General features: G+C 51.0%; 56 protein-coding genes (1 of these 56 running past the window's edge). 40 read left to right on the forward strand and 16 right to left on the reverse strand.

Translation table 11 applies throughout. The annotated features are described in order from the left end of the window. Window positions 1-54: 54 nt before the first annotated feature. The 4 genes from HYT79_02475 (at window position 55) to HYT79_02490 (ending at window position 7588) form a co-directional block, all read left to right on the forward strand. A complete protein-coding gene (locus HYT79_02475; protein ID MBI2069439.1) occupies window positions 55-501 on the forward strand; it encodes a hypothetical protein in 447 nt (148 codons plus the stop codon). 202 nt (window positions 502-703) lie between these two features. Further along, entirely contained in the window at window positions 704-2092 is a 1389-nt protein-coding gene (gene terL / locus HYT79_02480) for a phage terminase large subunit (protein ID MBI2069440.1), read from the forward strand. A 129-nt stretch (window positions 2093-2221) separates the two neighbouring features. Beyond that, window positions 2222-4165 (forward strand): phage portal protein, encoded by a 1944-nt coding sequence (locus tag HYT79_02485; GenBank protein ID MBI2069441.1) that lies wholly within the window; start codon window positions 2222-2224, stop codon window positions 4163-4165. 165 nt (window positions 4166-4330) lie between these two features. Continuing rightward, window positions 4331-7588, forward strand: coding sequence for a DNA adenine methylase (locus HYT79_02490; protein ID MBI2069442.1), 3258 nt, complete (start codon window positions 4331-4333; stop codon window positions 7586-7588). A 39-nt stretch (window positions 7589-7627) separates the two neighbouring features. Here HYT79_02490 and HYT79_02495 read toward each other — a convergent pair whose 3' ends face one another. After that, window positions 7628-9424, reverse strand: a complete 1797-nt coding sequence (locus tag HYT79_02495) for a DUF262 domain-containing protein (GenBank protein ID MBI2069443.1) — start codon at window positions 9422-9424, stop codon at window positions 7628-7630. Window positions 9425-9536: 112 nt separating this feature from the next. Between HYT79_02495 and HYT79_02500 the strand changes: the two genes are divergently transcribed. The 34 genes from HYT79_02500 (at window position 9537) to HYT79_02665 (ending at window position 45607) form a co-directional block, all read left to right on the forward strand. Beyond that, entirely contained in the window at window positions 9537-9722 is a 186-nt protein-coding gene (locus HYT79_02500) for a DUF2292 domain-containing protein (protein MBI2069444.1), read from the forward strand. Between the two features lie 76 nt (window positions 9723-9798). After that, on the forward strand, window positions 9799-10806 hold the full coding sequence (locus tag HYT79_02505; protein MBI2069445.1) for an HK97 family phage prohead protease: 1008 nt from the start codon (window positions 9799-9801) through the stop codon (window positions 10804-10806). A 20-nt stretch (window positions 10807-10826) separates the two neighbouring features. Next, window positions 10827-11729, forward strand: coding sequence for a phage major capsid protein (locus HYT79_02510; GenBank protein ID MBI2069446.1), 903 nt, complete (start codon window positions 10827-10829; stop codon window positions 11727-11729). Window positions 11730-11740: 11 nt separating this feature from the next. Beyond that, entirely contained in the window at window positions 11741-12019 is a 279-nt protein-coding gene (locus tag HYT79_02515; protein ID MBI2069447.1) for a hypothetical protein, read from the forward strand. A 9-nt stretch (window positions 12020-12028) separates the two neighbouring features. Next, window positions 12029-12451, forward strand: a complete 423-nt coding sequence (locus HYT79_02520) for a hypothetical protein (GenBank protein MBI2069448.1) — start codon at window positions 12029-12031, stop codon at window positions 12449-12451. Window positions 12452-12468: 17 nt separating this feature from the next. Continuing rightward, window positions 12469-15021, forward strand: a complete 2553-nt coding sequence (locus HYT79_02525) for a hypothetical protein (GenBank protein ID MBI2069449.1) — start codon at window positions 12469-12471, stop codon at window positions 15019-15021. Between the two features lie 21 nt (window positions 15022-15042). Continuing rightward, window positions 15043-16365, forward strand: coding sequence for a hypothetical protein (locus HYT79_02530; GenBank protein MBI2069450.1), 1323 nt, complete (start codon window positions 15043-15045; stop codon window positions 16363-16365). Window positions 16366-16376: 11 nt separating this feature from the next. Next, complete coding sequence (locus HYT79_02535; GenBank protein ID MBI2069451.1) at window positions 16377-16742, forward strand: hypothetical protein; 366 nt, start codon at window positions 16377-16379, stop codon at window positions 16740-16742. Beyond that, window positions 16742-17341, forward strand: coding sequence for a hypothetical protein (locus tag HYT79_02540; GenBank protein ID MBI2069452.1), 600 nt, complete (start codon window positions 16742-16744; stop codon window positions 17339-17341). Before HYT79_02535 ends, HYT79_02540 begins: the two co-directional genes overlap by 1 nt. Continuing rightward, window positions 17338-17673, forward strand: a complete 336-nt coding sequence (locus HYT79_02545) for a hypothetical protein (protein ID MBI2069453.1) — start codon at window positions 17338-17340, stop codon at window positions 17671-17673. Before HYT79_02540 ends, HYT79_02545 begins: the two co-directional genes overlap by 4 nt. After that, entirely contained in the window at window positions 17670-18149 is a 480-nt protein-coding gene (locus HYT79_02550) for an HK97 gp10 family phage protein (protein MBI2069454.1), read from the forward strand. Before HYT79_02545 ends, HYT79_02550 begins: the two co-directional genes overlap by 4 nt. Beyond that, a complete protein-coding gene (locus HYT79_02555) occupies window positions 18149-18640 on the forward strand; it encodes a hypothetical protein (GenBank protein ID MBI2069455.1) in 492 nt (163 codons plus the stop codon). Before HYT79_02550 ends, HYT79_02555 begins: the two co-directional genes overlap by 1 nt. Window positions 18641-18799: 159 nt before the next feature. Then, on the forward strand, window positions 18800-19498 hold the full coding sequence (locus HYT79_02560; protein ID MBI2069456.1) for a hypothetical protein: 699 nt from the start codon (window positions 18800-18802) through the stop codon (window positions 19496-19498). Next, the gene (locus HYT79_02565; GenBank protein MBI2069457.1) at window positions 19498-19866 is read left to right on the forward strand and encodes a hypothetical protein; all 369 of its coding nucleotides are present in this window, start codon (window positions 19498-19500) and stop codon (window positions 19864-19866) included. Before HYT79_02560 ends, HYT79_02565 begins: the two co-directional genes overlap by 1 nt. Window positions 19867-19869: 3 nt before the next feature. Further along, entirely contained in the window at window positions 19870-21813 is a 1944-nt protein-coding gene (locus HYT79_02570; GenBank protein ID MBI2069458.1) for a hypothetical protein, read from the forward strand. Then, window positions 21810-24596, forward strand: a complete 2787-nt coding sequence (locus tag HYT79_02575) for a hypothetical protein (protein MBI2069459.1) — start codon at window positions 21810-21812, stop codon at window positions 24594-24596. Before HYT79_02570 ends, HYT79_02575 begins: the two co-directional genes overlap by 4 nt. A gap of 4 nt (window positions 24597-24600) precedes the next feature. Then, the gene (locus tag HYT79_02580; protein ID MBI2069460.1) at window positions 24601-28245 is read left to right on the forward strand and encodes a hypothetical protein; all 3645 of its coding nucleotides are present in this window, start codon (window positions 24601-24603) and stop codon (window positions 28243-28245) included. Window positions 28246-28257: 12 nt separating this feature from the next. After that, the gene (locus HYT79_02585) at window positions 28258-28665 is read left to right on the forward strand and encodes a hypothetical protein (protein MBI2069461.1); all 408 of its coding nucleotides are present in this window, start codon (window positions 28258-28260) and stop codon (window positions 28663-28665) included. A gap of 5 nt (window positions 28666-28670) precedes the next feature. Further along, window positions 28671-28931, forward strand: coding sequence for a hypothetical protein (locus HYT79_02590; protein MBI2069462.1), 261 nt, complete (start codon window positions 28671-28673; stop codon window positions 28929-28931). 2 nt (window positions 28932-28933) lie between these two features. Continuing rightward, complete coding sequence (locus HYT79_02595; protein MBI2069463.1) at window positions 28934-29713, forward strand: hypothetical protein; 780 nt, start codon at window positions 28934-28936, stop codon at window positions 29711-29713. 56 nt (window positions 29714-29769) lie between these two features. Next, the gene (locus HYT79_02600) at window positions 29770-30369 is read left to right on the forward strand and encodes a hypothetical protein (protein ID MBI2069464.1); all 600 of its coding nucleotides are present in this window, start codon (window positions 29770-29772) and stop codon (window positions 30367-30369) included. 73 nt (window positions 30370-30442) lie between these two features. Next, window positions 30443-30682, forward strand: coding sequence for a helix-turn-helix transcriptional regulator (locus tag HYT79_02605; protein ID MBI2069465.1), 240 nt, complete (start codon window positions 30443-30445; stop codon window positions 30680-30682). A 64-nt stretch (window positions 30683-30746) separates the two neighbouring features. Then, the gene (locus HYT79_02610) at window positions 30747-33629 is read left to right on the forward strand and encodes a DEAD/DEAH box helicase (GenBank protein MBI2069466.1); all 2883 of its coding nucleotides are present in this window, start codon (window positions 30747-30749) and stop codon (window positions 33627-33629) included. After that, window positions 33626-35578 (forward strand): site-specific DNA-methyltransferase, encoded by a 1953-nt coding sequence (locus tag HYT79_02615; protein MBI2069467.1) that lies wholly within the window; start codon window positions 33626-33628, stop codon window positions 35576-35578. Before HYT79_02610 ends, HYT79_02615 begins: the two co-directional genes overlap by 4 nt. A gap of 13 nt (window positions 35579-35591) precedes the next feature. Further along, on the forward strand, window positions 35592-38570 hold the full coding sequence (locus tag HYT79_02620; GenBank protein MBI2069468.1) for a DEAD/DEAH box helicase family protein: 2979 nt from the start codon (window positions 35592-35594) through the stop codon (window positions 38568-38570). 23 nt (window positions 38571-38593) lie between these two features. Continuing rightward, on the forward strand, window positions 38594-40381 hold the full coding sequence (locus tag HYT79_02625) for an AAA family ATPase (protein MBI2069469.1): 1788 nt from the start codon (window positions 38594-38596) through the stop codon (window positions 40379-40381). Next, window positions 40378-42111 (forward strand): ATP-dependent helicase, encoded by a 1734-nt coding sequence (locus tag HYT79_02630; protein MBI2069470.1) that lies wholly within the window; start codon window positions 40378-40380, stop codon window positions 42109-42111. Before HYT79_02625 ends, HYT79_02630 begins: the two co-directional genes overlap by 4 nt. Window position 42112: 1 nt before the next feature. After that, a complete protein-coding gene (locus HYT79_02635) occupies window positions 42113-42787 on the forward strand; it encodes an SOS response-associated peptidase (protein MBI2069471.1) in 675 nt (224 codons plus the stop codon). Between the two features lie 147 nt (window positions 42788-42934). After that, the gene (locus HYT79_02640; GenBank protein ID MBI2069472.1) at window positions 42935-43480 is read left to right on the forward strand and encodes a PD-(D/E)XK nuclease family protein; all 546 of its coding nucleotides are present in this window, start codon (window positions 42935-42937) and stop codon (window positions 43478-43480) included. Between the two features lie 19 nt (window positions 43481-43499). Further along, window positions 43500-43766 (forward strand): DUF423 domain-containing protein, encoded by a 267-nt coding sequence (locus tag HYT79_02645; GenBank protein MBI2069473.1) that lies wholly within the window; start codon window positions 43500-43502, stop codon window positions 43764-43766. A gap of 5 nt (window positions 43767-43771) precedes the next feature. After that, window positions 43772-44068: a hypothetical protein gene (locus HYT79_02650; GenBank protein MBI2069474.1), complete on the forward strand. Its 297-nt coding sequence runs from the start codon at window positions 43772-43774 to the stop codon at window positions 44066-44068. Beyond that, the gene (locus tag HYT79_02655) at window positions 44068-44652 is read left to right on the forward strand and encodes a DNA-3-methyladenine glycosylase I (protein MBI2069475.1); all 585 of its coding nucleotides are present in this window, start codon (window positions 44068-44070) and stop codon (window positions 44650-44652) included. Before HYT79_02650 ends, HYT79_02655 begins: the two co-directional genes overlap by 1 nt. 29 nt (window positions 44653-44681) lie before the next feature. Then, on the forward strand, window positions 44682-44963 hold the full coding sequence (locus HYT79_02660) for a GIY-YIG nuclease family protein (protein ID MBI2069476.1): 282 nt from the start codon (window positions 44682-44684) through the stop codon (window positions 44961-44963). Further along, window positions 44960-45607, forward strand: coding sequence for a hypothetical protein (locus HYT79_02665; protein ID MBI2069477.1), 648 nt, complete (start codon window positions 44960-44962; stop codon window positions 45605-45607). The genes HYT79_02660 and HYT79_02665 overlap by 4 nt, the downstream gene beginning before the upstream one ends. 78 nt (window positions 45608-45685) lie before the next feature. Here HYT79_02665 and HYT79_02670 read toward each other — a convergent pair whose 3' ends face one another. The 15 genes from HYT79_02670 to HYT79_02740 all read right to left on the reverse strand — a co-directional run bounded on the left by HYT79_02670 (window position 45686) and on the right by HYT79_02740 (window position 55900). Next, window positions 45686-47713, reverse strand: a complete 2028-nt coding sequence (locus HYT79_02670) for a cation:proton antiporter (protein MBI2069478.1) — start codon at window positions 47711-47713, stop codon at window positions 45686-45688. A gap of 84 nt (window positions 47714-47797) precedes the next feature. Beyond that, on the reverse strand, window positions 47798-48718 hold the full coding sequence (locus HYT79_02675) for a tyrosine recombinase (GenBank protein ID MBI2069479.1): 921 nt from the start codon (window positions 48716-48718) through the stop codon (window positions 47798-47800). 485 nt (window positions 48719-49203) lie between these two features. After that, window positions 49204-49398: a hypothetical protein gene (locus tag HYT79_02680; protein ID MBI2069480.1), complete on the reverse strand. Its 195-nt coding sequence runs from the start codon at window positions 49396-49398 to the stop codon at window positions 49204-49206. Continuing rightward, window positions 49385-49918 (reverse strand): hypothetical protein, encoded by a 534-nt coding sequence (locus HYT79_02685; GenBank protein ID MBI2069481.1) that lies wholly within the window; start codon window positions 49916-49918, stop codon window positions 49385-49387. The genes HYT79_02680 and HYT79_02685 overlap by 14 nt, the downstream gene beginning before the upstream one ends. Continuing rightward, a complete protein-coding gene (locus tag HYT79_02690; GenBank protein MBI2069482.1) occupies window positions 49915-50115 on the reverse strand; it encodes a hypothetical protein in 201 nt (66 codons plus the stop codon). Before HYT79_02690 ends, HYT79_02685 begins: the two co-directional genes overlap by 4 nt. A gap of 135 nt (window positions 50116-50250) precedes the next feature. Next, on the reverse strand, window positions 50251-50505 hold the full coding sequence (locus HYT79_02695; GenBank protein MBI2069483.1) for a hypothetical protein: 255 nt from the start codon (window positions 50503-50505) through the stop codon (window positions 50251-50253). Further along, window positions 50502-50726 (reverse strand): hypothetical protein, encoded by a 225-nt coding sequence (locus HYT79_02700; GenBank protein ID MBI2069484.1) that lies wholly within the window; start codon window positions 50724-50726, stop codon window positions 50502-50504. The genes HYT79_02695 and HYT79_02700 overlap by 4 nt, the downstream gene beginning before the upstream one ends. Next, window positions 50723-50977 carry a hypothetical protein gene (locus HYT79_02705; GenBank protein MBI2069485.1) on the reverse strand — a complete coding sequence of 85 codons (255 nt, stop codon included), beginning with the start codon at window positions 50975-50977 and terminating at the stop codon, window positions 50723-50725. The genes HYT79_02700 and HYT79_02705 overlap by 4 nt, the downstream gene beginning before the upstream one ends. Before the next feature lies 1 nt (window position 50978). Further along, on the reverse strand, window positions 50979-51164 hold the full coding sequence (locus HYT79_02710; GenBank protein MBI2069486.1) for a hypothetical protein: 186 nt from the start codon (window positions 51162-51164) through the stop codon (window positions 50979-50981). A gap of 139 nt (window positions 51165-51303) precedes the next feature. Continuing rightward, window positions 51304-51543 carry a hypothetical protein gene (locus HYT79_02715; protein ID MBI2069487.1) on the reverse strand — a complete coding sequence of 80 codons (240 nt, stop codon included), beginning with the start codon at window positions 51541-51543 and terminating at the stop codon, window positions 51304-51306. Between the two features lie 972 nt (window positions 51544-52515). Then, on the reverse strand, window positions 52516-52932 hold the full coding sequence (locus HYT79_02720; protein ID MBI2069488.1) for a recombinase family protein: 417 nt from the start codon (window positions 52930-52932) through the stop codon (window positions 52516-52518). A 414-nt stretch (window positions 52933-53346) separates the two neighbouring features. Continuing rightward, a complete protein-coding gene (locus HYT79_02725; protein ID MBI2069489.1) occupies window positions 53347-53577 on the reverse strand; it encodes a hypothetical protein in 231 nt (76 codons plus the stop codon). A gap of 46 nt (window positions 53578-53623) precedes the next feature. After that, a complete protein-coding gene (locus HYT79_02730; GenBank protein MBI2069490.1) occupies window positions 53624-55405 on the reverse strand; it encodes a hypothetical protein in 1782 nt (593 codons plus the stop codon). Then, a complete protein-coding gene (locus HYT79_02735) occupies window positions 55402-55665 on the reverse strand; it encodes a YHS domain-containing protein (protein ID MBI2069491.1) in 264 nt (87 codons plus the stop codon). Before HYT79_02735 ends, HYT79_02730 begins: the two co-directional genes overlap by 4 nt. Window position 55666: 1 nt before the next feature. Next, window positions 55667-55900, reverse strand: coding sequence for a YHS domain-containing protein (locus HYT79_02740; protein MBI2069492.1), 234 nt, complete (start codon window positions 55898-55900; stop codon window positions 55667-55669). Between the two features lie 583 nt (window positions 55901-56483). On the opposite strand from HYT79_02740, the gene HYT79_02745 reads away from it, so the two are divergent. Together HYT79_02745 and HYT79_02750 are read left to right on the forward strand one after the other, a co-directional pair. Beyond that, window positions 56484-56672 (forward strand): twin-arginine translocase TatA/TatE family subunit, encoded by a 189-nt coding sequence (locus HYT79_02745; GenBank protein MBI2069493.1) that lies wholly within the window; start codon window positions 56484-56486, stop codon window positions 56670-56672. Between the two features lie 52 nt (window positions 56673-56724). After that, a protein-coding gene (locus tag HYT79_02750) for a hypothetical protein (GenBank protein MBI2069494.1) crosses the window boundary here: on the forward strand, window positions 56725-57671 show its 5' portion. The gene runs 727 nt beyond the window's last position; the window shows 947 of its 1674 coding nt (coding positions 1-947); its start codon is at window positions 56725-56727; its stop codon lies off the right edge, out of view.

Raw genomic sequence — 57671 nt, forward strand, 5'->3', positions numbered from 1 at the left:
CCTTTCCGGGTCGCCAAAGACATGGGCGTTCCCAGGACCACGATTTTATATTGGATGGAAAAAAGCAAATTGGATTCCGTGGATGCTCTACCCGTCCAGCACAAGCCCCAGGAGCTGGTTGCAACGCCTAACTTCGATCCCGCTGAAATCATCAAGAAGAATATCTACGTCACCTACTGGAGGGCCTGCCTGAAGCATTTGACGATAGTAAATAGAAAACCTAAGTCAGAGGATGCGGAAAGGTCCTCGAGAATCCTTAAGAATTTGGAGTTTCGAGTGAGCGCGGTCTGGGCTCCCAAAACAGGTTCAAGCGCCATCTCCATCCCCTGCGCCGAGGAGGACAAGATCACTTTCCGCGAGTTTATCATCGAGCGAAAGCAGTCTGATGCGAGCGAGAGCAAAGAGGCAAAAAGCAGCCTGGCCGAGCCTAGCCCCGACACTCCAGAGCAGGGCGAAGCCGCCGGGAAGCCCGCCGATCAAAAGGCGGCGGAAGGGGCATAAATTATGGCGTTTAATGGCATTTTTCCTAGTCATAGTGTGTCATTACGTCATCATTATTTCCCCTCGGAGAATCACGCCCAAAACCATCAAAAATTTAGCGTAAAAATCCCAGGCCAAACCTGGCACACTCCCCCTTTGATTTTGTTTCGACACTTTTGGTCTTTATGGCCCAAATTTTTCATTCGACACTATTTAGGGCAACATGGATAAAAACCAAGCCGAAGAAGAAAACTTGACCATTAGCGACTCCGACCGCAGGCTCTGGGACCTCTTTGTTTTTGCCAAGCGCATCCTGAGCTATGACAAGATCACCAAGCTCCACATGGGTTGGTTCAAGGCGCTCTTGGACAGCCAGTTCCTGCTGCTCTTGGCCCCGCGCGGACACCTCAAGTCAACGGTAGCCACGACCTGTTATCCGTTATGGAGGCTGACCCAGGATCAGAACCTAAGGGTTTTGATAGTCAATGAAACCCTGGATCAGGCCAGAAAGTTTTTAGGGCAGATTAAAGACCACATTCTTTTCAATGAAATCTTCCGTGAGCGCTATGGGGCCTGGGACATGGCCGCCACTAAATGGACTGAGAACTCGGTGGTCATCCCCAGAACCAAAATCCTTAAGGAACCCAGTCTCGCCTGCGGAGGGGTGCTGGGCAACCTTGTTTCTCTCCATAACGATCTCATCATCCTGGACGATCCAGTATCGAACAACAACTCCCTGACGCCTCACATGAGGGATAAACTCCTGGGCTGGTTCACCAACGTCATCCTGCCCGCTCTTGAGCCGGACGGGCAATTGATCTTAGTTGGAACCCGCTGGCAAGCCCAGGACCTTTACGGCCATATCCTGGAGAGCCCTGGATTTTCTCACTGGGCCAAGATCGTCCAGTCCGCCGAATGGCGGGATGAAGAGGGGAGCCGCTGTCTTTTGTTTCCCGAGCGCTTTACCCCGGAGAAGCTCGATCAGCTCAAAGGCGCAATGGGGACCGCGAGTTACTACTGCCAAATGCTAAACGACGTATCCGGCCAGGAGGGATCGGATTTTAAGATCGAGTGGCTCCGCGCAGGCCGCTATGTGGAGAGGCCCAAAGACGCCAACATCTACATCGGCGTTGATTTAGCGGCTGGCAGCGACGAATCCCATTCCAAGTTCGCCTACGCCGTAATCGCCATCCCCAAAGGCGAGAAGGACGCCTACGTTCTGGACGCGCAAAAGATGTCCATTAAGTTTCCCGAGCAGGTAAAAACGATCAAGATGCTCCACCGCGTCCACAAGCCGACCATCATGGGAATCGAGGCCAACGCCTATCAGCAGTCCATGCTTCAGGTTTTACGGGTGGATGAGGAAACCGCCAGGCTCAATATCAAGGGCATCACTACCCAGGGAGACAAGCAAAGGCGCATACGGGGGCTGGCCGTTCTTTTTGAAAACGGGGCCATCCGGCTTCCCAATGATCTGACCGATCTTGAAACGGAGCTTTTGCATTTTCCCAAAGGCAATGATGATTTGCTTGACGCGCTTTGGCTCGCCTTGGAGGCTTTCCATGAGCAGAAGACAGAACCCAAGATATATTTTGTGGATGACTTGGCATGAGAGAAGAAACCGTTGGGTATAGCGAAAACACCGTTTATATTGCGTGCCTCGTTTGCGGCGCGCTTAACCCAGATAGCGAAACTAAATGTGAAAGCTGCGGGCACTGCTTGAGGTGCGAAGGATAATCTGATGGGACTGCGAGAAAAAATCATCAAGGCTCTTTTGGGAAGCGTGATCCAGGAGGAAATTAAAAAATCCTCCAAGCAGATCGTTTCCCATGTTCCCGGCATATCTCTTAGCGAAGGCGTCCTACCGGACATTGACTTTGAAATTTTCAATCAAATGTACGAGCAGACCTCCTGGGTGCGGGCCGTGGTAAGCGTCATCTGCAAGGCGGTGACTGCCAGGGGCTACGCGATTCTCCCAGCTAAGCCCAATGCTGATTCTAAAAATGCCGAGATTCTTCAGGAGTTTTTCGCCAACTGCAATCCCAACGACACGCTGGTGGAGATATTAGACGACCTGGCCCGCGACGTTTACGTCTTTGGCAACGCGTTCCTGGAGGTGGTCTATGGCCCCAATGGAAAGCCAAGAGAGATGTGGAGTCTGGATGCCACCAACATGCGGGTCAAGGCGGATGATCACGGCGCGATTATGGGATATCTCCAGATCCCCAGGTTTGCTACGTCAAGAAGCCAGTCGGGGAAGGTCGAGTTCGCGCCCAAAGAGGTGATTCACTTCAAGCTGGGAACCAAGGGGGCTACCCTTTACGGCCTTTCCCCGCTGGCTTCCCTCATCTTGCCCATCACAGTGGATAAATACGCCCAGGTCTATAACCGCGCTTTCTTTGTCAATGGAGCCAAGATCAGGGGAGCCATCATCATGAAAGACGCCACGCCTGAGCAGGTGGAAAGAAATCAGGAGTACATGAAAGCCCGAGCTCAAAACCCGGACCTGTCCCATTCCGATCTGGTGCTTGAAGGCGATATCGAGTTCAAACAAATCAGCACCAACCAAAAGGACATGGAGTTCTTGGAGCTGCGGGAATTTACCCGCAATGAAATCCTGGCCGTCTACGGCGTGCCTCCAGGCAAAGTCTCGATTATTGAGACCGGCAACATCGGAGCTGGCACCGGCGAGCATCAAACCCAAACTTTTTACGAGGAAACCATCCTGCCCTTCCAGATGCGGGTGGCTGAGAAAATCACCAAGCACGTCATCAGACAGGGATTTGGAATAACCGACTGGGCCTTCCAATTCAACAAGCGCTCAATTGATGAGAAGGATCAGGCTGAGATTTTCAACATCTACCTTCAAAACGGCGTGTTCAGCCCGGAAGAGGTGCGCCGTCTCGTGGCTCCCAGGATGCCGGAGATGCAGAAATCCCTAAACGATGATGGGGCTCATGAGATCGAGAAAGCAAAACTCAAGCCCAGCGAAACCATTGTCAACGCGACCAAGGATGTCGTGGCTATCGAGAATAGGTTCGCGGCTGCCCTTGAGAGGTTTTTCCGGGATACAAAAGCGGCCTTAGCGGCGCGGATTGGTCAGTTGCGGCCGCGATCTATATTGCCGAAGCTCAGTAGCATAAGCCTGCCGATCAAAGACGTGGATATCCCCTATCGGGACATGATCCTGCGGTCAGCGGATTTTCCAGAAGAAGCCAAGCAGCTGGATGAACTCGAAGTTTTGCTTGAGCTTATCGACAAGGGAAGGATTGCCAGGCTTCTGGAGAAGTTTTCTCTGGAGGCCGCGCAAAAAGGCCTTAAGCTTTCCGCGCGCAGAGCAAGTCTGGAGGACGTGGAAGAGCTGACCCAGGCTCTTGAGGAGAGCTTGAAAAACAACGCCGCTGCCCTGGCTGGCCATGTTTCCGAAGCTTTGAAGGCCGGCTTGAGACAGTCATTGATCGAAGGGATTGCGGCCAGCGACACTATTCCTCAGCTCATGCGCCGCATCGAAAGCCAGATGGACTCTGTGGCCACGGTCAGCGCTGGATGCCCAGGGCAATGTTTTAAGGGCCGGACACACACGTTCGATGGAGCGATCAACGGTTGCGGAGATTATCGCCCGCACAGAGGCCAACCGAGCCTTCAACGAAGGCAATCTCGACGCTTTGAGGCAAGCCGAGGTTGAACGTGTGAGGTGGCTTCTCGCCTCGGATGCCTGCCCTCAGTGCGTAGCCGCGGCCGAGATCATCGCTGGAAATAAGCTGGGCAAGGTGCTTTCAATTGACGACGCGTCGGGACAAATTCCAGTGCATCCAAATTGCCGCTGCACCTGGATAACGGAGGTGGAACAGTGAACGCGATAGAAACGTTAAAGATAAATTTAGCGGAACACGGGAATCTCTTCCAGGTTGACAGCCTGGATAAACTCTCCGACCAGGAGCTTTTATCAATGGATTTTATCCTGTACCGGGTATGGGAGTTCAAAAGAAAAGGGCACGGGGTCTTCTTGGATGGCGAAGACTGGGATTTTGAGGATATGGTCGCGTCTCACGCCCATGTCCGGCAAGAAATGAACAAGCGCGCCCTGCGGCATCTAATTCAGGATGAACTGGACGACCAGACCCAGCCTTTAATCCGTGAGGCCACGGAAAAACAGGAAGGGCGAACTGGAACAATCGTCCAGACCATCATCCTTGATAAGAAGGTCTTCTCCACCGAGGCTGAGGCAAAGCACTGGGCCGAGGATCACGGTTTCCGGACCGACAAGGTCGATGAGACAGAAAACTCCTTTCGTTTCAGGCAGAGTGATCCTGACGATTTCGACCCGGACGGCTTCGGCCAGGGGGAACGGTTCAGGACTATCCATCTCACCGATGGCGTCCAGGCCGTTATCGGTTTCCTGAATGAGAAATCGGCAGATGCGGTCGGGGAAGGCGTTGAGGATTTGGATGTGGCCTTCTTTAACCCTTTCCATGATGACCAGGGCCGTTTTTCTTCCGGCTCCGGCGGTGGTTCAGGCGGCAGCGCACATGGGGGCGCGAAGGGCGGCGAGGTTTCAGAATTAAGAATTGAGAGCGGCAAAATCAGCGGCAAGCCTAGGATCAATCCACGAGAGATCGCAAGCATAGTCAAAAAGCAAACGTCAGTAATTCCCAAAACATATCTCCAAGGCATAAAAAAAGTGGAAGCCTCGGATACTGAAATAGAAGTATTCAGGGAATTGGGGATGAAACGGGAAGCGGAGAGAATGAAAAATCGAGTTCTTGGAACCTACAATAAGAAAACCCGCGAGATATGGATGAACCCATTCGCCTCAGCCAAAGGGCATCTAGTTGCGAAAACCGTCACGCACGAGGTCGGTCACCATGTTTGGAACAGATTTTTGTCGCCAAGCCAACAGAATGCCTGGATAGGCGTTTCGCGCGCCAAAGAACGCAGGGTGACGAGATATGCGCGAACCAGCCCGCAAGAGCATTTTTCCGAATCGTTCGCTTTTTACTATAGCGGCAGATCCACCCGGCAGTTTTTGGCTGCCACAAATCCGTCGGCTTCAAAATTCTTTGAGAAACACGGAAAGCCGTTTATTAAATTCCTTGTGGATACTGAAATTTCTAAGAGTGAATTTACCTTGCCCGAGGAACTGGAAATTTTGGTCGTAGACGAAACGCTGCCAGGAAGACCTGATGCCATTGAGACCATCGCTCAAAATGCCGCTGATTTTATTGACGAGTTTATAGCTGATCTGGCTTGGCGCGGCGAGGCGATGATTGAGACTTCCGAGGAATTTGAGAGGCTAAAATCCGAATTATCGAAGCAATTAAAAAAAGCGCTGGGGGCGATCTCTGAGGAAAGTGCTAACTCTTCTGATCGATCATCAATTATTTTTGAAGATAAAACTGCTGATGATGTGGACAAAGGCGTTCGTCAAGCCTTCGGCTCCTACGGCGGAAAACGGTTCCTGGCTCACAGGATCGCCTCCTACATCCCGCACCACCGCACCTATGTTGAGCCTTTCGCGGGCGGTGCGGCCGTGCTCTACGCAAAGGACCCATCGCCCCAGGAGGTCTTAAACGACCGCGATCCAGAGATCGCCTTCATGCACCGCTTTATTCGGAATCACAGCGCGGAGGATCGGGCGGCGCTGGCCAGGCGCGATTGGGTGATCCGTAAGGAGACCCATGAACGCTTGAAGGAGATGAAGCCCGATAGCGACCGGGACCGCTTTTACAAGTCCTTCTATCTCACCCGATCCTCATACGGCAAACAGCGCGGCGGCTCATTTAACCCCGCCAACGCCGGGGTTCGCATCGACTTTCCGGCCAACATCGAACGGGCGCAGGCGCGGCTCAAGAACGTCGCGGTCAGCAACAAGGATTACCGCGAGATTTTGAAGGAGCATGACAGCCCAGAGACCTTTTTTTACATGGACCCGCCTTACCCCGGAAAGTTCAACCTTTTTGATTTTGGTTTCAAGGAGGAGGAATTCCTAAAGGCGGTCAAAGGGCTCAAGGCTCATTGGATTATTTCCTACCCGGTGGAAAACGCTGAAGTTTTCAAGGGTTTCAACGTCTATAGAGTCAAGCGCAGAAACCAGATGAAGGGTCCGGGCGGCAACCAGGAGTGGGTGACCGAACTCCTTGTCTCAAACTTCCCGCTTAAGCCTCTGCATCTTTACATTGAGAAAGAACTGGACCCAACGCCCGAGGGTCTGGAAGCCGAAGCGCCGGAACTGCTGCCGCAGATTGAGCAGGAACCAGAGTTGGAGAAGGTCCAGGCCGCGTTCAAAAGCCCTGGCGGCAAGTACAGGCTCTATAAGAAAATCATCGCCTTGATCCCGGAGCATAAAACCTTCGTTGAGGGCTTTTGTGGCGGGGCTCAGGTTTTTTTCCATAAAAAGAGATCGGAAACCGAGGTCATCAATGACGTGAACTCCGACCTCATATTCTCTTACCGCTTCATCAAGAACATGGCTCCGGAAGACTGGGAGTGGCTCAAAAAACAAAACTGGGTTATCTCAAGAGGCAGGGCGAGAAAAGTCTTTGAGATAAAGCCCAGAAACCCAAGGGAACGGTTCTACCGCTTCGCCTACCTCAACAAATCCACCTACTGGGGAAGGACGGACGTTTGGGAAGGCGTGCGGACCGGACCAAAAGGCGATGGCTATCACATTAAGCTCGTAGGTCGCCTTCCAGAAATTAAAGAAAGGCTCCAAGGAGTAAGGCTTCACTCCTTGGATTGGAAAGAAGCGATCAAGCAGTATGATTCAAAAGACACTTTCTTCTATCTTGACCCGCCTTATCCGCTTCACTGGCCCAAGGAAGGCGGCGGCCACGGGTCAAAGTTTTTCAAGGAAGAGGAAATGCTTCCAGTTCTTAAAAACATCAAAGGAAAATTCGTCTTGAGCTATGAGCTTGAAAAGGTGAGCATCTTCAAGGGCTTCAAGACCTACCGCGTCAAAACCTTATGGACCGGGATGCACCAGCTGGGCGTGCGCTCCAAGTATGAGCTGCTCGTTTCTAATTTTCCTCTTAAGCCAAACGATCTCTATGTCGAGAAATCCTTAGAGTCCATCAGGGTATTAACGTCAGGCGCGACGGTTGCTTTGTAATTTGGCTAAACAACGTTTTCTGGGGTCTTATTTTCTGACTCAGAGGGTTGAGAAGTATTTGCGAATGCGAGCTGCCATGAGCTGCCGTCGTTTAATGAGGAAGGCGGGATAGTCAGCCACGCCCATTTCATTGACACTATCCGGGATAGCGTGCATAGAAAAATTTTCTTTCAATTCGTCTGCATCTGCGATGTTGCCATATTTCTTCTTACCCCCGTTGCACTGCTCAAAAGCCTGCTTGAAATATACACTAGGCGGTTTGTCTCCGATGGCGATATTTATCTCGCTCTGTGCGACAGCGTAATTGGCGATCTGATTGTAGAGATTACGAGGAATACCTTCTTTCTTTAAGAAATTGCGGGGAACAACATGATGAACATCTGATTTCACCTCAATGAGTTCGCGGACCGTGATGTCACGAGAAAGGAAACCTTTGTCACCGAGTTTTACCTGCGCAGCCTGAAAGACGCGGAAGTATGGGCTGGTGGCCGCGGAGGTGTCCATCTCTTGCGGTAGGGTGACATTCCAGAAAGAATCGCTAAGTTCACCGGCGATTATTGAATCGTTATAGACTTCGATGCCCTGTGAATCAAGCTGGCGAATGTCATAGTCAATCTGCGATTCCGGCGAACCTGAGTAACGCCCGCGCAGCAGGGACATGACAAACCAGCGGCGAACACAGCGCTCGATGTTAGCTGGCGGATGCTTTTTTGCCCGAAGTGACAGATAGAGCATGTAGGCAAAATTTAGAGTAGTCTTGGAACTAAGTAGCGAGGCATCGACGAAACCTGCCGATCTGATGATGAGCAGAAAAGTTTTGAAGTCATGCTCGTTCATGAATCGCAAAACGGATGCCTTCAGACGTGTGAATGAGTCCTGGATGACAGCTTCTTCGTACTGTCTTGTCTCGAAATTACGGCCCGACAGAAGCGCGACAAGGTCTTGGAGCTTTCCGCGCCGGAATTCAGTGGTGAACGCGACTCGGAGCATGTCGGTATAGGCCGGATCGTAAATGTCGTCGTTCTCCTTCTTTAGCCATGACATCTGGCTAAAATATTCAGTCTTCGTAAAAGCGGGATCGTTTTTATCAATCTTGTCATAGAACTCTGGGGCAACGGCAAGATGGCAAAAGTAGTCAATCGCTTTGCGCAGCGCATTGCCGCCGTAGGTTTCATTCACGGCAATCTTGGACATGGCAAAGTCTGCCTGACTAAGCGGCGTTCCTTCGCTATTGACTCGAATGAAAATCTCAGTAACAGTCTCGATATCGAGGTCGTCGGCCAGATCAATCACCCCGACGTGATTGTTCACGATTTTACGAAGGCGTTCGATGGTGGAGAAGATGGCATCTGGGTCTACGCCAGGATTTGCTGACGCGTAATTTTTGGTGGCTTGTAAAAGTTTAACGCTTGGAGAGAAAAGGTCCGCAATATCGGCAATCCAGGCAACGTCTTTCTTTATCGCTGGGTTGGACACCTCAAAGCGTTCCTCGACTGGGTGGAAAGCTATGCGGATGCGAACCATCTCGTAATCCTTTGTGAGCACCTCTTCGCCCAACAGGGATGCCATAAGTGCGGTGATCCTCTGTTGGCCGTCAATCAGGATGCGTTTTCCAGAGGAGAGTGAGCCATCCTTCAGTTTCACGTTCGGATTACGCCACGCAATCAAATAGCCGACAGGATAACCACGATAAAGAGAGTCGAGGAGATCGCGTACTTGAGTGGCTTCCCATACAAAGGGGCGCTGAATTTCTGGTATGGCAATTTCTTTCGACTTGACCCAAGTTAGAAGTGTTTCAATAGAATGCGGCGTGACTGAGTAGCGTTGCGTGGACATAATCAGGAAACTCCTTTTAATATTAGCCCTAAATAAATGCGGGTTCAAGAACATAAAGCGTTTAAACGCTTTATGGACAACAGGGCCCAAGATGCGTTAAATATTAAACAGGATGACCCAGGTGGAGGAAGAGCGCGAACTTGATGCCAAAAAAGCCATGTGGAATTTGCTCGATCGGCTTATTGACAAGAAGGCCTATGGAACCATCGAAGCTTTTGTTCAAGAGGGTCAAGTCGTCAGAATCGAAAAAAAGGAATCCTTTTTACCAAAAGATTTTTGCCGCTTAACAGCGGAATAGCTTAAGCGCTATCGAAAAAATCGAGGCGTTATCAGCCTAAAAAGCTGGTAGCGCCTTTTTTGTTGAGCAAAGGAGTATGGAAACGAAAAACACGGCGGTTCTGGAGAAGGAAATTTCTTTTTCTTTTCCCCTGGATCTCGTCAAGCAGGTTGAAGAAAATGGCGAGTTCCATGTCGTAGGCTATGCCGCGACAACCGATTTCGATCTTCAGGGTGACGTCATCACCGAGGAGGCGCTTAAAGATTCGGCGGCTGACCTGCTTAAAAACTCCACCGTCCTTTTGAATCACGATTTGAAGCAGCCCATCGGCCGGGTTACCAAGGTTCAGTTCGACAAACGCGGCCTTTTGATCGATGCCCTCGTATCAAAGACTGAGCCGGAGATCATCCAGAAAATCAAAGAGGGCATCTTAAACAAGTTTTCCATTCGGGGTCAGGTGCTGGAGCGCGAGAGAAAGTTCATGCCGGAACTGGACCGCGTGGTCAACGTCATTAAGCGCATGTCGCTCGTTGAAGTTTCCCTCGTTTCCGTTCCCGCCAATCCCGAAGCCAGGGCCATCGGGTGGTACATGTCCAAGGCCCTGGAAGAATCCGATCAGAAAAGCGAAGGAGGTAATCCCATGCCAGGAGAAGAAGTTGTGGTAGAGGAGATTTCTAACAAGGAAGTGAGCACGCCTGCCGCGCCGCCAGTAAAGCCAGATGCGGTCGCGGTGAATAAACAAAACGAACCGCAGCCCAACGGATCCGTGCCAGCGGCCGCCAGCGCGGAACCCGTGAAACCGGAACCTGCCAAGCCGCCGGCTGTTGTAGCCCCGGCGGCCGCCCAGCCTGATAACAAAGGCTCTCTCTTGCCCCAAACGGTAACAGAGATCCAAAAGAGCCTGCACGCTGCGCTCAAAGAGGAATTAGGGCAGATGATTTCCGGGGAGGTTCAAAAGCAGGTTGAGGCAGCCTTGAAGAATTTTCCCACCTTGCGGAAGGGACTCATCCAACAGGAAACCGATCCGCAAGACGTTAAAAAGCAATTTGAAAGCCTGCCGCCGGACAAAAAACTCAGAACCGTTCTGGCGATGAATCAGGGCTGATAGGAAAAGGAGGCATTGAAATGACCGATCTAGAACAGCTCAAAAAAGCATTAGACATGGCCAGCGCAGGCGGAGCCCTGCAGCAGCCCTTGGTTGACCGGGTTCTTCAGGAACTCATCGAGGTCAACAACCCCCTGCGGGTTAATCTACCCAGGAAGCCAGGCTCCGGATCCGCGTGGATATTAAACCAAAGGACTTCCCGGGGCGCGGGAGCCGCCTTTGTCAATGACACGGAAGAACCTGTTGAAGCCAAGGGCGACTACGCGCAAAAATCCTTCCCCTATCAGACTATCGTGGACCGCAGGAAGGTGACCCGCAAACTTCAAGCGGTGGGCAAGTCCCTTCTGGACATTGAAGCCGAGGAAGTGGAAAACGGCCTTCAGAATGTGAGAGACGCCGAGGAAAACGCCTTGATCAATGGGGACTCGACCGTCAATCCCAAGCAGTTTAACGGTTTGAGGAAACTGACTCCATCGGGCCAATCGGTTGTGGCCGGAGTCAATGGAGCTGCGCTCACTCTTGATCTGCTGGACGCCGCGCTTGATCTTAACCGGGGAACTCCCAACATGATCGTCATGAGCAAAAAGGCGAACCGCAAGTTAAACGCGCTTCTGCAGGCTCAACAACGCTTTGTGGACACGATGGAAGTCAAAGGCGGGTTTAGGGTGCAGGTCTACAACGGCATCCCCATCTTCAGGTCCATCTGGATATCGGACGCGCAGACACAGGGGACGGCAAACAACGCGACTGACATTTTCATCCTGGATACCAGTGCGGTCTGGGTTGGCGAGCTGACTCCTCTTAAGATGCTCCGCTTGTCTCAGAAATCCTCTCAAGGCAGCGAGTTTGATCTCTATGAGGACATCGCGCTTGTTTTCGCTAACGATATCAAGGTTTCAAGACTGGCTGGCGTATTGGTGTAAGGAGGCATAAGGTGTTCCGTTTAAGGAAAACCGAGCCGCCCTTCGGCACAGAGCAAGACCCTCTGTGGGAGCACGCCTACGCCGAGCAGGTTAAGGTTGTGGACGGAATCTGCGAAGTTCAGGACCCAGCGAGCAGGGATTATCTTCTCAAGATGGGTTACAGCGAAGCAGTCCCTGCCGAAGGCGGGGGCGAGGAGATCAAAGAAGAACCTGTCGCCGTAGCAGCCAGCGAGGAACAAAAGCCGAAACCGAATCCCAAGTCAAAATCTAAGAGCAAGGCCAGGAGATGAAAAGCTGATATGCCAACTTTCCCTTTGCCTCCCGTTCCCAATTTCCGCGTAACAAGCGGCGAGCCGGGATTGGTTCGTCTTAACTGGGCGGACTATCCGATTGAAACCAAGCAGGGCCACAAGATCATCGGATTCCGTGTTTACCGGTCGGACAACAAAAACGAACTGGGAAAAAGAATCGCAGATGAGTCCATGCTAGGGCCAGGCATTTTCCAATTTGATGACACTGATCCTCAGGCAGGGCCGGATCGCCACTATCTCGTTGTGGCTGTTGAGGAAGCAGGTTTTGGGCGTGTGCCTTATGGAGAGAGCCAGTTTGGGCAGCCTGATACCAACGGGTTTAGCCTTTTGCCCTATAACAGCAGGCCTTTCGGATCGCCGCTCAGAGGATGGGGCGAGGCTCCTTATGGAGTTGAGGCGTATGGCTTTTGATTTTAAGGAAAAAATAAATGGCTGAGACATTTACAGACAAAATCAAGCTCTCCAAGCGCGACACAGGCGACTTGAACTGGGGCGCAGGAGAGAACGCCAACAAGGATTTAATCGACAAGCATCTGCAGCTTTCCGTTTTAAGGCCTCCACGCATTCTTTTGGCGAGCCTTGGTTCTGGTGCTGTTGGCGCAAATCTTTCAGGCAGCACAACTTATTTTTATAAGGTCACGGCTTTCAATGCGGCGGGGGAGACAACGGAGAACCAAATTCCCTCGGTTGTCGAGGCGCAGGTCACTGAGCCGTCAACTCCCGTCCCAGTCATTCTCCAATGGGAAACGGTCAAAGGGGCTTCGGGCTACAGGATTTATAAATCAACAATCACTGGACAAGAAAAGTTTTTAGCCGAGGCGACCGGAGAATCCACCTTAACTTATACCGACACCGGCAACACGGCGACCAATGGCGCGATTTCCGTGCCCACGTTAAATACGGCAAGAGCGTCTGTTTCCAAAATCGTGGCGGGAACCAACGTCACGATCAACCCACCCGATGGCACGGGGGACGTGACCATCAATGCCCAGCCCGGGGCCGCGGGCGTGACTTCTTTAAGAAAAGAAGGAGAAGCATTGGGTCTAACCGGCGACGTCAAGCTGGCTCCTGGCGCAGGCGTGGGAGTAGTCCAAGATGGCGTTAATAACAAAATAACGATTGACAACGCAGGGGTTACCGGCCTTAAAAAACAAGGCGAGGCATCTTCGATTGCAGGGGACGTTGCTTTGGAGCAGGGAGCAGGCGTCAGCCTGACCCAGGACGCGCCAAACAAAAAAATAACGGTGGCTAATGCCGGAGTCACCGGCGTAAGAAAATTTGGTGAAGCCTCGCCTTTGACCAGCGATGTCAAGCTTGAGGCGGGGGCCAACGTGACGCTGACGCAGGACGGGGCGCAGAATAAAATCACCATCGCCGCCGTTGCCGGAGGAGGCGGCTATGTAAAAGTGGTGGTTGCCGCTCCTTCAGGCGTTGCCGCAACAGACCAATCCAATATCCAAGCGGCTTTGGATTCCATTGGAACCGATGGCGGCATTGTTCTTTTGCGGGAAGGCATCTATCAGGCGACCGGTTCTTTTACAGTCAAGCCTAAAACCAGAATCCAGGGCCAGGGAATGGAGATGACCACGATTAAGGCTCCCAACCTGGGCATCAACGCGAAACTATTCCAAAGCTCAACCTTCCCCGATCCCTCGCAGTCCATTGAATTTGTTGATCTTGGATTTGACTGGTCCCTTGTCCAGGGAGAGGACACAGCCTTGCTTTCCGGCACAGGCGGCGGCACCAACACCATTGACCACGTCAAAATCCTGCGTTGCAAATTCAAGGGTCATTCCTTCCTTTTGAGAATGCACATGACTAATCTGGGCAATGGCTCAGCCTACGGCTGGGAGATAGCCCACTGCGTGTTTGACGGCAATCAAAGAACCGAGTTTAACCTTTTGGGTCCTTCCAGCGTGGGCATGGTCTACAAAACCAATATCCACCACAACACATTCAAGAATTCAGCCACGCAGGGAAACTTCGTGAGGATCAGGACGCAGGACACGGTTTTTGCGGCCAACATCATCCACTCTCAAGCTCCCAGCGCCATCATCGTGGAACGTAGCGATTCAATGGCCTCATCGCTCGATTCCATCATCAACTCAAATCTGATTTTCACGGGCTCAGGGCAAAACGCTCTTTATATCAGAAGCGCCAACGGTTCCTTTGTGGGAAACAGGTTGATCGGCGGCGGGAAAATCCTGATGGATTCTTTTGCCAATGGAAATTTTCTGGAAGCCAATGGAGGCGACATTGAGCTGTCCACCGGTGCCCTCAACAACAGCGTCATCGGCAATAAGGGGACTCTGACGGATAACTCAGGAGCTTCCAACACCATTGTTTCCACCTTTGTCTCAGGGGTCAGGAAACTTGGGGAAGCGTCTCCTTTGTTGGGGGACGTCAAGATTGAGGCAGGCTCCAATATCACCTTAACCCAAGTCGCGGCCTCCAACAAGATCACGATTGCCGCAGCCGGAGGCGGCGGCATGGTCAAGATCGACGAGCAGTTCTTGACTCATTTGGCTACCTCGTTTAATCCCACAAGTATTGACGCGGACAATGACCGGGCCTGGCTCATCCTTCTGCGCTTTGGAGTTCCAGGCACAGCGGCGGGCGTGGCCCGCTTGATCTTTAATAACGACACCAATTTCGCCAATTATAGGCGCTCGGGAACGGTTTTAGAGAACGATGTCCATAATGTCCGGGGCATCGCCAATGACCCGGAGGTTTTCCCCTACACGAGTTATGCCTATGGCATGGCCAGGATCTGGGTCATGAACACCAAGCCCTCGACGGTTTTCGCAAATATTCGCGGCATCTCGGAGTTTTCCATGTATGACGGGGTGAACTCAGCGCACAAAGTCGGCCAGTACATGTATACGCAGCTGGCCAATTTAAGCGGGGTTGTTTCCATGCAGCTTCAGTTCACCTCAGGCTTGGCCGGAAGCTCGCACCTTCTGGTCTACAAGGTGACGTGATGAGAATAGGAGGTAATTTCGATGGCAATTCTTGAATCCCAATTATCGCAACAGGTAACAGGAAATCTAGCGGCAGACATCCTGGCCCCTGAGCCGGCTGTCCTGGGTCTGATCCAGGCCATCCAGCTTTTAGATGTCCCCAAAGGCAAAACAAGGATCACCCTCAACTGGACAGCTCCGACCAAGAATGAGGGCATCGGTGGGGAGCTTTTAAGAAATCCTGATAACACGGCAAGCCTGGCTCAAGGAACAGCAGGCGCAACTCATGAAACCCAATTTGACCCCATCGTTTCCGGTAGCGCGGTGGTTTACGAAAGAACCGCGGCCTCGGCCAGCCAAACCACGCTTGCGGCAAGCGCTGCTCATGGTCAGCGGATCATCAACGCGGCGACTCCCGTCCCGGCAGATATCGTGGCTGATGCCTTTATCGTGATTGAGGATGGCGCGAGCTTGAAAGAAGAGTATGTCCAGGTCAAATCAGTCAATACGGCTACCGGAGAGATCGTCTTAAACTACGGGCTTTTCTTTACCCATGCTTCAGGCGCTTCTATTAAAGCCGCGACCCTGGCCGCTAAAACAACAGGGACTCATTACAATCTGGATTTAGCGACCGGAGTCTTGACCGAGCTTGCCGGAGGATTTGCCGCGGGAAACAAGATCGTGACCCGATACCAGACGACCCTGCAGGACTTGACCAAATACACCCTTTACCGGGTTCCTGGCAACGCCCCTGTTTCCATTCCCACTAAAGCCAATGTTCTGGCTGCCAGTGGAGTGGTTACGGTGGATGCCAACATCCTGGCGACAGCGACATCGGCCCAGGACACCTTGGCCGATTCCGACAATGGCAAGGACTTTGCCTACTACCTATTCGCTGAAGACGATCAGGGCAATCCCTCTAATCTCTCAAGCGAGGTGATGACCTCCAACCTGCATCTTGTCTTTGTGGAGTTAATCGGGACCATTCCCCAGAACCTGGCAACGGAAATCTCCTCAAACAGAGTGCTTGTCTCCTGGGACGCGGTGGCTGACTCCAACGCCAATGGCTACAACATCTACCGATCGGATGGGCCAAGCTTTAATCCAGCGACAGCGGTCAAGCTCAATACCGCCTTAATTCCCAAGGGCACAGGACGGGTGAGCTTTGACGATTCGGTCAACAACACCTCAAACAGGGTCCCTTCGGCCACGGCTCCCTTTCCTCAAGACGGCCAGACCTTCTCCTACAAGGTGGAGACGGAAGATACGGTCACCTTCTGGTCCGATGGGACATCCAATGTGCCGACTCTGGATACCTCAGCATCAAAGACCGCTGGGGCAGGAGACGGGTCGGGAGGAAGATAGGGTGATGGTCCGTGAACATGATGGGCAACGACTATGAGCTTCCAGTTGTTCAAAAAAACCTGGACAATAAAGTTCCTACAGCCCATGTATTTGTTGAGAGTTCCCCAAGGCCCTTAACACCGGTCCAGGCCAAGCGGGCAAGATTCGTCTTAAATCTCAAAAATAATTATCAGAGGCTCAAAGAGACTCTGGCTTTCTTTGAGCATTTCGCCCGGGTCTGCGAGCTGTCTCCCCACGGGATCGAAGCCATCAAGAAGGCTAACGAGGATGCGCTTCAAGAGCTTTCCCAGAAATTTGAGGCCAAGATCAAAGCCTATGACCAGAGGATCAGTCTAGCCGGCAGTCCTCACAGCAGTGAGAGTAGGGGAGGCCCCTGATGGCGAGGCTTGTCTCTTTTCTTTCCGAGTTCACCACCTCGGTCATTCCATTCTCCACCAGATACACCAGCGCCTTCATGGTCAGCGAGATCACTGGGGGAGAAATCCTTGCCGAGGAGATCGAGCTTGACTGGATCTCCTGGGCAGCGGACGAGATCGCCAGAAAGACAGGCCAAAGATTCCACGTTGTTCCTTTTGAGGACGTTCTAGACGGCAATGGCTTAGATATCGTCTTCACCCTTAACTTTCCCTTGATCCAGGTCGCCAAGGTGGAGATGGATAGCCAGATCCTCTCTCCTTTAAGCTACGCAGTCAATTTAAGAACTGGAAGCGTGAGGCTGCGCCAGGGGATATTTAATCCTGGGATTAGAAACGTGGTTGTCACCGGCACCTACGGATACCAGAACGTTCCTCCATTAATCCAAAAGGTCGCAACTCTTCTGGTGGCCAAGACAGCGCTTTCCGCCAAGAATGGGCCTCTCATTGACAATGAGTCCATCGGAGATTTTTCCCAAACAAGGACTTTCAAAAAGCTCAACGACGAGCTAGACCGCGCTTGGGAGGCCTTGGGCAGACGCTTTCCCATTGACTTTATATGAGCCGCAAGATTTCCGAACGTCTGCTTACCGAGAGAGTCACCATTAAAAGGCCCGTCCAAAGCCTCGTGCCTTCCACAAGAAGGCCGGTGTTCCAGTTTCAAACCATAGCCACGGCGGTGAAGGCCAGATTAAATCCCGCAAGCACAGCCCTTAATAGAAATGTTCTGGGTCAAATTCCCAAACGCGCATTCAAGCTGTTTCTTAACCCTGTTGATCTCAAGGAAAACGACGAGGTTATCCGGGAATCTGACGGCGAGGTTTTTGTGGTGACCGAGGTTAAAAATTTATTCGGCCATCATATCGAAGCGTCCATTGAGGAAAAGAAAAAGTGATCACCATAACCGTCAAGGGAAAAGATGAAACGCTCAAACTCCTTGAGCGGTTGCCTCAAAGGCTGGTCCTTGCCCTGGTCAAGGGCATGAGGGATTCGGCGATTCTAGTTCAGAGCCTGGCTAAAACTAACGCGCCGGTGTTTAGAGGGCTCCTGCGGGTTTCAATCCTTCAAGGCGTTTCTCTGGAGGACAATCGCATCGTGGGTCATGTCGGCTCAGCCCTGACGTATGCGCCGGTGGTTGAGTTCGGCAGGACCACGGGCTGGTTCCCTAATGTTTCAGAACTTAAAGTCTGGGCCAGGAGAAAGTTGGGTGATGAGCGCAAGGCATTTGTTATTGGCCGCGCCATCAAGACGAGGGGATTTAGAAAGCAGCCCTATCTTTTACCTGCCTTGGAAACCTCAAGACCCAGGGTTGAGATTATTTTTCAGTCTCGCTTGGCCGAGGCGATCCAGGCAGAGGGAGGAGAGGCTTAATGCCGACTCCAAGGCTTCATGAAACCCTGATCGCGGAAAGGGTGGTTGAACTCATTGACCAGAATCTTTCCAGCCCCATGGGGCTTAAGGTTGTGACCATCGGGGCTCTGGAATTTTTCCCTGCGCTTGGCGACTTAGCGGAAAACGTCCCAGCGGTGTTTATTAAGCCCTCGCCCTCCACCACGCTCGAGCGAATCACCACGGGCCAGACCTACAGGATCGTCTACAACTTCAGGATCGTGTTCGTGAAGATGTTCGGACCCAACGAGGAGATCGTCAAATCCAAAACCATCGAAACTCAAAAGATCGCGGAGCTTTTAATTGACAACGTGAACTTGGGCGGCTTGGCCTTGCCCAACGGACAGATTTTGTTCTCAAGCCTAAAAACAATCGAGTGGGAGCCGCCCGAGGACAATCTTGTGGCCCAGATCAACGCGGACATGATAGCGGCGGCTCTGGTATTCGCTGTGGAAGCCACAAGCAGAAAATGAAAAGGAGGATGCGAAGATGCCATTTGCCATAGAACACGCAAAGTACGGATTCAAAAAGGAGGCGAGCCGGGGAGTCTCGGAATCAGCTCAGGCAGCCTCCCAGCCCTTGACCTTGAGGCGGACACCGTAGGGGACCTGCTCTTGGGGTGCCTGGGCAAGGTGACAACCACCCAGCCGGATGCCACAAACTCCCCGACTGTGTTCAAGCACGTATTCAAACCGGAAAACACAAAGACCCAGTTCCCTTCATTCACCTTCTTTGTGGACAGGAGCCTTTCCGTTAAGCGTTATCCGCTTATCGTGTTTAAGAAGCTCGCTTTAAGCGGAACAGTGGACGGCAAGGCCCAGGTTGCGGCGGATGTCCTCTTTAAGACTGAGGAGTCGGCATCAGCGTTTACGGCAACTTTCGGAACGCCCAAACCTCTGATGTTCTTCCAGACCGAGATCAAGCTGGACGGAGTGTTAAATCAAGACGTGAGAAGCTGGAATCTTTCCCTTGATAATGTCTCCAGGGCTCATAGAACTTTGAGCCAATCCAGAGATGTGAAGGACATTGTCTCAACCGGCCGATTCGTGATTGAAGGCGGCTACGAAATCTTTTTTGAGACAGAAGCCAACCGCCAGAAATTCCTCGACAACCTGCCTCAAGCCTTGGACATTGTTCTGACAGGAGACATCATCGAGGACACCCTAAAAAACAAACTGGAGCTTTCCATTCCCAAGGCTAAATACACGGCCTATCCATTGGGAGCCATCGAGGGGCTTTTGGGAGCCGCGGTCACCTTCCAAGCGGAGTTCGATCCCACGTTGGCTTACAGCCTGCAAGCTACGCTCTTCAATGCGGTCTCTGGTTACTGATGAAAACAACAGCGCAGCCCACAACAGCCCAGGCCCTTAAGGAGCGGTTGAATAAGGTAAAGACGGTTGAGGTCAACGGCCTGGCCTTTGCCATCAGGAAGGTTTCCGTTCTTCTTTTGCCTGAAGCCTCGGAGGATATCTGGAATCTAGCCAGGCAGGGCAAGGATGTTCTGGCGGAAAAAATCAAAGGCTGGATCGCCTCTCCTACGCTTCCAAGGTTAAGGCGCGTGCTCTTAGCAGGCGTGATCTCCCCAAGGCTTTCGGCAATGGATGAGGATGGGGCTATGCTCATTGATCTTCTCTTGTCCGACCACGAGCTTTCCTCAAGACTTTTCCTTGAGATCGTCAATTTTTCTTTGGAGGGATAAAAGTTGCCGGGACTTGAATTAACTTTTGAGGCGGTTGACAAAGCATCGCCAACCATTCAAAGGCTTTCCAAGGAGATGCTTGAGGCCGCGCTGCGGTCCGATCGCTTTGCCAAAGAAATATTCGATGCCACAAGCAAGGTGGAGGATGGCCTTAAAAAGATTCCTCCCAAGGCCCAACAAGCCTCACAATCCATCAGCGCCATCCAGCAGGCAAGCCAGCAGCTGACTCAGCAGTTATTGGGATTTGCAACGGTTGCTGGAGTCACCACCTTCTTTAAGCAAGCGGCCCAGGCAGCCCTTGAGGAACAGGAGGCGTTAAGGAGACTATCTTTTGCCGTGGAGGCCATTGGCGGCTCCTTTGCCAGCGAAAAAGAACGCATCATCGCCTTCGCCCAAGAGCAGCAGGCCTTAACAAGATTTTCCGATACCCAGACTTTCGAGGCTCTGGGACGATTAACCAGAGTAACAGGCGATTTAGGCCAGGCCATGCAAGCCGCGCGTCTTGCCTTCGGCCTGGCCTCGGCGTCGGGCAAGGACCTGAACTCGATTCTTGATCTTCTGGGCCCCATCTTAAACGGCGATGCCACGAGGCTACGCGCATTGAAACTCGAGTTCGGCGCTTTCATTGGAAACGCGAAATCAGCCCAGGAAGTGATTGATGTTCTTTCAAAGAGATTCTTGGGGGCCGCGGAAACCGAGAAAGGCTTTGCCAAAGAATTAATTATTACCAGAAACAGGCTATCGGATTTTCAAGAGACAGTGGGGACAGGGGTTTTGCCTGCGTTTCGTTTTCTTTTGGGCATCGTGGAGCAGGGGGCCAAGGTTTTTGAGTTCTTGGGAATCGTGATCGCTGATTTCGCGGCAAGATCACTGGTCCACATCAGGGCATTTGGCGAGGAAGTAAAAGCAATTTTCACCCTTAACTTCGGCAAGCTGCCGGAGATCAGCCGCCAAGCTGAAGACCAAATAGCAGCCATTGCCGAGGAAACAGGCAACCAGATCGTTGAGCTTGAGGAGAGATTTTCCAAACAAAGAATAAGAACCATCCAGAACGAAGGAGCCATTAAAGCCCGAGTTACTGAGGACTCCATCGAGAAGGCCAAAAAAGAATCCGAGGAAAAGAAAAGAGCCGCCGAGGATGCCCATGAAGTTTTAGTGCGCCTGGATGCAGAGAGACTGGAGCTTGAAGGCGAAACCCTGGAATCAAAAAGGCTTTTGATCGAGATGGAGAAAGAGGAGAGATTTAGAGCGCTCGATGAACTTCGAGCAAAGAGCTTGATCACGGAGGACGAGCTTTTGGCAGCCAAGCTCAACGCCACTGAAGCCGCGATCCTTAAATTCAATGAAGCCGCCGAAGAACAAAAAAGACAGCTTTCAGAGGTAGAGCAGGCGGCCAAGCAGGTTTCAGAATCAATGGCCAATGCCGTGGGCGACGCGGTAGCTGACATGATCCTTGAGGGCAAGACCTTTGAGGCGGCCATGAAATCAGTGTTTAACACCGTGCTTAGGACCGCTATTGAGACTTTCACGAGAGTGGCCATCGAGGCCGCGATCGCAAGAAGCGCGGCTCAGGGAGTGGCGGGCGCAGCCTCTGGTTTTGCCGCTGCTGGGGCCGTGGGCGTTTTTGCCGGAGTGGCCGCCACAATCTTTAAGGGTGTCAAGCTTCAGGAAGGCGGCATTGTCACACGTCCCACCATTGCCTTGGTTGGTGAAGCCGGTAGAGAGGCCGTGATCCCCTTGGAAAGAGGCGGCTCTGTTCTCGGAGGAAATATCTCCATTAACATCACCCAAAACAACAACATCACGGTTTCTGGCTTTGGTGATGACCAGGCGCGTGAGATCATGCGCCGCATTTCGGAAGTCACGAGATCAGGGGCCTCGGAGGGCGCGGAGCTTGTTAAATCAATACTCGCCCGGCAAGGAAGATTTGCAAGGGAGGCTGTGTGAGAAACGTCTCCCAGGAATATCAAACCATCCAGAAATCAAACTTCTTCAAACCCGCGAGAAAAATTGAGCTTTTCCGCAGACTTTCAGACGGCTCTGGATGGGAGGCTTCGGCCATCGTCATAACTTCGGAAATCATCCGCTTGGACAGGCTTTCTTGGAAGCTGGACACGGATAATCTCAATGAGTTCAAAGCATCCAATATCAGGATTGAGGTGGATAATTCTGACAGGCGTTGGGATGAGGGCTCAGCCGGCCGGTTCGCGGGATTCCTGCGTTTCCATTCCAAAATCAGGATTTCCTTGGGTCTTGAAGTGAACGGCTCCAATGAAATCTTTTCCGTGTTTACCGGGCTCATTGAGGATATTAACGAGGATTCAAGGAAGCCGGCCTTGGAGCTAGACATCAGGTCCCTGGATCAAATCCTTGAAGATGCTGACGCGGAGAAGGCCGCCGTCACGGTAGCCAACGAAACCGTTGGGACAGGTGATGGGAACAAGACGGATTTTCCTTTGGCCCAAAAGCCGGTTGGCAGGGCGCTGGAGGTCAAGGTGGGAAGCGCCGTGGCAAGACCAGGTTTGGATTACACGGTGACAGGCTTAAATGATCCAACCCAGGCCGCCATCATCAAGTTCAAAAGCGGCCCGCCTGCCTCAGGCTCCCAAATCAAGGCAACCTACCTCAAATGGAAAACCAATTTAAGGATTCATGAGGCGGTCAATGATCTTTTATCCACCGTGCCCCAAATAGAAAAACAGATTGTTGAAATCGTCAGGTTTGACCCTGCGGCCCAGAGGGAAATAGCCCATACGTTGTTGGCGGATTTCCAAAGCTATGACCTAAGGAGGGCCCAGGCTGTGGCCGAGCCTTCAGGCCCCGCTGGCAACGGTCGCGTCACCATCAAGCCCTTTGAGACGGAAGCGGAGTGGAACGCGGCTTTGGTCAAGAGCAGAATTAACCTAAAGCGCGTTTCCAACGCAGTCCATCCCAAATGGACCAGCCAGTATGAAGGCGATTTTTTGCCCACCCAGGAATACTTCCAGGCGGAAGATGACGCAACCATGCCCTGGGAGGAGTTCTTCACAGGATCTGCTTTACCCGAACGTCAGGCACAAAACAGCATCTTAACCATCAACCACACCGGCCAATCGGACGCGTCGTATTACGCGCTCAATACTTTCAGAAATGAGGGAGGGGGCGTGGGATTATATTCAGGACCACGCAGCATCTTTGCGCGCTTTAGGGCTGATGTTTTAAGCGGCGAGATACGTTTTGGTTGCGGGATGCCGGAAAGCCCCTACCTTGGAGCCATTGTCAAATTTCCAAACCTCACCTCCTGTAAGGTGACAAGCGGCAGTTCGGAAAGCTCCCCAATTAGCGTTGATGTTACCCAGTTCCATGTTTATAGGCTGGATTTCAATTTAACGAGCTTAAGCGTAGGAACCTGGAAATTTTTTATTGACGGCAGCGAGCGGGCGAGCGGAACCCTTCAAAGCGTTTCAGGCACCTCAACCCAGTTGGGAGGCATGCGCCTGGAATCCGATGGTCACAACCGCCTGTTCATTGACTTCATCAGATTTAACGCCGCTCAAGCCGGGCCAGCCAAAGGAGAGGTCGCCTTGAAAGTAGATTACTCATTCCACCTGGCAGGCATCGTGCTTTTTAACCTCATCTCAACGATGGGCCCCTTCTTTGCCGAGCTTCAGGGATCAAGTTCAGGAGCCAAGTTTTTCTGGAGCTGGAGCCAGGATGATTTGAGCTACTCAGCGGAAACAGAGGTCTCCATCGGCGGCAATATCGGCAACTGGACCAATGTCAACTCGCCCCGATTCATCAAGATGAGAGTGGTTTTGACGGACACGGCAGAATCCCAGCCTTATGCCTTAAAGAAGCTCTGGCTTCCGGCATTGGCTATATCGCCTTTAGTTGACGGCGGCGCGGACGTTCTTTCTTGGGACACCTGGCTTGCCTCTTTTGCCAGCAATGACGGCGGAGTTTCTTTTTTTAGCGCGGCAGAGGCGAATAGCCAATCAGGCTATAGCTTTTACCAAGCCAGGGGAGCCGGGGATGCGATCAAGACGGATGACTTTGCGGTAACGCAGGGATTCAGTATGCCTACACGGCTCATTTTTATCACCTTGCTTAACACGGCAGGGGCTAGCGCGCCCATGCACAACTCGAGCGCCTTTATTGTTTCCACCAGCACCGTGCTTTTATCAATGGCCAACTACGCTGGCAGATCGGTCCTGGACGTAATCAAGGAGATGGCGAAGCTCGCTGACTTTGAGATCGGCCTAGACAGCGAGGGAGGATTTTTCTTCAGGAATAAGACCACGTTCGCCCAGGCCGTTTTAACCCTGGATTCCTCGAACGTTCTTTCCGTCCAATCCTTCTCCCCTGGTTGGGACAGGGTGTTCAACAGCATTAGGGCCAGCTTCGGCCAGTTCGTGGCGATCGCTGATTCTCAGAGCGAGGGAGATCCATCGCCCACCTCCAACGCAAGATTCGGCGTCCGGGATTTAAGCGTGGGCGGAGGAAGCCTTGTCTTTGAGACGGACGTGGACCTCTCCAAAGTTCTCTCCAAACGTTACTTCACCAGATACAAGGAGCCCAAAAGAAGAGCGACGGTGATCGCGCGCTTCATGCCAGAGGTGGAGCTTGGGGACAGGGTCGGTTTCGACGTTCCAGAACCCTGGAGAATCGCCCAGGCCTTTGACGCGAGGGTGCTGGGCATCGCTCATGACTTAATGGGCATGAAGACCGAGCTTGATCTTTTAGAGGTATGAGGTAATGCCAAGACTAGCTTTCCAAACACAGCAGGACTGGGAGCAGGCCCTTGAGCGCATCGGCCTGGATGTTTCAGGCCAAGGCGTCAAGCTCTCCACCGGAGCCACTCTTTTGGAGACTGCGGATGATTTTAACGACGGCATCATTGACTCCAAATGGAAAACCCATGTTCTGCCTTCAGCATTGGCCTTGGACCAGTCTTTTGATCTCAATCTCACCAATGCCAATTATTCCAATCTCAACGTTGACAATCTGTTTTTGAAGTTTGCCCAGACGTTTACGCCTTCAAGGAATATTTCCGTCACGCAAATGGCCCTGGCTTTATCCGAATGGAGCCTCTACGACGCGGGCCCTGGCGTCGGAGTGAGGCTTGATATTGTAACGACGGACGGCCAGGGAAAACCCACAAGCACGGTCTTGGCCTCAGTCACCAAATGGAGAAGGCCTCCAGACGATTCTTTCGGCGACTGGTATTCAGACGCGGAGCAGATCGGACCCTCCAACGCCAACATCTACTGGATCAAATTTCCCATTAACGTCAGCCTCCAGGCCAACACAAAATACGCCCTTGTTTTGAACGCGATTTATCCCATGAGCGCCTGGAGGTACGTCAGTTTTTGGGGCGACGGCGTCTCCGGCAACAACTACGCAGGCGGCAACAGCTTGCGCTTTGACGGTTCCAGCCAAACTTGGCAGACCAATTTCATCATGCAGGACTTCTACTTCAGGCTCTATGAAAGCCAGATGGCGCCTCTGCCAGTCACAGAATCAGGCGGCCTGATGAGGTTCGAGTACAGCCAGACCTCAGGATCAGGAGACCACAGGCACATATACAGGGACTTTGCCCAAGGAGACGTGGAATGTGAAACAAGGTTTATCTTGACCAGGCTTGCCTCAACCTTTAACACAGGCTTCTTTTCCTTCGGGCTCCTTCAAGACCCCAGTCCCTTCGTCGTTGAAGACTGGAATATCAAAAACCAAAGGCTCATCTGGGACATCAGCTTCTCGACAACGGATAACGGCATTACCAGCTTTGTCTTTAGGGTCAAAGGGAGCGATGGCTTAATCCACAGGTTGGGAGACAGCGATTTCCCTATTGTCCAAGGGGGCACGGCGCGCATTCTGGGCACGTCTACCACACTCGTCCTTCAAGTCACTAAAAGACCAGGAGGCAAAATCAAGGTCAAGATATTCCTTGGAGACAACCCCAGTGATGTCTTTATTGAGTCGGGAGACTCCCCTGTGTTGGTTACCCCGACATCGAAAATTTATCTGGAGATAGGCGGGGTTGCCACGATCATAGTGACAGGCACAGCGGTCGCGGCGGGCTCCGCTGCTTTTGGCGTGCGTTACGATTTTGATTATTTCAAGCTCTCCGGCCAGCCACAGGAGGTGGCAACTGGTTTTCTTAGGCTGCGCCATTCCTTTGGAGTGCCCACCGCTTTGAACAGCCTTGAAATCAAGCGGTCTAAGCCTGTTGCCGGAGATAAAGTGGACATTCAACTGCGATCAGGCAATACCATCGCTGAGATGGAAGCCGCGGCTTTTGGGACGGCCATTGCCACAACCCCAGGCTCCTTTGATCCCGGCAATCCCCAGGATAGCTTTGAGAAAGCGGTGCTTTCCAATCCCCAAGCCAAATTCTTTGAGACAAAAATCATTTTAACGCGGGCATCCCCCTCTCCGACCCTGGAAGGCTACTTTCTGGATTTTACGCCGCAGGCAGCGGAACAAATCGTTGAGGAAGAGAAGCCTCCTTTGACCTACAGGCGGCACATCCAATCAGACGATGACTGGGGCCAAGCGGTGGAAAAGTCCGCCTCAATCAGGATAGACAATGGCGCGGCCTCGATCGCCCCTGTATTCCAGGACCTCTTTGACCAGTTCGTGATCGAGCCTCATTGGACTATTTATCAGAGAAACGCCAATGCCTTCGCCTCTTTGGGATTCTTGAGGATGGAGATCCTCTCCACGGATTCGGACGCGATCCTGGTCAAAAGCTCGTCAATCCCAACGAGCTTCAAAGCCACTGTGCGCTGGAAGGTTGAAAATCCTTTTGTTTTGCCTTCAGGATCAAATTTCTTCTTTAACATCTTTGCTGTTTATAACAAGCCCAGCATTCCCACTCCCTTTGATATACGCTTCGGCGGCAGTCCTTCCACCGATACCCATCACACTATCATCATCCGATGGACAAGGTCGGGGGATGGTCAGCACAGATTGGGACTGGTTGCCTTAAGAAACGACGGCACATTCGTGGGATGGAACCAGGCGACAGGGCAGTGGAGCCCGGCAGCCGGCGATCAGATCATTCCCTCAGGCAAGGAAGCCACTCTTTGGACTTTTGAGATTCAGGTCGCAGGAGGCGTCTTATCCATTACGGCTAAGGATGACGAAGGCGCTATCCGGTTCCAGACCTCTGGACTTTCCATAAAAATATCGGACAGCCAGCCCTGGATGGTACTGGGAGACAGCGACTCCTCTTTCATGCCAGCCAACACGACCCAGCTTTATGACTCAGTTGAGACTGACATCCCAGTCACAGGAGCCTCGAATGGATTTATCCGCTTCAGGGATTCCCTGGGAGCCAGAGGCAGGCTGGGTAATATCAAGGTTATTCCCACGGTAAATATCCAGTTTGACCCAGGAGAGGTTGTCCTTAAAGCGAGATCAGGAGACACCTTGGAGAATCTGCTTGCCGCCACTTTCAAGGAATCCTCGCGGTTCGTTCCCAGTGTCAACGGCAATGAGGTGGACCTGGCTATTGCCCCAGGCTCCTTTATAGAGGTGGAGCTGGATATGTTTTCCGCTTCCCCAGGCCCAGAAATCCAGTTTTTGTCATGGGAGATTGAGCCTTTGATCGAGGACAATCCCGTAATTTTCTCCCTTGATCCCATTGCCCCGGATGCCCAGGCTGTAGCCTCGGGGATCAACACGGGCAACACTTCCGAGGGGCAGGCGACGGCTCCGCTGGCCTTTGACGGCGACCCCACAACGCAATGGGAATCTGCAAGCGGGCAGGAAGGTTTTAACGTTATTTGGTTTTACACCCTGCATCTTAAAAAGAACGGCCAATCCTTTGAGGAAACCATAGACACTCTTATTTTCCTTAACACCAACATCGGCAGCATCCAGGTGGAATTGCATAGGCTGGGGTTTTCCGAAAGCAAGGTGATTTTTAAGGGAGAGATTTTAACGCCCGATGCCATCATCAGGTTCGATCCCTTTCCGGTCGCCATCATCGAAATCCAGATTTTCTCAAGCCAGGTGCCCAATGAGAAAAAAAGAATCGGAGAGATTCTGGCCGGAAGGCTTCTTTTGGCCTTGCCAGGTTTCGATAAGTACGAGCCCAAGAGGGAACTGGTGGAGTCAGGGCAGATGAGGGCCTTGGGCGGCAAGCTGATTGTGTTCAGGGGCAGGGATAAATACTCAAGCCGCTGGCAGGCGACTCAGTTGCCCCAGGAACTCAAAGACCAGATCCTCAAGGTCTTCCGCGAGAATCCCTTGGTCACCTTCTGGCCTGAGCCCAAATTTAGAACCCGCGATTTCTTTGACGTTGCCTGGAGGGTGGAAGAGATTCCTTTTCCCTATACGGACGTCGTTAAGGGCGCAGGGCACACATTGGAATCTGAAATGACTGAAGTTTAAGGGAGGTGCAAGATGCCAAACGAACAAGCATTGCGAGACGATAATAGGACCCCCACGATTCTCTACGAGGAAAACGGAGAGGTGCGGCGCGTTTCAGTCCTTAAGCCTTTGCCAGCAGGAGAGCATTTCTTGACAGTGGCCAGGGAAAAAATGGGCGGTGGGAAAGAAGACTTGGTCGTGCCCGCCGTAGGCAAGAGATTGATCGTTAAGGGCGTGGCCATCGCCCAGCAGCCGGATACCACCCAGGGAGCCCAGGTGCTTTTAGGCGGCCGCGTGATTCATAAAGTCTGGGTCAATGACCAGTCAGGCTACGTTCCCATGCGCCAGGAGGGAGTGGTGGGTGAAAAGATCGAAATCCAAAACGTGGCCTTTCAAGGAAGCGAGCGAGCTTTCTTCATTGTCAATTACCTGGAGGTTTAAGTCTCATGAGTGAAGACGGGCACACGATACCGGAAAGGCTCTCAACCCTCGAGGCCAAGGTAGACCGCGTGCTGGAAGAAGTCTCAATCATGCGCGGCTCCTTTGTGGAGTTTGAAAAGTACATCGGCAACCATGCCAAAGACCTGGAACGTATGAAAACCGAGCTTGGCTTGATTAAAACCATCGGGGCTTGGATATTCGCGCCCTTGCTTGGGCTTGTGGGCCTGGGCTCCATCCTTGCCACCGTCTATGCGCTGATGAGGTAATCATGCCGGAGAAATTAAAACTCGATATTCCCATAGACCTTGCCAACTCGCGCCCATGGAAGGGCATTGTCTGGCATCATTCGGCGACCGCCGACGGCCCTGGCCGCAACTGGGACGCCATTGTCCGTTTTCATACCTCTTACCGCATAGACGGCCAGATCGTCACCGCCGAGGAATTTGAAAGAAAGTTGAGGCTCAATCAAGGCAAATCATTCCTTAAGCCCTGGAAAGACGTGGGCTATCACGGCGGCACAGAGTGGGCCAATGGGCAGGTGATTTTCCACTGGGGAAGGCCGCTCAGCATGATCGGAGCCCATGCTGGGGTCAAAGGAGCATCCAATCAGTTTAACGAGCAATATTTAGGGCTGTGCGCTATCGGCAATTTTGATACTGCGCCGCCGAAGCCGGAACATACCGTTTCACATCCTTTGATATTTGAATATATGAAGGCTTTTTATGTTGATAAAGTAAAAATTATTCCTAAGAATATTTCAGATATTTTAAAGAGTAATAATTGCTCAGGAGTGAGTTGTAAAGATGCGGTTGGTTCAATTTGCCGTCAGTGCGGCCGGCAAAGCGATCAAAATGGATTTCACTCAAAATCTGGCGCGGGACATGAAGTCCCTTCGTGCTCTTTGGAACTGGATTTATATGTCCCTCTATATTTGGATCTGCGTTTACGCCGTGCTTCACCATCCCGAAACCATTCCCACTGCGATCACCGTGACGGGCGGCGTCGTGTCCGTCATCTTTACCGGATATGTCTGCACCAAGACTTATGAAAAGGTGAAGAACGGCCACGGCCGTCCGCCTGCGGCGGCATCCCTGGAGGAAGAAAGTGAGGCTGGCGATTAAACTTGCATCGGCTCTAAAGTCGGCCGCAGATTTCACAATCCACAGGCCAAAAGATGCCGTGATCATTCTGCTCATTTTTATTATTGCTTTGACAGGTTGGAAGCTTAATAGAGAGAAAAATAGAGTGCAGGAGTTGGCCGCCAAAATTGAAGGCTTGCCGCCCGATACCAAACGGGTCGTAACCATTTACCGCGACCGTATCGTCACCAAATGGCGCACTGGTCCTGTTAAAATCGAATACCGTGATCGCTATCTGCCACCGGAGGGGCACATAGATGTAATAACCAAAACGGATCGCCCCGGAGAGTTGCCCGAGGTGGTCATCAAAGATCGCGGTTTCACGCGCCGCATAGGAGGCGGTTTCGTCTACTCTGATCGGTTCTTACCCGCAGTTGATTTGAAGTGGGCATTTTTGAGGCGTTATAGTTCAATCATCGGGATAACGCCATCGTTTAGCGGTCTTGGGATTTCCCGCCATCTTGATGACGTCACACCATTTCAAAACCTTGAGATTCTTGGCATAGGTGGATTCGCCTGGGATGGAAATATTCGTTTTGGAATCGGGATGAGAACGAACTTTTAGTTTTTCTAAACCGCCCCTTTTCGGTAAACCCTTTGACCTCTCTCCATATATAATTTAATATATAGTTTCTGATATAGGGCTAACCCTCGTGGTAAAAAATAATATCGACGTTCCTAATCTGGTTAAAAAAATTCGTGGGATCAAGGGTCTCACTCAGGAAGAGTTTGCCCGCGAGCTGGGCGTGACATTCGCCACTGTGAATTCCTGGGAGAACGATAAACGATTTCCTCAGCCCTTTTTACTCAAACGACTCCTTGAATTAGAAAACGAGTGCCGGAAGAATCCGAAAACTGGAAGTGCGCGCAATGGATAGGAAAGACACAAAAACCTTTTCGGATCAATTAACTATAAATTCAAGGCGTCTCCCCGGAAAGGACATGACCGCATACCATGCCAAATATTTTGCTCATGAGCTTACGCGGCGGTGCCCTTCAGATAGCGTAGAAAAATTGACATCTGTCCTTTCGGATGCGCAGGTGGATTTGAATCCACATCAAATTGAGGCCGCGCTGTTCGCATTTTCCAATCCTTTTTCTCGTGGAGCCATTTTGGCGGATGAGGTTGGACTGGGCAAAACCATTGAGGCCGGGCTGCTGCTTTCTCAAAAGTGGGCTGAACGTAAACGGCGGCTCTTGGTAATCGTACCGGCAAACCTACGCAAACAATGGAGCCAGGAGCTTGCTGACAAATTTTACCTACCTTCGATAATTCTAGAAAATCGAAACTTCAACGAAATTATTCGAGCCGGCGATCTTAATCCCTTCAAGCAGGACAAGGTTGTCCTTTGCTCATATCACTTTGCTCGCGCCAAAGAGCCTTATCTGCGACAGGTTAGGTGGGATTTGGTGGTTATTGATGAGGCGCACCGACTGCGAAATGTATACAAGGCATCCAGCAAGATCGCCACTGCCATTAAACAAGCCGTTGCCCCTTTCCCCAAGGTCCTCTTAACCGCGACGCCTCTTCAAAATTCCCTCTTAGAGCTCTATGGAATGGTGAGCATCATTGATGATTACGCGTTTGGAGATATCAAAAGTTTCCGTACTCAATTTACCCGCCTAGGAAATGACGGTGATTTTATGGAATTGAAGGACCGTCTCAAACCTTTATGTAAGCGCACGCTACGCAAGCAGGTCTTAGAATACATCAAATACACAAATCGTCACGCCTTAGTTCAGGAATTCGTGCCCACTCCCGAAGAACAACGACTTTATGACCTGGTTTCTGATTATCTGCAGCAGCCTTCACTTTATGCTTTGCCAGCCAGCCAGCGCCAGTTGGTAACGCTTATCTTACGCAAGCTGCTGGCTTCTTCTACCTATGCCATCACTGGAACTTTAGAAGGACTCGCGCGCAAATTAGACGCGGCCGCGGCCGCGGCAGAGCAGGTTAATGATATCCCAGAGGATCTTCCTGAAAACTGGGAAGAAGTGGACGCGCTTGCGGAGGAGTGGAGCGAGGATGATGAAAACCAAGAACGTCCAAGTGAGCGCACCAAGCTAACGCCCGAACAGCTGGCTGAGATGCGGAAGGAAACAGCCAAATTGCGAGAATTTCATACATTGGCGAAATCAATCATTAAGAATTCCAAGGGAGAGGTTCTTTTAACTGCGTTGCGGCGCGGGCTTCAAGCGGCAGGCGAAGTCCAGAAAGACAGCGCCGGAACCAAGCTTCAGCAGAAAGCGGTCATCTTTACCGAATCCCGCCGGACCCAAGAGTATTTATTCAACATCCTTGAACAAACTGAATTCACGGGTAAAATTCTTCTGTTTAACGGCAGCAATAACGATTCTCGTTCAAAGGAAATTTACCGGCAATGGCTCGAAAAACACGCAGGCACAGATCGCATTAGCGGCTCTCCCAGCGCCGATTTACGCGCGGCGCTTGTCGAACACTTTAGGGATAACGCCGTAATTCTTATAGCCACGGAGGCCGCCGCCGAAGGAGTCAATCTGCAGTTCTGCAATCTCGTTGTGAATTACGATTTGCCCTGGAACCCCCAGCGCATTGAACAGCGGATTGGCCGTTGTCACCGCTATGGACAGAAGTTTGATGTTGTGGTGGTAAACTTTTTGAATAAAAACAATGCGGCCGATCAGCGTGTGTACCAACTGCTGGACGAAAAGTTTCGCCTCTTTAACGGCGTATTCGGCACGAGCGATGAGGTGTTGGGGGCTGTGGAATCTGGCGTGGATTTTGAAAAACGTATTGCCGCGATTTACCAAAAATGCCGCACTAAAGAACAAATACAATTTGAATTCGATCAATTGCAACGGGAGCTTGATTCCGAAATTGTCGAAGGACAGCGGGATGCCCGTGAAAAACTCCTCAATAATTTTGACCGCGAAGTCGTGGAAAAGGTGCGGATCAAAAGCCAGGATTATTTAGACCGCTTCCAGGAGCAGATTTGGCGGCTTACCCGGCACCTGCTTGCGCCTTATGCCCGCTTTGATGAACAGGAATATAGCTTCATGCTGGAGCGCAATCCATTCCCAGGCGAGACTATACACCCCGGTCCCTACCGCATGGGCAAGGGCGTGGAAGATGTGAACACTTACCGCGTAGGCCACCCCTTGGCGCAGCGTTTATTGGAACAAGCGAAAGCGTTACCCGTGGAATCAGGCGAGGTTGTCTTCCGATTGGAGGATGCCGGGAAAAAAATTACGGTTCTCGAGGCGTTGGCTGGGAAAGCCGGGTGGCTTATATGTGACCGATTGAGCGTGAGCGCCATTGAAACCGAAGATCACCTTATTCTGGCTGGCATTACGGATGACAGCGCTCCATTGGAGGGTGTTCAGTGCCGACGGCTCTTTGATCTCCCCGGCGAAGAGAAGGCGGCCGGCTCATCTCCCGATTCACTGTTGAAAACTCTCAAAAAAGCGGCCTCTGGGCAAGCTCAAGTAATTTTGGAAGAAGCATCCAGAAAAAACGGCCAATGGTTCGAAATCGAAATAGACAAACTGGACCGTTGGGCTGAAGATAAGCGCACCATCCTTAAAACAGCCATTGATGAGCTGGATGAAAAAATTAAAGAAACTAAAAAGGCGGCCCGGCTTGCGCCCAATCTGCCGGAGAAAATTGAACGCCAGCGGGAGTTGCGTCAACTAGAAGGAAAGCGCAACGAAGCTTGGAAAACTTTTGACGTGGCTTCGCGTGAGATCGAGCAACGGAAAGATGAACTACTTGATGAAGTTGGCCGCCGCCTTACACAGAAAACAGATCAAGAAAATTTATTTGTCTTACGATGGAGGCTTGCATGATTAAGAATAAACTCAAAGGAGATGTTGCCGTGGAACCTGAAAAATTCGACCTTCGTTCTCATGCAGTTGCTGAAAATAAACAGAAGGAGCTGTTGCGGCTATTCCCAGAGATACAAACAGAGGGCGGCAAGATTGATTTTGAACGCCTGAAACTCACTTTAGGGGAATCGGTGGACGTGGGAAAGGAGCGTTACGGCATGAACTGGCCGGGCAAGGCTGAGTGCTTTAAGACTCTCCAGGCGCCGAGCCTCGGCACGCTACGACCTTGCCGCGAGGAAAGCGTCAATTTCGATACGACAGAAAACCTCATTATCGAAGGTGATAATCTTGAAGTGCTCAAGCTCCTTCAGAAGTCCTATCTGGGTAAAATCAAGATGATTTATATAGACCCTCCTTACAATACAGGTAACGATTTCATCTACCCCGACAACTACACCGAATCTCTACAGACCTACCTGGAGTACACCGGACAGGTAGACGCGGAGGGTAGAAAGTTCGGCACCAACACCGACGCTGACGGGCGCTTCCACTCGAAGTGGCTAAACATGATGTATCCGAGACTGTATCTAGCGAGGAATCTATTGCGGGAAGATGGGGTAATCTTTATCAGCATCGACGACAATGAGGTTGATGCGCTTAAAACTGTGACGAAAGAACTGTTTGGAGAGGAGAACTTTGTAGCACAAGTCGTCGTGCAGACGAATCCTCGCGGACGGACGCTCGATCAATACCTTGCCAAGACGTTTGAATATGTTGTTGTCTTTGCAAAGTCGATTGATGCCGAGTCGTTGTACCAGGTCCCGAAGAGCGAGGCGGCACTATCGGAATACGACAAAACAGACACGGACGGGCAGTACCGCGAGCTGGAGCTCCGTAACCGCAACCCTGTTTTCACGCGGGCGAATCGACCCAATCTCTGGTTCCCGCTGTATATTGATCCAAAGTCTGGCACGGTGTCGCTCAAGCGTAACGTCACGCATACTGCTGAAGCGTTACCCAGGAACTCGCAGGGCGAGGATGGCTGCTGGACATGGGGTCAGAAGAAAGTGGAAGAGAATCTAACTCTTCTTGTTGGTCGACAGGTAGCCAGCGGTGCCTGGCGAGTGTTCAGAAAAGACTACATTCCGACTGACGGGGCGACGACGAAAGAAAAGTCCTTGTGGCTTGACAAGAATCTGAACCACGAGAATGGGAAAGAAGAACTTGGACAGATCTTCGGAAAGACGCCCTTCGATTTCCCCAAGTCCAGCGCGCTTGTTCAGAAGGCTGCGACGTTGGCCACGTTGCAAGATGGGCACGATATTGTCCTCGACTTTTTTGCTGGTTCCGGCACAGCGGCCCACGCCGTCCTCAACCTCAACAAACAGGATGGCGGCAACCGCAAGTTCATCCTTGTGCAGCTTCCCGAGCCCACGGAACGTAAAGACTACCCTACAATAGCTGAGATTACTAAGGAACGTGTTCGTCGGGTCATCAAAAAGCTCAACGATGAGGATGCGGGTAAACTTGATGTGGCGAATACTGCCAAGCAAGACCGGGGGTTCCGCGTCTTCAAGCTTGCCGAATCAAATTTCAAGCCTTGGAATGCCGATATACCACATGATGGGAAGGTCTTGGAAAACGAGCTCGAATTGTATGTAAACCATATTTGCGAAGGTCGCACATCTGAAGATATCCTACATGAGATTCTGCTTAAAAGCGGCTTTCCGCTTACTACAAAGGTCGAAATACTGAAACTTGCAGGCAAGGCGGTGCACAGCGTGGCAGATGGTGCCCTCTTTATTTGTTTAGAGCGTAAACTCACCTTGGAATTGATTCGGGCAATGGCAGATAAAAAACCCGAACGAATCGTGTGCTTAGATGAAGGATTTGCGGGTAACGACCAGCTCAAAGCTAACGCCGTTCAGGTTTTTCGAACCAAGGGCGTGACGAGCTTTAGGACCGTGTAGAAGTTTTGACGACATGAAATTACAGTTTGATGCCAATCAGGCATTTCAGCTTGATGCCGTAGCCGCCATAACATCTCTTTTCGACGGCCAGCCGCAGGGCGCGCCAGAGTACGCTGTTATTAAGATGGGAGACTTAGGAATTCTCTTTGAAGGGCAACAGCGCACGGAGCTTGGGGTTGGGAATCGGTTGCTACTGGCAGAGGAAAAACTCCTTTCAAATACTCGTGCGATTCAGACGCATAACGACATAGAAATAAACGACCCAAAAGTGCCTCTGGAAGCATGGGATGTTTTTGATAGTTCCATCAACCAAGCGCGGCGTTGCCCTCATTTTTCGGTTGAGATGGAGACAGGAACAGGAAAGACATACGTTTATCTCCGGACCATATTTGAGCTATCCCGGCGCTATGGCTTCCAGAAATTTATCATCGTGGTGCCAAGCGTGGCCATCCGAGAGGGAGTGCTTAAAAATATCGAGATTACGGCCGAGCATTTCCGCACCCTGTATAACAATATCCCTTTTGAGCATTTCGTCTACGACGCGAAAAAAGTCAACCGCCTGCGTCAATTTGCCACGAGCAATACATTACAGATTTTGATCATCAATATTGATGCTTTCCGTAAAAATTTTACCGGCACCGAGGAGGAGCGTAAAAGCAACGTCATTTACAAAGAAAGCGACAAGCTCTCTGGCCGCCAGCCTATTGAGTTTGTTCAAGCCGCGCGTCCCATCGTCATCATCGATGAGCCTCAGAGCGTGGATAGTACGGATAAGGCTCAAGAGGCAATAAAGGCGTTAAACCCTCTTTGCACTTTACGCTATTCGGCCACGCATATAAATCCTTACAACCTGGTCTACCGGCTTGATCCCATTCGCGCTTTTGAGCTTAAGCTGGTCAAACAGATTGTGGTAGCCAGCGCTGCGGCCCAAGGAGCGGCCAATGATGCTTTTGTGCGGGTTGAAAAAGTTGATTATAAAAATGGAATCAAAGCTAAACTCCGCATCCATGTGCAAACGTCTGAAGGGCCAAAGGAGAAGATGGTTACAGTCAAAAATGGCGCAGACCTATTTGTGCTCTCAAATGAACGCGCCAATTACGCCCAAGGATATTCGATTACGGAAATTAACGCCGAGCCAGGCAACGAGTGCGTTCGCTTTATCAACGGTAAGACCCTGCGTCTCGGTCAAGAAATAGGCGGACTGCGCGATGACGTCTGGCGCGCTCAAATCAAACACACCATCAAGCGCCACTTGGAAAAGGAACACCAACTCCAGGCGCGAGGAATTAAGGTTTTAAGTCTTTTCTTTGTTGACCGGGTTTCCAATTATCGTGATTATGACGATTCAGGAAAACCAGTTAAGGGCAAGTTTGCAGAAACATTTGAAGCTGAACTGGCAGCGTTGGCCAGGGAGGATCGCTTCCGTGGCCTAGCCTGGCTCAAGGAGCCGATGGATAAACTCCACAATGGATACTTTGCTCAAGATAGAAAAGGGGTCCTGAAAGACACGAGCGGCGACACTCAGGCAGATGATGCGGTTTATAACTTGATCATGAAAGATAAAGAGCGGCTTCTTTCTTTGGATGAGCCCTTACGTTTTATTTTTAGCCATTCGGCGCTGCGGGAGGGCTGGGACAATCCCAATGTATTCCAGATTTGCACCTTAAATGAAACCAGAAGCGCGCTTAAAAAGCGTCAAGAGATCGGCCGTGGACTTCGATTGCCGGTAGATCAAAATGGCTTGCGAGTATTTGATGAATCGGTTAACAAGCTCTATGTAATGGCGAATGAAAGCTACGAGGATTTTGCCCGCACATTACAGGAAGAATATGAGGAGGATTGCGGCGTTACCTTTGGCAAAGTGCCGATAACCGCGTTTGCGAAACTAATCCATGTCGTAGATGGAAAAGAACAGCCGGTCGGCCGCCAGGCCGCGGAATCTATCTGTGAATCCTTGGTACAACAGAAAATGCTTGATGATGCTGGCCGGATCCAGCCGGCGTTTGATCCCAAGAAAAAGGATTTTAAGCTAGAGCTGCCTAAAGAACACAGGGAACTTACGCCAGCCGTTATAGATTTACTGTCTGCCTATCAAATCGAGCGTCATATCCGTCAAGAACGGGATGAGGGGTCAAATCGCCTCAAGAAAGAAGTCACGCTTACTCCCGAATTTCAAGAGCTCTGGAACCGCATTAAACCGAAGACAACATACCGTGTCGAGTTTGCCACCGAGACGTTGGTCCAGCGCGCGGTGGATGGGTTAAAACGCATGGAACCGATTGAGAAGCCACGCATTAGGGTCAGCGCTGGACAGCTGGACTTAAAAAAAGGCGGCGTGACCGCTACGGCTTCTAGCGTGGCAGAGGAACGCGCTGACTACGGCAGCCGCCCCGTTCCTGATTTGTTGGCCTACCTACAAAATGAAACGGAGCTTACGCGGTCAACACTTGTGCGAATCCTGAATAGTTCTGGCAGGCTTCCAGAATTTTTCAACAACCCCCAACGATTCATGGACGCCGTCGCCAACGTGCTTAAGTACGAACTCCATCGTCTGCTGGTGGATGGCATTAAATATGACCGCATTGACGGCAACGGCTCGGAAGCTGAATGGGAAATGCTGCTTTTTAAGAATGAAGAACTCATTAACTATCTGACGGCCATCCAGGTCAATAATTCGGTGTATGAATATGTGGTTTACGATGCGGAAATAGAACGTGAATTCGCTCGCCAACTAGATTCTCGTGAAGACATTAAGTTATTCGTGAAGCTGCCAAACTGGTTTAAGATTGACACGCCACTAGGCACATACAATCCTGATTGGGCTATCGTCAAACAAGATTCCGATACGCTATACCTGGTGCGCGAAACTAAAGCGAACCGAGATTATCTAAGACTGCGAACCAGCGAGGCCGACAAGGTCCGTTGCGGCCAGCGCCACTTTGAGGCCCTCGGAGTCCCCTTCGCAGTCGCCGTCTCGGCAGATGAGGTATGACTCAAGATTTGTCGATTTGAATAATGATTATTCGCAATTTCAAGATCGAAAATTTTAGAGGAATTTACCGCGCAGACCTTAATTTTACCAAGCACAACCTATTTGTTGGACCAAATAGCGTTGGAAAGTCAACGATCTTAGAATCTTTGGATTTGCTTTTAGGACCAGAACGCCTACGCAGTCCCGACGCAATTAACGAACACGATTTTTATCGTAGTAAGTATCTGGACGCCGAAAAGAAACCAATCGAGATCAAAATCGAATGCGTATTCATCGCCCTGACCAAAAGGGAAAAAACTACATTTTTTAGCCACCTTGAGTTTTGGAATAAAAATGAAAACCGACTACTCAGTTCCTCGGAAGTTTCACCAGAAGAAACCGATGAAGAAGCGATTGAGCCGGCTTTGAGGATAGCTTTCAGGGGGAGGTACGACCCCGAAGAAGATGAATTTATAGCCACAACGTATTTTTCACATCCGCCTGTTGAATCGCACGAAGAGCCTGAATTGGTTACCAGCAAGCATAAGCGTGAATTCGGTTTCTTGTTTTTGAGGTCATTGCGAACAGGCGCCCGAGCCCTCACGCTAGAAAGAGGGTCGTTATTGGATATCGTCCTCCAATTGAAAGAAGTGCGCCCAGGAACTTGGGAGCGCGTGCTCGACGTCTTAAGAAAGATTGGCCCGACTTTAGATCAAGACGCCGATTTTAGGTCAATATTGAATTCAATCGAGAATCAAGTCAATCACTACATTCCCATTAAACGGGCAGGCAAGGCGTCAGAGTTCCAAGTTACGAAATTGACACGGGAAAGCTTGCGAAAAACAGCGTCCCTTTTCGTGGCGTCGCGCACGAATGATACTTTGGTTCCTTTTCAAAATATCGGCCACGGTGCAGCGAATGTTTTTGTATTGGCACTGTTAACCTTCATTGCGGATCTTAAGGCTGAGAACGACCATAACGTTATTTTTGCGATGGAGGAGCCTGAAATTGCACTGCCCCCTTATACGCAGAGAAAGATCGTTGAACAGCTCAAGAAAAAAAGCAACCAATGCCTTTTTACAAGCCATTCCCCTTATGTCGCCGAATCGTTCATTCCTAATGATTTATTCGTGATTCAGCGAGATGGAACGGACACTCTCCGCGCTTCTCCTATCCCAGAAAATTCAACCATTAAACAAAAAACTCTCCATCGAGAATTTCGGATCCGATTTGCCGAAGGATTATTGAGTAAAGGAATTCTTGCCGTAGAGGGGCCTTCCGACCAGTCCGCTCTTGTCATTGCTTCAAGAAAAATGAGCGAGGCGGATCCGTCATATTCCTCGCCTGACGTGTTGGGAATTGCGGTAATTGAAGTCGGAGGCGACGGAAGCCTTCCCAAGTTCGGCTCTTTTTTTAAGTCTTTGGGAATAAAATCATTCGCCTTCTACGACAATCAGAAGGACGCAAATCATAAGCAGGAGATTCAATCAGCTTTTGATATCGCAAAGGACCATCAGTGTGCGGGAATTGAAGAATTAATTTGTGGAGAATTACCCCTGGGGGTTATCAATCAGTTTTTAACTGAGTGCCAAAGTTGGTCAGATTATCCCCAACATATTTCTATTCCTCAAGCGTCCTCGGAAGAAGAGAAAAGAAAACTTGTGACTGAAATTCTGAAGGCCAGGAAAGGGGCAGGATACACGGCGAGGTTGCTTGATCTCGTCCCCCCAGAAAATTTACCAACACAAATCTGTGAATTTCTAAAGGAAATTGAAACGTTTGTGAACAATTCCGAATCCGCTGCACCGGACGATTCTCCATTGGAGCTATGAAACTCTCTGCGGGACAGCAGCAAGTTATTGAAAGCAACAAGGATTTGCTGGTTTTGGGTAGCCCGGGCGCAGGAAAAACAACGGTGGGATTATTGAAGGCTCGCCATCGGGTAGCCAACGGTCTTGAAGATCATCAGAGAGTTCTTTTCTTGAGCTTTTCAAACAGTGCTGTTTATCAAATTCAAAATGCCGCCGATATTAGTTTATCGTTGCAAGATCGGAAAAAACTTCAAGTTCGCACCTTTCATTCGCTGTGTTTTGAATTACTGAAATGTTACGGCGGTCTCCTTGGGGCAAAACTTCCCATCGGTATTTTCCCGCCAGAAGATGAAAACATTAATGATAATCAAGATATGCGACGTGTTGCCAGAGAAACTGGGATGGTCACCTTTAATTTGCTAGTGGTCTTCGCCAAGGAACTGCTGGGGCGGTCCCGATCCATAGCTGAAGTTTTTAGACACAAATATCCACTGGTCATTGTGGACGAATTCCAGGACACCGATGACACGGAATGGGACTTGATTAACACCATGACACAAGGGGGCCAATTGGTCTGTTTGGCGGACCCACACCAACGCATCTACGATTTCCGTCCTGGTGTAACTGAAAAAAGAATCGAGATTCTTCGGCAGACAAGAAACCCCCACGTAATTGATCTTGCTGGGGATAATTTCAGAAGCCCCCAAAGCACCGTGTCACAGATCGCTTCTTATGTGCTTGATCCTTCGGTGCGGGTGACGATGAATGGAAACGTGCTTTTTAATACTTACCAGTATCAAAATCAATGTGGGGTTGTGTTGAAGAGGGCCGTGGTTGACCTGGAGAAAAAAATAGCGCAAGACAATGGTATTCCCAGGCCCTCGGTAGCGATAGTGGCCGCCAGCAATGATACCGTCCAGATAATCTCCGATTGGTTGTCTAAAAAAACACCAACGGCAAATTTCGTGTTACGTCATGATATTTTGGTGGATGACAATGCCTTAATGCATTCCTGGAAGACGCTGGCGCGCTTTATGGAATTTGCCGGTGGCGACGGGATAAATTCCAAGATAGCCGCTCTTATGCAAACAATGGCAGATTTCTATAAATACAGAAATTCGAAATCAGCTAATCAACAAGCCGATAAGCTACTTCGGTGGAGTTCAATGTTAAATACTGGGCAAATCCCGCGAGCTACCCAAACGCCCAAAAAAATAACGGACTGCTTGAATAAAATTGGCTCCATACCCTGGTCAGGCAATCCCACAGAAGATGTTGATAGAACATTGCAAGCCTTATCTCAATGCAAAGACAGCTATCTCTCGCCCATTACCCAGTACATCAGATTTAAGCCGCCGTGCCGGATGGGAGACAAGATTACTGGAAAAGTATCCGAGTTTTATAAGGATAATCGTGGCTATTTGGGCATGCTTGATCCTTTCAGGAGATGGTTAGTCCAAGATCGGATTGCGGACCGTTTCAAAAAACCTTTCGGCCGCATCCTTATGACCATGCATAAATGCAAGGGGCGCGAGTATGACGGTATGGTAATTTTTGATGGACTTTATGATCCTCACAGAATTACTCTCCGAGGAGATCGTCAGCCCTACTGGAACAGCCGTAGAGTTTTACGAGTGGCAATTTCACGAGCAAGGCATAAGGTAGCCGTGGTTTACCCAAAAAACAATCCTTCGCCTGTATTATCATTCTTATTGCCTCAAGCATCTTCGAATCTAGCAGTTGTCAATTAAAATGTGCGGACGCTATTCCCAAACCGCTGACATTGAGGAATTGGCGGATCATTTTTGTTTTGAAGATGAGAAGATAAATTTTAAACCCAGGTACAACATCGCTCCCGGCCAGGAAGCGCCCATCGTGATCTGGGAGGAAATCAAGCTTTGCAAGCATACTCGTTGGGGTCTTGTTCCCTTCTGGGCCAGGGAGGAGGCCGTCGGCTACAAGATGATCAATGCCCGGGCGGAAACGCTCACGCAGAAATCAACCTTCAAGAAGTCCTTTGAGCGTAAGCGCTGCTTGGTTTTGGCGGATGGTTTTTACGAATGGCGCAAGATCGACGGCATCAAGAGAAAAATTCCCATGCGAATTATGCTCAAAAACAAGGAGCCTTTCGCATTCGCCGGCCTTTGGGACGTCTGGAAGAAACCGGATGGCAGCGAGCTTCGTTCGTTCACGATAATCACCACCGAACCCAACGATTTTATGCGCCCCATCCACAATCGGATGCCGGTTATCTTGCGGCAAAAAGATGAGGAGATGTGGTTAGATCCGGACCTAAAAGATACCTCGAAACTTCTGCCATTGCTGGCACCTTATTCGTCGAAGGAAATGGGTGCGTACGAAGTCTCGACCATTGTGAATTCGCCGCAGAACGACGATCCACAGTGTATTGTTCCCGTGAAGGTATAAACGGCAATGAAATCCGGGGCGTCCTTGAGGCACCTCTTATCGCCCAGCACGCTCAATCTTTTCCGAGATTGCGCGCGCTGTTTTTGGATGGAGAAGGTCAAGAGCATTAAACGGCCTCGCGGCATTTTTCCATCCTTGCCAGGAGGCATGGATCGCGTGATCAAAATCTACATGGACGGCTTCCGCTTGAAGAACACTCTTCCCCAAGAATTCGCCAAGGGAAATTTTGACGGCATTGGCCTTTTCCCAGACCAAGCAAAGCTGGATAAGTGGCGCAACTGGAGGACTGGGCTAAGATACGAGGATCGGAAATCGGGTTCGGTGTTAAGCGGAGCCCTTGATGACCTGTTGGTCAAAGACGGCCTATATATACCCTTCGATTACAAGACAAAGGGGTCGCCGACCACCGAAGAGGCCGCAACGCTTTATTACCAAAACCAGATAGATTGCTACGCCCTGCTTCTAAAAGAAAACAGTCTACCGCCGGCCGATTTCGCTTACCTGCTTTACTATTCGCCCAAGACCGTAAAGGAAAACGGACAAGTTCATTTTGAAATCCAACCCATAAGGCTATCGGCGGATCCGGAGCGCGCCAGGGAAACGTTTCGCGCGGCCATTGCATTGCTCAATCAAAGCGAGCCATCTGCTAACCACGGCTGCGAATATTGCTCGTGGTTTCTTAAAAAAACATGAGCGCGGCTTGTCCCCGGAGATGCTGGCGGTGTTTGAGACGGGGGTTAAATACCACCTGATCCATGCTCTTGCCCTGTTGATTATAGCCTGGATTGCTGCCCAATATCCCTATCTCTTAATCCGTTTATCTGGATGGCTGTTTTTTGCGGGAGTCTTGATTTTTTCGGCAAGCCTTTATCTTCTGGCAACCACCGGCGTCAAGGCTTGGGGAGCGGTCACCCCAATCGGCGGCCTTCTGCTTTTGGCAGGCTGGCTCTCTTTGGCCATAGGAATCGCCAAGGGATGAATCTGATGGACAATCTACCCGCCCAATATCATCCAGAGCCTGAGGTTATTGAACCTGAAGTTGTCGGCTATGAGAAAAAACCATCCTGGTGGACGCGGTTTAAGTCCCGGGCGTTGCTTAGCCTAATGATTGGGATTGCTGGTCTTATTTTGAGCGCCGTTGGCGCCTTGTTGACCATTTCCATCATCGGAGCCGCCATCGGTATTCCGCTTTTACTGCTTGGAATCGGAGCCATTGTCATGGCCGGGTATTTATTCCTTGGCGGTGGTAATTTTAGGGTAATCAGTCTTAGGAGCCGCTAATGAGTACGCATGCGCCGGCAAAAATCAAGCGTTGCCCCTGGCCAGCGAATGACGAGCTTATGTTGCGTTACCACGACCAGGAGTGGGGCGTGCCAGTTTATGAGGACCGGAAAATTTTCGAATATTTAATTTTGGAGGCGTTCCAGGCCGGGCTCTCTTGGAAAACAGTGCTCTACAAGCGGCAAAATTTCCGTAAGGCATTCGCTAATTTTGATTTCAACAAAGTGGCGCGCTTTACGGCGCGCGAAGAGGCGCGGCTGGTCCAAGACGCGGGCATCATCCGCAACCGGGCTAAAATCAGCGCCGCCATTCATAATGCAAGCCGCTTTATCGAAGTACGCAAGGAATTCGGCGCGTTTTCCAAATACATGTGGTCTTGGGTCAAAGAAAATACCATTGTCCACAAATTGCGCACGCTCAAAGATTATCCCGTCAGCATCCCTGAGGCCCAGACCTGGGCCAAGGATATGAAGGCGAGAGGATTCAAATTTTTAGGGCCGACGGTCGTGTATGCCCACATGCAGGCCGTGGGCATGGTCAATGACCACACCGTGGATTGTTTCCGGCGGAACTCGAACGTATGACTGCCAAATACATCAAGATGATCCGGGGTATGAAGAAAGGCCGCAAGCGGGAGTGGTCGGTCTATGTTCTTCGTTGCGGGGACGGCACGCTTTACACGGGAATCGCCAAGGACGTGGACGCACGCATCAAACAGCACGGCAAAGGCAAAGGGGCCGCTTACACGCGCACCCATTTACCGGTGGAGCTGGTTTACAGGGAAAATAGCCTGACCCGGTCCCAGGCTTTGATTCGAGAGGCTAAGATCAAGAGGCTGCCGCGGCCCAAGAAGAAAGAGCTTGTCGCCTATACGGGCTACGCGCCAGAGAAATGACGATTAAAGATTTCCAAGCCGAGCAGAACAAAACGCTGAATTCCCCGCGAAGATCATACGGCCTTTTAGCCAAGATGTTGTTTATAGGTATGGATATTGTTTACGGCCGAACCCGGACGCTTTCTAAATTCAAAGTGCTTGAGGTCATCGCGCGCGTTCCCTATCAATCCTGGGAGCATGTGGCCTACATCGCCATGACCCATACCTACGGCACGCCCGGCTTTGCCCGTCGCATCTTTGAATTCGTCAAGGAATCGCGCGACCAGCAGGATAACGAGCAGTGGCACCTGTTGATCCTGGAAGAGATAACGCAGAAAAAAGGCATCCGCGAGAATTTCTTTCTCTACCGCCTCTTGCCCCAGTTTATCGCTTTCTTTTACTACCACGTAAGCTGGCTGCTCTACGTGATGAAGCCGGCCTGGAGCTATTCACTTAACGCGGACTTTGAGGACCACGCCGAACATGAATACATGGAGTTCGTAAAAGAGAATCCTCCTCTTGAGGCCGAGCCTTTCGACAGCGATTTTAAGCAGGACTACGGGGACTTTAAGTCAGTCGCCGATCTATTCCGTAACATTGGCCTTGACGAGCGGTTGCATAAGAATGAGAGTCTCAATCGCATTCAGAAGGCCAGGTTTTTCTAGCACGCTGGGCCCCTGTGGGGCCCCGGCTGGCACCCGAAGCACTGCGTAGGATGCTAGACGGCAAGCGGATTGTCCGAATTAGCCCAGCAGTTCTTTGGCTTTCTGCCTTTGTTCGGCATTTCCCAAAAGAACAAGAACGTCATTGGGCAATAATTCTAGATCCGCTTCAGGATTGGCGATATGCGTTCCTTGGCTGTAGATGGCGACGATGCTGGCTCCTGTTTTCTCCCTGACGCCGATAGCTTTGATCGTTTTTCCTACCACCGAGGAATTTTTTGAAAGAACCACCTGCTCCGTCAAATCATAGAAGAGCGATTTTTCACCAGCCATCATCAAGATGGCTTGGCGCGTAGGCTCGCTGGTGGCCAAGCCCAGGATTTCATCCAGTAGTTTTTCCAACCGCTCCTTGGCTCGCTCGATTGGGCTTCTCATGAGGTAGGTCGAAACTGTCATGACCAAGGCAACAGCCATTAGCTGATAGAGAGATGTTAAAAAGGAAGCAGAGATCAACAAGAGAATCAGTCCCAATAGGCACATGGTGATTAAGTGGAGGATGTTGTAGAAAAGGCGAATGTCCAGATACTTAAGAATCCTGGAAGGCTCTCTTGCGGCAAGTCCGCGAGTCACCAAAAGAAGAATAAGGTGGTTGGCGTATTTGGAGATCGCCGCGAACAGAGGCAACAGCAAAACGGCAGAAGCCAGCCAAAGCGCAAATAGAGCCACTACCAGGCTTCCTTCCGGACCGATAGAAATTTCCAGGGCTTTGGAAACAATCTGAAGACCAAAAAGAATTCCCAAAAGAGCCGTTCCATAGACGATCAACCGAATCAAGTAGCGCGAGAGAATGGCCGTCTCCGGGGAAGATATTTTTTCCCGCTGGAGCTTGTCGACCCAGGCTTGATAGCACTCCAAGCCTGACTGAACCCGGGCTGGCATTATTTTCATCAGGTTTTCTACCAAAGGCTCGGCGTTGCGGATTAAATAGGGAGTGAATAAGGCGGTGAGCGAGGAAACAGCTATGGCAAGAGGGTAAAGGAAAGGGCTTGTGATTTTGTGCGTTGCGCCAAGGCTCGCAATGACAAAGGAAAATTCCCCGATCTGCGCCAAGCTTACTCCGATCTTAAACGATGTTTTAAGATCATGGCCCGCAAGAAAAGAACCGATTGCGCCGCTGGCCGCTTTGCCCAGAAGCGTGGCCAGGGTTACGGCCAAAATTGGCCACCTGTAATCCCAGAGCATCCGTGGTTCAATGAGCATTCCGGCGGAGACAAAAAAGAGGGCGCTAAACATGTCCCTGATGGGGCCAATCCACTCCTCAATCTGGAATATCTCTTTGGAGGCGGCGATGATGGCTCCCGTTAAAAAGGCTCCCAGGGCGATTGAGAATCCGAATCGGGCTGCAAGCAAAGCGCCCCCAAGACATAGTCCCAACGTCACGATGCCCATCGCCTCGCGGTTTTTGAAGCGGCCCACCCATTGCAAGAAACGGGGAACGATCATGAGTCCCAGAGTTAAGAACAGAACCACGAAGAAACCAACCTTAAGCAAGGCAGAGATAGCGGTGGCCGGCCCGTTGCCAGTTTGGTAGCCGAGGCCGGAAAGAATAGAAAGAATGGCCACGGCCACAATATCCTCTAGGATGAGAATGCCGAACACCGTCTGCGCCACCTCAGCCTTCATCATGTTTAGATCCATGAAGACCTTGATAATAATTGTGGTGCTGCTGATGGAAAGAATGGCGCCTAGAAAAATGCTGTCCATGCGGCTCCAGCCAAAAAATTGCCCAAGCTCAAAGCCGATCCAAAGCATGCCCAGTATCTCCAGGGTGGCTGCCAGAGCTGCCCGCAAACCTACTTTGCGTAATTTGGGCAAATTAAACTCAAGACCCAGAGCGAACATCAGGAAGACCAAGCCCAGTTCTGCCATCGTATGAATGCTGCCTAAGTCTTGAACCAGGGCAAAAGGAGGTGTATGTGGGCCGATGATTAAGCCGGCCAACAGATAGCCTATAACGGCCGGTTGCTTAAGCCGATGACACAAAAGAGTCATGGCCGCAGCAATGGCCATGACAATGGCGATGTCTTGAAGAAGATAGGTGCCGATCATAATTTTTTAGAGCCTAATCAATATATACCAGTTTAATAGATAAAGTGAAAATTTTCGTCGGCTTGTTTTGTTTTCGCTCAGTGTTTAGAATCTTGGATGCGCCTTCTCGCAGGCGCGGCGAAGAAACTCCGGCGAGACATGCGCGTACCGTTGTATCGTTGTGGAGAGATTCGAGTGGCCCAACATCTCTTGGATTACCCGGATCGAGGCCCCACCCTCAAGCATTGCCGTCGCGGCGCTGTGCCGAACGACGTGCGGCGTTACTCGCCCGGGGATGCCACTCCGGCGCGCCATTCTTTTCAATTGCCACCAAAAACCACCACGGGTTAGCCCCTGGCCCCTCGAATTAAGAAACAGGGTATCCTGGGGTAGGGAAAACCGCTTCGTTCGCGCCTCCAGGTAGCGAAGGAGGGCGTCCTTGGCCTTATTCCCAAAGGGTACGCAGCGCTCACGACCCCCTTTGCCCAATACGCGGAGCCAGCCTTCTTCGAGATTGACCTGGTCAATCTTTAGGCCAATCAGCTCCGATACCCTTACCCCGGTGGCATACATCGTTTCCAGCATGGCATGGTTTCGGATCGCATTAAACTTGACGCCGGGATTGCTCAATAATTTTTCGATTTCCACAACGCTTAGGGGCTCCGGCAGGCGCTGTTTGAATTTGGGCAGTCGCATACCAGCGGTGGGGTCTGTAGCGGCGTGGCTTTCGGAACGTAAAAAACGGTGAAACTGCCGGATGGCTATGGCCAGGCCAAAGAGACTGGTATCTTTTAGCCCGGCGGCCTTTTGATTCTCAAGGTAAGCCAGAATGTCCTCGCGTGTCGATGACCCAGCCTCTCGGTATCTAGCATCCAGGAACCGTAGGTAGCCGCGGAGGTGATATTGATATGTGTTCCAGGTGGCCGGGGATAATCCCCTCTCCACCTGGAGATGGCGAATAAATTCTTTAAGCAAATTATCCGAGTTCATGGTTACCTTTTGCCCAACGAAGAGCTGCCGCATCAATTGTTTTAGCCCCGCGCCTCTGGGCTTGGCGAATCTTGTAGGCCACATAACCCTTTGCCCTATTAAGGGATTTCCTTGGAACCGGTATCCCTGCTTCCCGCATACGGTCAAAGGCCCATCGTTCGGCTTCAAACTCCTCCACATGACGGGGTTTCCGTTTGGGCTTTGGAGCTATGGCTATTTGGGCTGGAATAAGGCCAACCGTGGGCAACGTGGGCCCAAACTGGGGCGTTGTGTTTGCCCTAACGTGTCCTAAGGCGATGTGGGCGCACTCGTGCAAAAAGATATGGAGAGATCGCCTGGTGACCGGACGCGGTGCCGCAATAACCTGAGGGCTATAGGTTCGGCCCGATAGGGTCTTTCTGATTCGGATGACCCGTATGGATGCGGGCGTGTTGGCCAGCGCCGCCTCGGCGCAGGCTGTCCGCATTCGTTGTTTGGCTTCTTTGAGCTTGGCAATAGAATCCATGTGGCATGCCTCCCAGTTAGGATTGGACCTTTTGGATCCGATAAAGCCTGTCGAGGCAGTATTCCTCAATCAGCTTGTTGGCGGCTTCCTTGCCATCTGCCTGGGCCACCGCCAGCAACGCCATCGAGCAGACGTTGTGCGAATAGGGGCCGTCCTGTTTAATGGCCTGCTCGATTTTCTTTCTGGCCCACTGAATTTTAACGCTTTCCACCGTCTCCCTCCTTGCAGAGATTGCAATTTACCTTGGAGCCTGTATGCTCAGAGTCTGGTCCATGCCGTCCGCGTATTATCTGCGTGACCTTGACCCGCTTCTTGTCATCCTTTAGAACCTGCCAGCCTTTTCTTTTGAACGACACCATGCGGGCCCGACAGTTAGCCCCCAGGTCCTTATTTTTGCCAAGGTCCCCAGCATTCTTGGCTAGTTCGGCCACAATCTCCTTGACCGTATGGCCGCCGCTGATCAAATAGGGATCAATGAGGGCGGCCAGAGATTCCGTTTTCTGCTTGGAGCCCTTCGCTCCCTTACCATTTGTTCTAAGATGGACGCGAGCAATACTGGTGATTTTCTTCTCATCGTAGGGTTGGAGTTCGTAATCCTTGGGCACATCGACTTGGTTGCCGGTGGTCAAGAGTTTGACCAGGATTTTGTCGCCCTTCGCGCCAACCACAACAATGGGAACACCCGTCTTGGAAAGATATTTCTTTCCGACTTCAGCTTTTTCTGCGTTCATGGTTTGCACCTCCGGTATGTGACATTACCCTTCTCATCAACCCTGCCCACCGCCTCCCATTTGCCTTGGATTACGCGATGAACCAGCCGCGAGTAGAGGACAAGAACCTCGCGCCCTTCGGTTTTCTCAAGGGCCTCGAGCGCGTTATAGTCTTTGACTTCTTCCATGCATGACCCGCTGGCGCTCGAAGTATTCATGGGTGCCGTGGTCTAATCCGCGCCTAACGGCCTCCTTTACCTCGTCCCGCTTGTAGCCAAGTTCAAGAGCCCTGATGATTTGGTCGGCAACCAGATCGGTCAGGATTACATCCAGGACATCCTCTTTGGGCAATTTCATCGGCGCACCCCCTTCGCGCATTGCAGCAAGGCCAGAAGTTTCGTGCGAGCCTGATTGGAGAGGGTCGTGTCCGCCAGGTATTCATGGCCTTGGTGCAGGACCAAGGCGATTTCGCCATTGGCATTCACCACAGCGTCCAAGCGGCTGCTGATTCTGTAGGTGCGCTCGTCCTTGATTCTTTTTTGATCTTCAGGGTCAAGGTAATTTTGCCAGTCGGTGCGCTGGATCGCTTTGAGTAGTTTCCTTTTCATCGCGCCTCCTCTCGTTGCACCACGGCAACGGTCCGAATATGAGCGTCGCGCACCTTACGCACCCACACGCTTGCGATATGCGGGTGCTTGTCCAGGATGGCCTGCGCCGCCTGTTTGCCATCCCGCGGCGAGTTATACCACCGTTCGGTTTCCGGCAGGTCGATGCCATCGCCGGCCGCGGTGAAACTGCATAGTTGGATTTCCGCGTCTTTGAAGGTCATGTCCGCCTCCCCCGCCATTCGAGTTCAAGTTTTTTAACCACGGATTCGATATCACCCTTAATCCGTTTTCTCAAAGGCGTGACCTGCGTCTCGGGTAGCTCGTCCTCAACCGCGATGTTGTCCCACTGCACAAATACCCGGCGCTCGCCCTCGCGTGTTGCAGTGCGGACCACGGTGCCCGTGAACTGGCCTCCCCATTTCGCGTCGCGCACCCGGTCTCCCTTTCTCAGGCCTTTTTGTTTGGCTTTCATCTTATTTGCCCTCGACTGCCAAGTATTCCGGCGGCATTGCTTCCCGGATCAGTCCTTTGATTTTTTTGGCAGCCTCCCAGGTTATGTCGAGCCTGTGGGCCAACTCGTCTGTGGGGAGGTCGTGAACCTCCTGTTTTAGCTCCATCATCAATGTTCTCGTATCCTCTTTTCTTTTTAGCTTCGCCATCTTTTTATGCCCTCCTTTTGCCTATCTTTGCCCTGTCAGTCAGGACAGTTACAGCGACTTCGTAAAAGAAGCAAGGGGGGTCCGAAGCAACCCCCGGATGAGTGGGCTTCGAATCCGAGGGTGCTTCGGTGGGGTTGTTTCAGGCCTTGGCGGCGGGATCTTTAAGGTAGCCCTCGTTGACCAAGCGGGCTGATATTGCTTCAAGACCCAGGCGATAAAAGCTGATTCCCTTCTCAGCCTTTAGTTTTTTGGCCGCCTCAAGTATGGGAGCCGTGATTCTGATCGCCCTAACGATCGGCCGATCTTCGGGTTTGGCGTTCTGGCCATTACCATTCTTAGCCTCACTTTTGACTTTTGGACTTTTCTTACTCTGTGGCATTGGTTTATTAACCTCCTTGTGATTTGCGATAGAACTTGTAGCCCCGCTTCTTTAGATTTTTGACCAGGCATTGCCAGCAGGAACGCCGGAGATCGCGGCGCAGAAAATAATTAAAGCCATTCCAGTCGAGAGTGCCATCCGCATATACCTGGATGGAAAATTCATTCAGCAGTAGGGGCTTCCTATTTTTAGGTTGTTTTCCTACGGGCGGTTTCTTTGTCATATCGGTCAAGGCGTATTGATTGCCTTGGCCTGAAGGACTCTACCTTCTAAGTTGGGGAAGTCAAGCGAAAACGGCGGGTTGGGTTTTGCGGTTTAGGCTGAGGAGCCGCTCAAACTTTTTGACCTGAAAATCCTGGTCTTGGATTTTGGTCAACGGCCTAAGACTACGTTCGGTAAGAGGGCCCATCCGAACGGATGGGAGCAGGGCCAAGATATGCTTCTGGATGGCGGGGGCTAGGTTCAGCAGACTCAGGACGCGGGTCAGGTAGGAGGGGCTAAAGCCTTGCTTTCTGGCCAGAGTGTCCCTTGTTAGGCCGGGGGTTTTATCCAACCTGTTCTTGAGCTCGTAAGCCAGCTTCAAAAGTCCTTGGATTTTGGGCAGTCGCGGCTGTCTATATCGGCGCTGTTTACCCCTGATTGCCCGGGCTTCCTCTGGGAGCAAGATTTGCCGTTTACCATTTGCCCCGTTAACTGCCCCAAAGTCGGCATTATCCCGATAAACCCAGGTTGGCAGACTATCTGAAGGATGAAATTCCTCAATAAAACGTCTTATTTGGTCAAGGGCGGTTTGTTTAGTGTCGGATTCGGGCAGAAGTTTTGAAAAGCGCTGATTTGTAACGGATTTCAAATGAGAACTCTAACGGTATTAGAAAAACCGTCGAGAAATTAAAAAATGAGAGAAAAAAATAGAACGGCCAGGGCGGCGAAATGTCCAAGTGGGCAAGGCGAAAAGAGCCGGGCGTTACAAAATCATTTCGTAACGCCATTTTCTTTGAATTTTTTCAAAATCCGCCAAACCGCCGTTCTGGACCATTTGCCCGCGCGTTTACTTTCATGATCCTCAAGATTCAACTGTTTGGCAATTTTTTCAGACGACCAACCTTGGGTGGCCAGTTCCTGGATTCGACGAATCCAACGCAACTCAGTCTCATTGAAGATTCGCCCCATCCCGTCTATTTCTTGCCCAAAGGGAACGCGCCCTTTCGCAATTGGCGCATGAGTAACCCCAGGTTGAGAGGAAGGGGTTGAGGTGGGCGATTTTATTTCCTCTTTTCCTTCATCCAATGCCATCCTCATGGCCGCGGTTGCCAACAATTCAATGACGCATTTCATACGCTCCGCAGGCGTCATGTCTTCAGGATCAAGATATTTTCTCCAGTTTTCCATAAGCACCTCCATTGCCCAGCCCAAGGCCGAGCCAGAGGTGGTACCTTCGTTCGAGGGAAAGGTCAAGGCTCAGGTATGAACGCTCTGGAAAAAATAAGTTCGATGGAAAATCTGTCTTTGGCTTTGAACTATACTAAGGATGGCGCAAAGCGTTTCTTCCTGCCGGACTTTTTCCGACATCAAGATTACGTGCATGAGAGCAAGAGCCTTCTCAGGGAATTATCGATCAGATTAAAGCGTAAGAGAGATCTTCTTCTGAATTTTTTCAAGACGCCGAAAGCGGCTTTGCGAATCGTCCGTTGAACCAGAGTTTGATGGAGGCATGCCATGTCCTCCATGTTGTGACCATGCCCGTAGGCCCGTCAAACTCATTAAGATCGCAAATAACACCGCTTTTCGCGTTCGCATTGAACCCTAGCGCTTCTCCAGATTCATTCCGCATTTAGGGCAACGGCTGTCTTTGGTTTGGACTCCGCTATAGTCGCCCATTGGGCAGGCATAGGCCGCTTTTTTGGTTGTCCCGTCGGCCATCTGAAGCGCCGCGTCTTGAATTTTTTTGACGACATTCGGATTTTTCGAGGTGATATGAATCACTGCGCCGGATTCAATGGTGTCTACGCGAACATCCGCCCCTTCAACTTTCATGGGGCAGACAGGATGCGGGCGCGGCTTTTCTTTAGGCGCGCCAGTTTCAGCGAGCGCCGCTAATGCCAGAACCGCTGCCAACAGCGTCGCGCTGGACAACATTCTTATTTTTGTTTGCTGGAGCATGGTTGGTTTCCTCCTTGAAACCCCTGTTAATGACGGGGTCTTTTATAGCAAGCCGCGATGCTTGCGGCTTGCTAGATAGCCGTTTCCAGAGCCAAACCGCGCACCCCGCGCTGGCCAAAACCAAGCCGACTGGCCTCCAGGGCCAATCGGTTGTTTTGTCATCTGTTTTTGAGGCCAAGGAAGATTTTACCGGCCCTGAAGCGTCTGATTCTGCAAGGCTTTGCTGGCTATGGTTATCTGAATTTTCGGCTGAATCGAAATCTGCATTGGACCCAGGATTTTCACGGCTGGCATGAGGTTTGGCCTCAGCTTGATGCGCCGAATGATCGTGATGGTGAATTTCCGGCGTATGGGCATCGTGGGTGGATTCAGTCAAACTACCGCCTGAAACACCGTGATTATGACGGCCTGGCGCATTGAAGGCGGCGTTATCGAACCCAACCTCTCCCGGGGGATGATGATGCGCCGTAGCCATTGGTTTATGCGCTTCGGAATGGATAGCGGTAGCATGTTCATGGTTTGCATGAGACAAGGCATCCCCGTTTTCCTCATGACTCATGTGATTTTTTTGATGGGTTTGCATGCTACGACTAGCGTGGCGCTCGGAATCTTCATGTCTGGCTTTGTGATGCGTGGAGTGACCAGATTGGTTGATCATTTCATGATTATCTTGGTCAGCGGCGCCTCCGCTCGGCTGATGAACAGCATGCATTAAGGGGTCGCCGGATGCATGACTTTTGCGATGTTTTTCTTCTTTGGCGTGATGACTGGAGCCTTTTGAAGAGGCTGCGTGAGCATGGGATGCACCCCCTGTTCCACTGTGAACGCCTCCGGAGGAATCGTCATGACCGTCGCTAGGATGGGATTCTTCGGCATGGCCGACTCTTCCTCCGTGGCCCTCATGATGCCCTGCGCCAGGACCATCTCCGCGATGAGAAACTTCATGACCAGGAGACGCCCCCGGGGAATGGCTATTATGCCCTCCACTCCCTTCGTGATCATGCGGCACCTTAACGGGAGGAGGCGTAGGTCCTGTTGGTTTCCCTGGGCTGTCCCAATAAATCCGGCATAGAGCAATGTCTTTAATAAGCCGCTCCATAGGGCGCTGGCTGCCTTCTTGGGGAGGGGAAGGAGGCTTGGCTGGGTGCTGGTGCGCCAAGTGGGCTTGGCTTTCTTCATGCCTTATCAGAATAGGCTTGATTAAATCATCGCCCAAGTAGGTTCTTAAAAAGCGAATTTCATCGCAGTTGGCTTGAGAGTCAGATATCAGTAAATGCTGGGCCTTTTGCGCGGCTTGGCCGCGTTTGCGGGCAAAATCGTTCAATTGCGTCTGTTTATCCTCTTGAGATTTTGTCCTCCAGGCTTGGGCGGTAAATCCCAGCCGCATCAAACCGCGCCAAGTTGGAAGCTCCAGTTCAAACTCTTTGGCTAAAGACTCATCGTCAGGAGTTGTTGGTGGAGGTTGGTTATGATCTCCATGATTGCGGCCAGGAGAATTGGGTGGATGAACTGGCGTTGTCGGCGGAGCATGGCGGTCATGTCCACCTTGATCTTCAACTGGAGGAGTTGGCGTAGATGGCGCGGGCGCCATGTCGTGATGGTTATGATGTCCCTCGTGTTCTTGGGCCAAGGCCGCAACGCCTAAGCTTACCAGCACAGTCATCGCCGCCAGAATGGAAAACCTGGCTTGTGGAAATTTCATGGTTTCTCTGTCTTATACATTTGAGGATTCTTAAGAAATAGCATTTCGTGTTCTTCACTCGCAAAATAAAATGTCTTTCCCTGAAAGGTAGCCTGAGCAGTGGAAGAACTTGCCTTAACTTCTGTCCGGCATACGGGACAAGAAACCTTAATTTCTTTGGGCCGATGGGAGCTCTTGCCACCGATCCACTTAATTCTTCCGATCAGAAGACCGATAGCCATCGCCGCCACCATTGCAATCGCGCCAATGCCACTCATCATTTTAGTGTTCCCCGTGGTTTTTGTGGTCAGAGGAATCTTTGCCCTCTTGAAGGTATTTCTGAGGGTCTTGGAAAAATTCTTTAAGATGGTCCTCACTATCGAAATAGTAGAGTTTGCCCTGATAGGTGGCGCGAGGGGTTGAATCTGAAACCTTTAAGTCCATTTTGCAGACAGGGCAAGCGAATGTTTCAACCTCTTGATGATCGCCATGTCCGCCGTGCCCCGCGCCATGCATGCCCATCATGGGCAGCATACAGCATCCGCCCAAGGGAAGAATCGCAACAATCCAAATCAGTTTTTTCACCTATCCTCCTTATCTTCTTTCTACAGAGTAATGGAGCGCGCCGCTTTACCCAAGCGGCTACTTTTCAACAGACAGGAGGGGAACGGTTAGGCGAATAGCCCAGGGGAGGAGATTCGTAAACAAATTGGCCTGGGGATGAGGGAACCCCCATTGGGACCAATATCGGTGTCCATGCGGAAATAAAATCCGATGCGATGGAGCTAAAGAGCTTAGCCGGCGAAGACACGCGCTCAAAAGAAGGAAGATTGGCCGCAGCCAAGTGGGCACCTTCACAACAATGGCTTTTAGAATGACCCGTATCTTTCGATGAATGGCAAGGCGGCACAACCCTTTGTTGGCAAACGCTCTCTGATATCAGGCAGGCTCTGGAATTTATCCAGAGCATGGAGCCAATCAAGAGGCAACTAATTAATCGGTTATTGATGACCATTTTTGATTTTTTTATGCAACAAAACAGCCTAAAAATTGTCGTTTTATGGATGGCAAAATTGTTGCATACAAAGTCTAAAGGTAAATTATAGTGTTACCAAACCTAGGGTTTGCGGAGGTTTTCTTGATTACTGCCGTGGCCCTTCTTTTTTTTGGGCCAGAGCGCATCCCAGAGGCAGCTAAAGGCCTGGGCCGCGCTTTTAAGTCTTTCAAAGAAGGGCTAAGGGAAACAACTCAGGAGATTGAGAAAACGACCCAAGATACGGAAAAGTAGATTTGGGCTCCGGTCCTCCAGCCTGGCCATGCACAGTTGTAAGACGCAAAATTTGGAAAAAGACCCTCTAAAATTAGAAGGTGCGGTTCAAAATTGTTCGGAAAAGGAAACACGTTTCAATCGTACCTTAAGCCACTGGAACTTTGCGTGCTTAGCTCTTTTTATCATTGTTTTTGTTTTCGGCAGCTATGAGATCATAGAACGCGTTTGGCTGAAAGATGTGGATGCCCGCTTAATCCGATTTCTTCATCTTGTCAGAGGGATTGGCTCGACCTTGCTGGTTTCGGGTTTGACTATATGGCACCTGACCAGAGGGACAAACGCTCCAACATTCAGAAAAGTTTCGTCTGATTTTGGAACTCTGGCTTTTGAAAAGCCCGATGTAGCCGTGGAATGGTTTATCAATCTGCGCTGGATGGTGATCGTAGGAGCGGCGACCGCGGTGTTTCTTTGCCGGCATGTGTTGGAGTGGCTTCCCCATGAGGTCACCGGTCCTCTTTGGCTGGGGATCGCGGTTCTTCTTTTAGCCAATATTGCCTTTTTGAGGATCAGAAACAGGACAAAGAATCTCGGCAGTATGCTCTTGTGGCAGATCGCTTTAGATATAGCAATTCTCACCTATCTTCTTCATTTCTCAGGGGGAATCGAGAACCCTCTTTTCGTCGTTTATGTGTTTCACGTCATTCTTGCCGGCGTGCTGGTGCCAAGGGAAAAGGTTTATCTGGTCAGCGCGGGAACTATCGCCCTTTTTCTCGTTATGGCGTTCGGGGAGCACCTTTATCTCTGGGAGCACTATACCCTTTCTCTTTTTCCTCATGAGAATTTAACGGCAGACGGCCTGGTGTCTCATGCTGCCCATAAACGTCCCTTTGTCGCGGGAATTTCAGGAGCTTTTGTCGCGCTGATTTTGGTGACCACTTACTTTATCACCACTATCATGGATCGTCTCCGCGAAAGCCAGAGCCAGCTTCTGAGAACGGAAAGATTAAGCACTTTAGG

It is taken from the genome of Elusimicrobiota bacterium (assembly GCA_016180815.1).
Classification (GTDB): Bacteria; Elusimicrobiota; Elusimicrobia; order JACQPE01; family JACQPE01; genus JACPAN01.

What these genes read in the sequence shown, in the direction of transcription:
- HYT79_02610 (MBI2069466.1), top strand. Translation starts at nt 30,747, where the DNA reads ATGACCGCATACCATGCCAAATATTTTGCTCATGAGCTTACGCGGCGG.
- HYT79_02705 (MBI2069485.1), bottom strand. Translation starts at nt 50,977, where the DNA reads ATGAAAGCCAAACAAAAAGGCCTGAGAAAGGGAGACCGGGTGCGCGAC.
- HYT79_02485 (MBI2069441.1), top strand. Translation starts at nt 2,222, where the DNA reads ATGGGACTGCGAGAAAAAATCATCAAGGCTCTTTTGGGAAGCGTGATC.
- HYT79_02620 (MBI2069468.1), top strand. Translation starts at nt 35,592, where the DNA reads ATGAAATTACAGTTTGATGCCAATCAGGCATTTCAGCTTGATGCCGTA.
- HYT79_02695 (MBI2069483.1), bottom strand. Translation starts at nt 50,505, where the DNA reads ATGAAAAGGAAACTACTCAAAGCGATCCAGCGCACCGACTGGCAAAAT.
- HYT79_02580 (MBI2069460.1), top strand. Translation starts at nt 24,601, where the DNA reads ATGCCAAGACTAGCTTTCCAAACACAGCAGGACTGGGAGCAGGCCCTT.
- HYT79_02645 (MBI2069473.1), top strand. Translation starts at nt 43,500, where the DNA reads ATGCTGGCGGTGTTTGAGACGGGGGTTAAATACCACCTGATCCATGCT.
- terL (MBI2069440.1), top strand. Translation starts at nt 704, where the DNA reads ATGGATAAAAACCAAGCCGAAGAAGAAAACTTGACCATTAGCGACTCC.
- HYT79_02475 (MBI2069439.1), top strand. Translation starts at nt 55, where the DNA reads ATGGAAAAAAGCAAATTGGATTCCGTGGATGCTCTACCCGTCCAGCAC.
- HYT79_02735 (MBI2069491.1), bottom strand. Translation starts at nt 55,665, where the DNA reads ATGATGAGTGGCATTGGCGCGATTGCAATGGTGGCGGCGATGGCTATC.
- HYT79_02565 (MBI2069457.1), top strand. Translation starts at nt 19,498, where the DNA reads ATGAAAACAACAGCGCAGCCCACAACAGCCCAGGCCCTTAAGGAGCGG.
- HYT79_02655 (MBI2069475.1), top strand. Translation starts at nt 44,068, where the DNA reads ATGAGTACGCATGCGCCGGCAAAAATCAAGCGTTGCCCCTGGCCAGCG.
- HYT79_02685 (MBI2069481.1), bottom strand. Translation starts at nt 49,918, where the DNA reads ATGAACGCAGAAAAAGCTGAAGTCGGAAAGAAATATCTTTCCAAGACG.
- HYT79_02505 (MBI2069445.1), top strand. Translation starts at nt 9,799, where the DNA reads ATGGAAACGAAAAACACGGCGGTTCTGGAGAAGGAAATTTCTTTTTCT.
- HYT79_02630 (MBI2069470.1), top strand. Translation starts at nt 40,378, where the DNA reads ATGAAACTCTCTGCGGGACAGCAGCAAGTTATTGAAAGCAACAAGGAT.
- HYT79_02625 (MBI2069469.1), top strand. Translation starts at nt 38,594, where the DNA reads ATGATTATTCGCAATTTCAAGATCGAAAATTTTAGAGGAATTTACCGC.
- HYT79_02615 (MBI2069467.1), top strand. Translation starts at nt 33,626, where the DNA reads ATGATTAAGAATAAACTCAAAGGAGATGTTGCCGTGGAACCTGAAAAA.
- HYT79_02740 (MBI2069492.1), bottom strand. Translation starts at nt 55,900, where the DNA reads ATGCATGGCGCGGGGCACGGCGGACATGGCGATCATCAAGAGGTTGAA.
- HYT79_02545 (MBI2069453.1), top strand. Translation starts at nt 17,338, where the DNA reads ATGAGCCGCAAGATTTCCGAACGTCTGCTTACCGAGAGAGTCACCATT.
- HYT79_02500 (MBI2069444.1), top strand. Translation starts at nt 9,537, where the DNA reads ATGACCCAGGTGGAGGAAGAGCGCGAACTTGATGCCAAAAAAGCCATG.
- HYT79_02660 (MBI2069476.1), top strand. Translation starts at nt 44,682, where the DNA reads ATGAAGAAAGGCCGCAAGCGGGAGTGGTCGGTCTATGTTCTTCGTTGC.
- HYT79_02525 (MBI2069449.1), top strand. Translation starts at nt 12,469, where the DNA reads ATGGCTGAGACATTTACAGACAAAATCAAGCTCTCCAAGCGCGACACA.
- HYT79_02585 (MBI2069461.1), top strand. Translation starts at nt 28,258, where the DNA reads ATGCCAAACGAACAAGCATTGCGAGACGATAATAGGACCCCCACGATT.
- HYT79_02730 (MBI2069490.1), bottom strand. Translation starts at nt 55,405, where the DNA reads ATGAAATTTCCACAAGCCAGGTTTTCCATTCTGGCGGCGATGACTGTG.
- HYT79_02520 (MBI2069448.1), top strand. Translation starts at nt 12,029, where the DNA reads ATGCCAACTTTCCCTTTGCCTCCCGTTCCCAATTTCCGCGTAACAAGC.
- HYT79_02540 (MBI2069452.1), top strand. Translation starts at nt 16,742, where the DNA reads ATGGCGAGGCTTGTCTCTTTTCTTTCCGAGTTCACCACCTCGGTCATT.
- HYT79_02640 (MBI2069472.1), top strand. Translation starts at nt 42,935, where the DNA reads ATGGATCGCGTGATCAAAATCTACATGGACGGCTTCCGCTTGAAGAAC.
- HYT79_02495 (MBI2069443.1), bottom strand. Translation starts at nt 9,424, where the DNA reads ATGTCCACGCAACGCTACTCAGTCACGCCGCATTCTATTGAAACACTT.
- HYT79_02715 (MBI2069487.1), bottom strand. Translation starts at nt 51,543, where the DNA reads ATGCCACAGAGTAAGAAAAGTCCAAAAGTCAAAAGTGAGGCTAAGAAT.
- HYT79_02665 (MBI2069477.1), top strand. Translation starts at nt 44,960, where the DNA reads ATGACGATTAAAGATTTCCAAGCCGAGCAGAACAAAACGCTGAATTCC.
- HYT79_02700 (MBI2069484.1), bottom strand. Translation starts at nt 50,726, where the DNA reads ATGACCTTCAAAGACGCGGAAATCCAACTATGCAGTTTCACCGCGGCC.
- HYT79_02650 (MBI2069474.1), top strand. Translation starts at nt 43,772, where the DNA reads ATGGACAATCTACCCGCCCAATATCATCCAGAGCCTGAGGTTATTGAA.
- HYT79_02720 (MBI2069488.1), bottom strand. Translation starts at nt 52,932, where the DNA reads ATGGAAAACTGGAGAAAATATCTTGATCCTGAAGACATGACGCCTGCG.
- HYT79_02725 (MBI2069489.1), bottom strand. Translation starts at nt 53,577, where the DNA reads ATGAAAGTTGAAGGGGCGGATGTTCGCGTAGACACCATTGAATCCGGC.
- HYT79_02555 (MBI2069455.1), top strand. Translation starts at nt 18,149, where the DNA reads ATGCCGACTCCAAGGCTTCATGAAACCCTGATCGCGGAAAGGGTGGTT.
- HYT79_02635 (MBI2069471.1), top strand. Translation starts at nt 42,113, where the DNA reads ATGTGCGGACGCTATTCCCAAACCGCTGACATTGAGGAATTGGCGGAT.
- HYT79_02595 (MBI2069463.1), top strand. Translation starts at nt 28,934, where the DNA reads ATGCCGGAGAAATTAAAACTCGATATTCCCATAGACCTTGCCAACTCG.
- HYT79_02530 (MBI2069450.1), top strand. Translation starts at nt 15,043, where the DNA reads ATGGCAATTCTTGAATCCCAATTATCGCAACAGGTAACAGGAAATCTA.
- HYT79_02690 (MBI2069482.1), bottom strand. Translation starts at nt 50,115, where the DNA reads ATGAATACTTCGAGCGCCAGCGGGTCATGCATGGAAGAAGTCAAAGAC.
- HYT79_02590 (MBI2069462.1), top strand. Translation starts at nt 28,671, where the DNA reads ATGAGTGAAGACGGGCACACGATACCGGAAAGGCTCTCAACCCTCGAG.
- HYT79_02510 (MBI2069446.1), top strand. Translation starts at nt 10,827, where the DNA reads ATGACCGATCTAGAACAGCTCAAAAAAGCATTAGACATGGCCAGCGCA.
- HYT79_02710 (MBI2069486.1), bottom strand. Translation starts at nt 51,164, where the DNA reads ATGGCGAAGCTAAAAAGAAAAGAGGATACGAGAACATTGATGATGGAG.
- HYT79_02670 (MBI2069478.1), bottom strand. Translation starts at nt 47,713, where the DNA reads ATGATCGGCACCTATCTTCTTCAAGACATCGCCATTGTCATGGCCATT.